This is a genomic window from Enterococcus sp. AZ141, from assembly GCF_051714385.1.
Taxonomy (GTDB): Bacteria; Bacillota; Bacilli; order Lactobacillales; family Enterococcaceae; genus Enterococcus_D; species Enterococcus_D entomosocium.
In genome coordinates, this window is the sequence record NZ_JBIORT010000003.1 from 1 (window position 1) to 42,460 (window position 42,460).

The following is a 42,460-nucleotide window of genomic DNA, read 5'->3' on the forward strand; positions in this document are numbered from 1 at the left end:
TTATTTCACTGCGTCTTTTAATTAAATCATTTTCCTACTACTATACACTGGTGCTTTTCCGCATCAAATAAGGCTGATTTAGCATCGCATACTGTTATAAATATTTGACTGGTATGGACTAGTGGACAGTTTATGCCCCTTTTTTGCCCCTTTAAATAGCATAAACAACTAAATAATTAATCTGGTGTTCGCTTTACAACGAGAACGTTCGTTCGTATAATTTCGTTAAGGAGTGATTGATATGCAAATACCATTAGCGAACCAACGGACGTATGCTTTTGAACGCTACTATTACGAATTCATCGAACGAATGGGCCCAGCGCACTTATTGTACGATCAATTTGTTCGGACGATGGAGAACTTCGGCAAACCCTATTTTACCGTGCCATCAAGCTATAGTGGTTACCCAGAAGAATTAGCCTATGTATTTAAAAAAGACGGTGATAACTATCTGTTTGACCACGTTAGAACGCAAGACAAGATTCTCCGTAAATACGATCCAAACACAAAGTATAAGCCCGGCGGTAACTGATATGAACATAATCAGTCAATACGAGCAAGGCTATTTATCCTATTCCGAGTTTATAAATGAATTCCCGGACAGTATTTCTGAATCTCAGGAAGTTTTGTTCGGCGCAAAATGTGTCGAGTTTTATGTTGCTGTCACTTTAGGCAAAAATGATTGTCGTTATTATGTACAAGCTTACGGAGGCGATTGTTATGAAAACGATGAAAGGCAATGTATCAAAGATAAGAGTGTTGAAGATGAGCAAGACCCCTTTGGTGCGGTTCTCGCTTGATGGAGTGAACTGTTTGATTGCAGCTCATAGCTTGAACTTTCTAGCCGATGTGGATGAGGGAATGCAAATTGTGGTTGCTGGTGAGTATAATAGTAGGAAACAATTTGTTGTTAAGAAGTATTCGGTGATTGGAAAAACGAAGATTATGATTGAATTTGAAAATATCAATGTTCGATAAGCGTATTACTTTTCCTATTCAGTAAATTACTATATGATGATTATTATGATGACGGAACATAGTTCCACTTGCACAGCATATGAGAATATGCTGTGCTTTTTTTATGATTGGAACAATTTTTACTTCAAGATGAATCATTAAACAATTCTAATTTGTAATATGCAATATCTGGAATATTTTTCAAAACGATTGACATCCAATTAAATAATGGTATATTAAAAATATAAGACGACAATGCTCCCACTCCTTTAAGGCAGACGTGTATCTGATGTGGGAGTTCTTTTTATTTTGGGGTGTTTTTTATGAGTGAAAATGTACAGTTCCTAGATTTCTCAGGTCAATTATCAAGACTCGAAGCACAAGGAATAACTATTAATGATAGGGCGAAAGCTGAAAACAAATTAAAAACTATCGGATACTATAAGTTGAAAGGGTTTGCTTATCCTTTAGCCCATTCGAATAATGCGAATAAGCCTTTCGAGGGAATCAATTTCGATGATCTTGTTTTACGATACTATCAAGATAAAAATCTTAGAATTTTTTTACTTCATGCTATTGAGAAAATTGAAGTTTCTGTTAAAGTTACATTGGGTTATGTTTTAGGCAGTAAGTACGGTGCATTTGGATATATAAATTTTTCAAAATGGGTAGACAGAAAAAGGTATGCTTCCTCTAAAAGAATTGAAATGGAGCAAAAATTTTGTAAAGATCTAAAAGAAAAAATTGATCGTTCAACATTGCCAGATTTAAAAAATCCTAATAATTTAAACATGGGTTTGCCATCCATTTGGTTAGCTATGGATCTATTAACATTTGGAGACGTTGTTTATCTTTTAAAAATAATGTCACGAAGTAATCTGATTGACATTGCCAATGAGTATGGATTTAGTTACGAAGAGTTACTATCTTATATGTCTTGTTTAAATTTTGTTAGAAATGCTTGTGCACACAATGCAAATATAGTTGATATGCGTCTTAGAACCGTTCCTATTGTTCGAGATGAATGGAAACCAAACCTATATATATATCCTGATAGAAAAGAATATACTAATAGGGTTGCTATAGTAATAATGATTGTAAAATCCTTTATAAGTACTATTAATCCAAAATATTTATACAACAATATTTCAAATTCTATATTTAAAATGGTTAACAATACTGACTTAAAAGCACAAAATCTCGGCTTCTTAAATGCTGCTGCTTATAAAAGGACACTTCCCACCAAGCATTCGCATAAAATCAATAAAAGAAAAAAATAATCATTAACCTCTAAACGTCATGTTTTAGAGGTTTTTTTGCAAAAAAAAACCACTCCCGGGGAGGAGTGGCACAATTAGATGAAAAAGTTTTTTATAAGGTAAATTAATTATATTAGCTATTTCCAAATCGTTCAAACCTTCTGCTCAAAAATAACCCACCCTCAAGGAGAGTGGGCCTGAAAAAAGATATAAAATGAAATAGCCCCGGTCAAAGCTATGACTCCATTCTACAAGAACATAGTTTTTATTTCAACAAAAAGTCCACCCTATTCTGCCTAGAGTGGACCAAAAGAAAAGTAAACATATGAAAAATTGGATTGGTTGGTATGAATCTATGATACATCTTTTATTAATTAAACTGAACCAATTTATGACGATATTCTAATCAATAATATCTATTACGTTGAAATAATGATAAAATAAAAAAGAAGAGTATTAGGCGCACTTCCCCAAGTTTTCACCGCCTAACTACTCTTCATAAAATATTGCACGCACCCACTAATGTATAGGATAAACTTGGTTAATGCAAGTAAAACGAATATGATCTATGCACAAGCCCACCGTAGCGGGCTATTTATAAAAAAATACCACTCCCATTGCGGAGTGGTATTTTTGTGATTTGGATATACTAAACGATTAACTTGAAACGTCATTTTTGAACATCAGTTTCATAGATCCATCCAGAAATACCCTCAAGCTTGTACTTACGATAACTAGTACCTGTACCAACATTCACTGGTGCAATATCGATTGTATCGACTTTTTTTACACTTTTTGATTTCTGAGCAGATGTCAATAGCGTTCCCTCTACTGTTCTCTGTGCTGCTGCTTTAAATTTAACAATTTCACCGTTAGAAATATAGGTAGTTGTTGGAGACCACTTCTCCAGATCACGTTCTAAGGTCCAGTGATTAATAATTGTAGGTGTTTGAACTTGTTTTACAAATACTAAGTTATGCTCACCATTTCGACCGGTGTCGTCATACTTAACACCCGTTACTTTTCCAGCAAGTTTCTTGTCGTTATCACTAATTAAGTCACCATTAAAGTAATGAGTAGCATTGTTTTTGATATAAACAACGTCATCCACTTTGTACTTAAATGGAGGATTAGCGCCCTTTAATCGATAAAAGTATACTGGCAATCCACTATAATCTCCCATCCAATTTGTAGCTGGCGTCGTTACGATTCCATTTTTCCCGCCTCCTAAGGTACAATGAATAATATTTGTACTATCAACAAAAACCCCAGTGTGTCCATCCGAACCGCCAGAGTTTCCCTTGTACCCTGCAACAAAAATATCTCCCCGTTTCACTTCAGAACGAGTAATCGAAGTAAGCAATTTACCTTCTAACGCAAATAGTGAATCTGTATTTCCAATCCCTGTCCCCGAAGGTAAGAAACCTCCTGCAATCAATGAGAAATACACAGCCGAACTACAGTCATAACTATTAGGTCCTAAGCGAGAATTCATTGAATAAGTTACTTTACCTTCTCGATCCTTAAACCATTTGATCATATTTTCAATACTAGCCAATTTTAACTTCCCCTTTCTTTTCAACCATGCGTCCATGGTGAACGTACGTCCTTAATTAAAGGATAAACCATGTTAGGTATTGAAAGAGGTCAAACCGATAACCAACCTAATCTTTTTGCGATTTCATTAATAAATTCAGCATCTCTTCTCTTTATAGTAGATTCGCTTAGAAAAGTTTCCGCAGATACAACCGCTATACATTTTTTCGAATGACCATTGTAGTACTTCACATAAAATATATCTCTAACATCAAGTGTTGAATCTTCTAGAACACCATTGACCACTCTTAAAAAGGATTTATAAAACAAAATTTGATTCATTGTCCAACTTGGATTTTCTTCCCCTAATGGATACTCCATATAAGGGTTCCTATCTGTTGCAATAATATCCGAGAATTCTTTAAACGTTTTTTCGATCTTTTTATACTGCCATAGTATACTGCGAATGTGTGCTCTGGTTTCATTAGTCATTCTGACAACTCCTATCAATGGTTTGCAATTATTTGCGAAATTGGTTTAAGGTAATTTGTTGGTATTCAATGCTTTTTGCAAGGCAAATACCATGTTTGAAACCGGACTGATAATGCCATCTTGTGTAGTACCCAATCGTTTTTGGAATGCTTTGATAGTCGCTTGGCCCATTAGACCATCTTCTGTTACACCCAAATACTTTTGCAATGCCACAACAACATTTGATCCAATCAAAGAACTATCGAATTGAGCAGCATAAACGTTCTGATTAAATTTTTGCTTGTATTGATGACTTATAATGCCATCTTTACCAGCAGTATCAAAGTATTCTTGCAAGCGTCTCGCCGTAGCATTGCCGAATTGTCCATCGATTGCTAATTGAATCATCTGAGGGTTGTTTTCGGTAGGTTTAACATCGCCAGCTGCAACAATTCGATAAAAATGATGCGTTAACCTGGTACTCATGTATGAATCATGGCTATCTGTATGGATTCCGTTCCAATAATACGAACAATGAATGAAACTCTTATTGCTTAGGAAAATACCTGTATGTCCCCCTGATCCGTTGGATTGACCAGGAGTACCAGCAACAAAAATATCTCCACGTTTCACTTCTGATCGACTGATTTTTTTCAGTTTAGTACCTGACATTGCAAACAATGTTTCAGTGTTACCCATCGATCCACTAGGCAGAAATCCACCAGCGATCATGGAAAAGAACACAGCAGAAGAACAGTCGTAGCTTTTGGGTCCTAAGCGACTTATCATTGAGTAGGTAACTTTACCTTCACGATCAGTCATCCATTTAATCATTTGTTCAATGTTCATTTTTATTTCCTCCTTTTGAAAATGTTTTTTTGCTATAATCTCCTTATCAGCAAGTGGTCTGCTGAAACAACTGATAAGGAGTTGAAAATATTGGAAACATTAGTTGTCTCAATAGTTGGTATATTATCGACATTAATTGCTACTTTTCTAGCGAATAGACATTCCATAAATATTATGAAGTTAGAGTTCGAACATAACAGAAAGCTTAAAACAATTGAATATAATCAAAAAATTTTAAACGATTTTTTGTCGTCTTTAATGAACTTATCTATGCTTGAAATCAGAACTTACGACGGAAAATGGGATAATCTAAATCTTTCTAATGATTCAATAAATACTATTATTTCTGATTACAAAAAATCTTTAGGTCCTATTCTTTCAATTGTTTCAACCGAATTATTTGATAAAATTATTTACGCTGATAACAGAATAGATTCTGCAGAAGTAGTCCTTGGAATCATGGATATGAATCAATTGATCCCATTAATCCGTTCCGAGGTTGAAAATCACAATTTGCATCACTCTTAGGCAAGCTTGCATAGGTGTGTGGACATATCCTGCATAAGCTAAAACCATTTCATAAATAATTAACAAACAACCTAAAATATTTAATCTCATGGCTGTTTTTTTTATTTGTGAGAATGAAAAATACAATCGTTACTAAAATAGGAATCGTCCATGCCATTACTATTTTCGTCCTTTCTTAAAACCCAAGCCTTTTTTTGACCATTTCCATCCCCCTGTTTTCATGGGAATGGTTACCTTATTGTGTTTGCTTTCCATGTTAATCATCCTTTCAAATTAAAAAGAGTAGCTAACAGCTACTCCTTCTTGTCGGTAAACTCTTGTCCGTCCCCATAATCAGGTTTCTGTTCATCTTGATACTGGCTGCTAGCGATATTCAAGAAAACACCTGCTAAAGTTGCAGCAGCCGTGATCGTTCCAACAATAATTTCTGTCGAGAATCCATATAAACCACCTAGAGTTACGATAAACGTCGTGATACCTGGCACCCCAACGGTTAAAACTTTTTTTGCTAAATCATACTGTTTATTTGTTAACTTCATGATATTTCCTCCTAATGTTCATCGATTTCTTTTTGTTGTAAAATCCCTTCATCACGTACACTTAAATTAGATACCTTGGCACGCAATGTGTCGCCTGTTCCATTTCCACCGAGATTCTTATATGCTTCAAACAGATAATCAAAGTTGTTCAGCTCCCCAACGGTGACGTACCCACGCTTGATGTACTCATCTGCTTTATTCCATATTTGATTGTGAAGTGATGCCTTCTCGGCTTTAACGATTTTCTGGCTTCTGACTTCAGCCATCGCCTGATAATCCTCTACATTTTTTAGGCGTTTGTCTTGTTCCGTATTTGCCGTTTCTAAGGCTGTGATTGTTTGTTCCCTAAGATCATTCTCAGCCCTTTTAGCTTTAACCAGCTTAGTGACCCAAGAACCTACTCGCCAGAGAGTAGCCAGTAAACCACTTCCAAAAGCGGCTGCCCAAAAACTATTGATTTCCAAAAACTCTTTCATTTTAATTTCCCCCAACTGAACATATGCCACCTGCTTTCTACTAAAATAAAAGAGCAACCTATTCTGGCTGCTCTTTCGTCAACATATTAACAATCTTATTTTCTGCAACTACTAAAACTTCACTTAAATCAAGTGTATCTGCTGAAATAATTAATTGTCCCGTAATTGATTCGTTATTCTTATTTTGACTATCAACTGAAACATAATACTTTGTAATCTTCCCGTCTTGATCATACTCGGGTGTAATGCTTGTCCATCGCACAAATATTCCTCCGTTTCTATGGTATGTCGTATGTTAAAGCCGATATATCAACGTATTGAGAATTTCCAACAACCTTGATTTGTATAGAATTCCCGATACTTGGCTGCGCTGTCCCCAACATAGCTACACGAACTGTTTGCAATTCTGTTGCGTCTCCTGCAGCTAGCTTAAATGTGTTTCCGGTCGGCCTGATAGAAGCTGGAACGGTGCCTATCCCAAAAGGATAGGTTGTCCCTGTCATAGCACCACTTGTTCGCTCAACCTGCCCTCTGAAGGTAATTGTTCTCTTTCCCTTCATGTTATATGAGATCTGATACTGGCAGGGATTATTTTCAGAAGTCCTGAAACCAGCCGCATATGACAAATTAATCCAAGGTGTATCAGTTAGTTGTCTAGCATGTATCATTCCAGAAAAACCATTTTCTCTGTCATTTAGAGTCAAAGTATCAAAAGAAAGTGAAGCAGATGCGATCAACTCATTTTGATCTCCTGCAGCTGACCCGCTATACCTAGCCATTGATAATAATTGATGACTAAGAATCTGTTCGTAGGATTGTGTCACAACTCCTGACGAATTTCTTATAACGCCAGAGTTATTGATCTCCGCATCTTTTATTGATAAGGTACCTATAGCGGTTGTATTATCGTTATACGTTCGAGAATAATCGTTGTAGATTTCACCTATACGAGAAACAATGGCCGCCAAATTTTCAACGGAAATATTTGCAGCAATAAATACATAGATCTCCCAAGCAGATCCGTTCCAACGGTAAGTCCCATTAAGTAAGTAGCCATTATTTGTTCCGGTGTTTCTCCAAAGCATACCAACATATGGCGATGTAGGGGCAGTACTCTGAGCGATAAGACCAGTCGGGTCACCTTTCTGCCCTTGCTTAGATACCGTATAGCTCTCATTAGTATTACCATTAGTGTACGTTAGCCTTGTCCTAGTCCATAAATACTGACCTTCTGGCACTGCGGGAATAGCTGCTGTCCAACCTGATGTAGGAACAGTTGTACCGGATGTTGAGGCAACATAATTGATAGAGGTAGCTGAAATGCCATTCCCTGTTGCACCAGTTTCTCCCGATTTGCTCACTGAATATCCGGTTTTGGAAGTGCTATCTGAAAACGTCCAGATAGTTCTTGTCCATAGAAACTGACCCGCAGGTACTGTTGGGATAGCTGAGAGCCAATTTCCCGTAGGGGTTGTTGTACCACTCGATCCTACTTGATAAGTAATGTCAGTTGAGATAACCCCATTACCAGCAGAGCCTTGCTTAGATTTGGTCACAATGATTTGCTTCTGGATGGTGACTCCGTTTTTAACTGCTCGAAAAATCGTCATCCCCATATCTGCACTTGCCGCAGTGACTGTATACACACCTGTCGATGCATTTATGTTCGCCGTTATGCCCGATTGGGAAACAAGTGAATAAGCAACACCTGTGGTCTGTTGGGTTTGACCCAAGAATGTGATAAATGTGCCATTTGCAGCACTAAAATCTGTGACTGTCCCCGCTGGGTTCGCTGGTAATACAATTGCTTCATTAGTCAGATAACCGGAAAACACTTCTTGTGCATTTTCTCCGGGAGGGCCAGTTGGACCAACTCCACCGGCAGGCCCTTGTGGTCCCATGAATGGTGTCCATGGTTTGTAATCATCAGGATTATCAGACCCAACTTGATTCGTATCTGAATAGAATCCTTCGTACTTAGGATAGGCGTTTTCGTAGTCATCCGATGGTGCTGGTGTATATAGTCCGCCATCTCCTCGGGAAACTTTGAAATCTGAAACGAAAAAGTACAGCCAATCTATTCCAGAAAAATCCACAAAATTCATAGTGCTGGACCAGTTTTTCACTTCAACTGTCAATGAAATTTCTGTCCAAGAATTGTCTTGATTAAGAGTGAATCTCTTAGCTGGCGAAGGGCTGTCACAAATATCTAATGAAAAACCTGCTGAAGAATAAGATTGACTTTGACGAGCCTTGAACTTAACAGTCCAGATTCCATTCCCTTTTATAACATCCCTAATTCTAAAGCTTCCCGAACCTCCTTGAACTCCTGTAAATCGAAATCCTCTAGGCGCAGTTTCTTCCTCTCTAATAGGAAGTACACCTCCTAACAAAGATTGAAATACAGTGTTAGCGGTGTAAGTATTTTCTTCAGGATAAACCTTGGTAAATGTACCGTCTGCCATCAAATAACCACGATGTGGGTAGTATGTTTCGCCTGGTTCTCCTGGTTGTCCATCGCTACCTTTTGACAGACTCCATGTGTAAACACTTGGATCACTCGGCTGCTGATTCACTAAACTAACCGTTAAACCAGTATATTTCTTCCCTTGAGGATTCAGACTAAAACCAGTCCCTTTATCATCATCTGCATAAGCATAGAAGATGAAGTTGCTTACTCCATCTTTTCCTTTAAGCTTGTCTGCCATTGCTTGAATTTGTTCAGCGATTCCACTATCACGAATCAGATAATCTCCTAAAGTAATTTCAAATGTATCGTTACTCCTACTACGATCCGTTTTAAGAATGCGTCCTTCTAGGTAAAGTTCATCTTTATCGTTGACGATCGAAACATAATCACCAGCTTTTAAGGTACGTGGAGCATCAATAACATCGACCTCGTAATTTACCTCTGGATAACCTGTCTTCTTTAACTGAAGAATGGTTTCGTTGGCCAAAGCATTCTGTGTTGTTGCTTCGCTGTTATAGATACCTGTGTAGTATCCCTCATCTTCGCCTTGTTCGTAGGGATTAAGATAGCGACTGTACTTAGCATTTGATTCGGTATCTTTCAAAATATTTCCACTCAGAACAAATCTTGCTTTGCCGGTTTCAGGATTAATTTCTTTTTGTGCGGTGGTCAGAGAGTAGCCGTTTAAAGTTATTGGATTTTCTTTTCCCTCAGGTGTCGCACCGTAACATCGATAAGCGTTAAACATGTTTGCTCGACTGCGCTTCATTCGGATATTTTTCACTTCACGATTCATCCGAAGCTCAATACCTGTATCATTTCCTCGTTTCTTTAGGATATCGATATACTTGTGTTTTAACTCAAGTGTGTTTTCATCAATATCAAAGCGAAATTGTAATTCTGCGTTGTCAAATTGCGTAAAAATAGACTGCAGTCGATTTAACCCAGTCGCTTCTCCATCCCACTCCAATGTTCGAGTCAGATTAGGAATCTCATTAATTCCGATTTCAAATCCCGAATCTGCTGCTGCTCGTTCGATATAATAAACGATCGGTTTAGCACTGCCCGGCGATCCCCACGCTGGGAGCATCTCATTAATTAGATCCATACCCGCATCTTCACCATAAAAGTAGTGAAACATTGCTTCTTCATCTGATTCATCATCAATGACAGACCATAGTCTTCCATGGCCTTCCTGATCAGTAGTGACAAAATACGTTGCTTCCTGACCATATGCTCGCACAATATTTCGATTTTCTTCGTCAAATCCCACATAGACTTCAAAAGTCGAAGTGCCAGTTTCGACATCTTCGACTTCGTGATCATCATAGTAAGTAACGCCTTTAGGCAGTTTTGCTGAAGCTTTTCCAAGAGGGTTCCAGAAACGATCGAAAAAAAAGATAATCATAAGTAAGCCTCCTGATTGTAAAGTTTAAAACTTGGCGCTTGTGCCCAAGAGGAATAAATACACTCGATTTGATTGATCCCAGGTTCTAAAAAGAATTCTTCCCAGTCATTCCCTAAACTGCCCAAGCCTTTTTGCTCGATTCCATTTAGTGTGACAATTCCCGTACTACAATCTGCTCGCAGAACATCAGCTTCCCCAAAAAGATTCTTCACATCTCGAACCTTCTCAACTTTATCTTTTCGAAATGTGGAATGAGTGAGTTTCATATGTGATACCGGTGTGCCATTTACAGGAACTCCCATATAATAAACAACATCAGTCACTTCAACGTCCTTCAATTCATCTAATCGAATGGAATGGATAAATCCGCCGTTGGCGACTCCCCCAACATGGAATCTCAACAAGTTTCCTTCTTTAACAATGGAAAACTCTCTCCCTTTTTTTGTATAGAAATTCCACGCAGTCGGTTGAAAGGACCATTCTTTCCAATTACCTTTTACATTGATTCGAATCTTCGCATTATTATTTGAAGAAGAAAGCTTATAAAAAGTCACTGAGCACACCGCTTTACCTGAAGCATCACGCAGTTCCACAATGTAGATACCTGTTTGCCGAATATTTCCAGTTTCAAACCACACACCATGACGAGACTCAAAATCTTTTGCCCCGACATGTCCTTGTGAATCAGGCGACACCTTACGACCATACGTGATCCCTTTGAAGCCTTGTGTGCCAGTTCCGTAAGAATCCGGCGTTACAAATCCGTAGCCGCCATCTGATCCAAACTTCCTAGTACCGTTAGCATTTAGTTTTTCCGTTCCATTCCACAAACCGTCAAACTGGTATTCATTTGTTTTCCATCCCCGACTTGCTTCAGCAGAAGCAATCATGACCGTATCCCAAATGACACGATCTGATTCAGTGTAACCAACTCCATCAGCTTCATCGGGATTACCAAATTGCAAGATTTTACCCCTATTGTTGATATAAGCAATCACGCCATTGTCTCCTGGCATCGTTGCTTCCAAGATTGGATATGATTTGTATGTCCCTTTATTATTGACGGTGAATGTATCTGATTGAGTGATATAGATATCAGTCTTTGTAGCATGTGCGATTCCTTCTGGCACATAAAACGAAAGACTAATCCTCACTTGATTCTTATCATCCATTTCTCTGACAAACGATGATGAGCCATCAATAATAGCATTCCAATACCGATCTTTAAAAATTGAAATTTGCAACTGTTGGGGTGTTTCCTGATTCAGAATCAGGGCTAGAGCATCACGATCAGCAATATAATCTTCGGAAGCCATCAGGAAGCTAAGAGGGATAGATTTCCCTTGATTTCGTTTGTACTTAAATTTTTTACCATCATTTTTGGTTTGTTCCTCATAGACATTCTCAACGTCCGGAAGTATGCCCCAATCAGGAGCTTCATCTAAGTCCATTTTTTCTGTTAAATTTGATCCACTATAAATTATAGTTACATCTGATATCAACCTCTTATACCCCTTCCTCTGCTTTGTGTTCGTTCTCTTCGATTAGACTCCTCTATAATCACATCGCCTAAAACTCTACGATTCAGTTCAAATTTCACGTTTCGGAGATCCTTTCCAAAGGAAGACATTATGGCAATCAATTGATCAAGTTTGTCCGAATAGTCTTGCGTATTAACAATCGTAGTTGATTTTGGCTCTACAGATGGACTCATACTTCTCAAGTTCCGAACCAATAAGGAATCTTCCGGAATACCCACACCGTCAGCATACTTTGGAATGCCCAAGCGTCGCATAATCGATTTGGTGCGGCTTGCTTTATAAACTTTGGTTCCCCTCTTAGCATTAGGGATTAGAACATTACGTCCGACTGGAATGTACGGCTCTTTGCCTGGTTCATGTACAATTTCCTTATACAAAGGTCCGGGCTGATCATTTACGATCATATCTCCACCTTTATGGAAATTGGTTCCCTCAGCCATAAAAGCTCCAGCAGCGCCGCCAATAGCAGCTCCAGCGGTAGCAACCTTTAGTGTCTTAGTTATAACAGATGGCAAGTTTATGAATCTTTGTACAGCTTCTCTTGCATTAAAAGCATTTGAGCTGGCATTATCATCCGCATTCAGATATTTCCTAGCTGGATTGTTTCTTGCGAAAATATCTAGTGCTGTTCCACCTGTCCTAGCAGCTAGTTGCGCAGAAGATGAATCACCATTCAAAATCTTCTTAGCTGGATTATTCCCGTTGTAAGTATTTAGTCCAGATTCTCCTTGAAGTAATTTCTGAATAATATCACTATTATCCCCGAATAGTTTCTTCAAAGTAGGCAGTACATTTTTGTTGTAATCCTCAACAGAAATTGTTCCATCTTGGACTTTTGCCAGAATGTCCTCGTTATTCCCTAGCATATGTTTGACGGGATCAGGCAACTCTTTCCAAGCGTTTAAGGATTCTTCAGAAGCAAAAACCTTCGTCATCAAATCTTCGTTATTAAGCAAAATATTCTTTTGAGAGTCAGGAAGTTCTTGCCATCCTTTCCAAGACGTTTCAGAATTAAGAATCTTGAACAACAAGTCATCGTTTTCACCAAAAAATTTCTTTTCGGAATCCGGTAGTTCTTTGAATCGTCCATACATCTCATCAGATGAATAAATTTTGGTTAACAAATCGTAGTTATCAGCATAAAGTTCTTTGGTAGTATCAGGAATTTCATCCCAGTTTTTCATTTTTTCCTCAGAGTCTTTAATCGTATTTAAGAAGTTGTAGTTCTTAGCATCTAAATCTTTGATCTCTGGCTGATATTCATCCCACAAACCAAGTTTTAGCATCGTTTCAGCCATTACCTCAGGAGTGTTTGAATAAAGAAAAGCAGTCTTTGCTTCTAATGACAACTCATCCCATTTACCGGATTCGTCAAGTACTTTGTACATCGTGATAGAAAATTCATCTTGCAACACAGCCTCTTTATCACTCCAAGCCATTCCATCCCAATACCCATTGGCAATAGCAGCTTCTCCAATGACTTTTTTAGCGTTGGAATCCAAGTTTGCATCATGAACTAAGACTTTCATATCATTCCATGTTTGGATATCTTTAGTAGCTTCTGTAACTATTTCTGTCGCATTAGTTTTTACGTTTCCATCTTTATCCAAGAGTTCTAAATCATTCCAAGTTTTACCAGCTTTTGTGGTTTGATCTGCAGTCCATGCTAAGGATTTCGCGTTTTTCTTAGCGTTCTCCGATAATTTAGCAGATAGATTTGCTGAGTTTTCTAATATCTTTTGGTTCTCAGCAATGAATGCTTCTGTAGTGCCAGCGGTTTGATCAATCATCTGACCGTTGGCCAATGAAATTTTTTCTGCTAGTTCAGGGTATTTTTGTACTAGTAATGCCATTTGGGCATCCAATGCATCGGTTGATGTTTCGCGCGCATCTTCGTAAAGACCGACCAGCATGTCAATTTCTTCTTTATTCAATTGACCAGTTTTCTCTAATTTACTCCTATAGTCATTAATATCTTCAGTGTAGCTGGCTTTGGTTTGTTGCCTTTGTTGTGCCAATGATTTTATCCATGCTTCAGCTTGTTCCGCTGTTGCTGTTTCAACATCACCTGTCAAGGCAGACATTACTTCTCTACGAGCATCCGCATCAGTGATCGCTATGTTAAGATACTCTTTTGCACTCTGGGTCATAAGATCTTGAACCATTTTAGCGCCTTGGATTGTAATCTCCCCATCTTTATCAACATACTGCTGTTTGATTCGTAGAACTTCCTCATTGTTGGCTTTAACAAGTTCCATTACTTTCTGGGTTTCATCAGCTTTTTCATCAAGAATCTGACTAGCTTTTTCCTGAAGTTCAGTAGGTAATAAATCAACTGCTGTTTTGTAAGCTTCTAGTTTGTTCGTAAGGTCATTCTCGATAGTTGATCCTATTAATTGGAAGTTACTCACCATTGATGCGGTATCAGTATCAAAACCTTGTGCCATAAGATTAAATGTTCCTGATGCTTTATTTGTGTGATCCTGTACAGCTGATAGCGTAGTATCTGTAGCTTGCGTTACATCTTCTCCCCACCGTTGAACACGTTGACTAGAGTTCCAAGCTTCTTCACCGAATAATTTCCAAGCACCATATCCAACTGCAAGAGCACCACCAACACCAACGATACCAAGAATAAGAGGTCCTAACGGCCCAAGTGCCGCTGTCATTGCTCCTATACCACCAGATCCTGCCGCCCCACTGGCTGCAGCTCCAAATTGTGTCATGGTGCCTGACCCACCTGCTAAAGTTTTTAGAAAGTCATTGGCGGAAATATCTCCATCAATAAACGATTTTTTAACCTCATCGATAGCTTTTTTCTTGGCCATGTTTGCACTTAGATCAATAAAGGATTTTCCTAACCCTCCAATTGTGCCGCTTAATTTCCCGGTAATTGATAACAAAGGGCCAGCGGCCGCAGTAGCAGCTATCAATTTTACGATCATCTGTTGGGTTTTAGGATCTGCATTGCTAAACGCCTCAGCTAGATTACCGATTTGTTTGATTAGAGGTTTGCTCGATTCTAATCCATCTCTTAATGCATCAACAAAAGGACCTCCCAAATCAATAGCAGCATTCACTGCCTCATTCCTAAGCATTTTTAGTTTGGATTCCGTTGTTTCGTACCGCTTGCCAGCTTCTTCAGCAAGTGCAGTATTTTCTCCGAATGCTTTGTTACCCATTTCTACCGCCCCAGCAAATACTCCGCTGGCATTAGCTGCACGCAGCAAACTGTCTCTTAACCGAACTTCAGTTATACCCATGTCATCCAACACACTAATTGCAGACGAACCTTGTTCTTCGGCTTTTCCTAATCCTTCGACAAATTTCATAATTGCTTCAGATGGATTAGATTTGAACATTTCAGCAAATTTGTCCCCAGTCATTCCGGCAACATCAGCAAACTGTTCCAAGCTAGTTTTCGAATTGTCAGCTTCTTTATACATCTTTTTAAGTTCTGCAGATGTAAATCCCATTTCTTTGGAAACACCAGTTAGTTCTTTGCCACCATACCGCACCGCTGTTACTAATCTTTCCCAAGAAACACCTTGATCCTCGGCATGTGCTTTCAACTCGTCAAATGAGCCCGCTCCTTTTTCAACAGCTAATTGCATATTAACCATCACTTTAGAGAAGGCAGACCCACCAGCTTCCGCTTCAATACCAACAGAACTTAATGCTGCTGCAAATCCCAAAATGTCGCCTTCGGACATACCAATTTGAGCACCGGCACCTGCTAACCTTAATGCCATCGCCGATATTTCAGATTCTGTTGTTGCAAAGTTATTACCTAAGTCAACCAATGCAGAACCTAAGTTGCTAAATTTATCTTGCGACATTTGAGTAATATTAGCAAAACGAGCCAACTCAGTTGCAGCTGTTTCAGCGCTCATGTTTGTTGACTCGCCTAGATCGATCATTACTTTAGTAAATGCAGAAACATTGTCTGTTTGGATCCCCAGCTGCCCTGCAGCTTCGGCAACAGCAGCTATTTCACTATGGGTTGACGGTAGTTCATTTGCAAGATTTCTTAAACTCGCTTCAAGATCATCGTATGAATAAACAACATTACCATTGCTATCCACCACTTCGTCTGATGTTTTCTTTACACCAGCAAATGCTGATTCCCAACTAATAGCAGCGGCAGTCACAGCAGTCACTCCAGCCGCAATAGGTACAGTTAAGCCTTTTGTCAAACTAGACCCTATGTCCCCTAGTCTTTTGCCGTTGTTTATTAAAACATCGCTTGCTTTATTGATTGAACCAGTTAAACCTTCATTTCTGATTTGATAGTCAGCAATCGCTCCTGCGGTATTTTGTAACTGCAGTTTATAGTTTGCCAGTTTACCGTTAGCATCTTGTAATTGGTTAGCCAGCCGTTTCGTGGAGTCAGTAGCTTTACCATCAACAAATGAACCATCATAGGCTTTCTTGAGGGCGGTCACTTGATTTTCTTGTGCTTTGATAATCTGTGTTAAACCATCGTATCGAGTGCCTAATTTGCCAAGTTTGTTCCCTGCCAAGTCAGCAACTTTCATATTTGCTTGCATTTCTTTTGCTAGGTATTGTACTTGCTTTTTAGAATTAGCAACGCCTTTCCCAAAATCAGCATCATCCAAACCTAGCTTTATGACCATATTTCCTAATGGAGTTGCACCAGCCAAATCATCCGCCCCCTTTCACTAAATCAGCCAACGGCTTAATTTCTTTGCGTTTTTTGTTTTTCTTTCCTTTTGGCGTTTGTTTAAACATAATTTCATAAAGGTACAGCGTATCTGTATTCAGAACGTCATTGATCGTCCAATTGGGATAAATCTTCAATATAGATCTCACAACATCTAGCTGTAACTCATGATGATCGGACGAACTTATTTTCCGTCCTTTTTTCCTTTTGGGTCTTTCTTGTCGGTTGGATTTGATTCTTCCACGTCTTTTTCGTAACCTAAAACACGATACATAATGATTTCCATGATCAAATCTCTGTCCCATGCATCGATACCATCTAAAAGGACAGTTCCGGTTAAATCTTTATCCTCAAACAATCCGGCTACAAACTCAGCACGGAATTCAGTAAGCACTCTGGCTGGAGGAGCAATATCATTGCCTTCGTCATCCTTCTTAAAAAGTTTTGCTTCACCATCCGTGTAGTCCAAAGCTTTTGAATAAGGCACGTGACTTTGCGTGAAGGTCTTTCTTGTTCCATTGATCATTAGATCCAATCTGATTTCTTTTCCAATTTCTGACATGTATAATTCCTCCTATTAATCAAAAAATAAAAAGGCTAGTCCGAAGACTAACCTTTGTCATATTACTGTCCACTACCACTTGAAGGTGTAACAGCGCCACCAAGAACGGCAGCTTTTAGTTGAGCGACTGCAGCCGTCCCAAATGCACGTAAGACTTTAACAGTTTTATCATTTTCACCAATGGTAATTTTTCGAGAGATTGCGTTGTAAACATACTCGCCCGCTTCAGGTGTAAAATCTTCATCGTTTTTCGTAGCCAATGAAAACCCATCACGATTAAACGAACCTGCTACCATAGCAAAAGCAACTGGTTCACCATATAAATCTTCTGCTTCAGCGACTGCAGCCATATAAGGAGGATCCGTTTCATCACCGAAACCGTCAATACCTTCCGCCATTTTGATCAATCCTAAGATTTCTTGTTCAACTTCTACAGGCACATCCAGTAAACCAAAGTTTGCAGCTACTGATCCGGTACCTTTCTTGGACAAATAATACTCAACGTTCCCAGCAAATACTTTCACCGCTTCTTTGGATAGCCCTGTTAAGTCGAAGGCAGTAGGTCCACCTTCTTTTTGTTTACCTTCTAAAATGTGAATTTTCGCTGTTGTATCTGGTTCCAATGCTGTGGTAAGTTTTCGAACCGATAATTTATCAAAGCCATAAGTTTCCATTTATAAATTCCTCCTAATGAAATAGACACCGATTAATAATCTGTGTCGTGAATTTGTGTGTGTTTTCGATACCGCCTTGCATCCACAAAGCGCTTTGTTTCCGGGAAATATTCGTCAAGTCCACCATTTAACTGAGCATAACCAAATTCCCACATCGCAGCTTTCACTGCTTTAGCAATTTCTTTTGTCAAAATCCTTGATTGAGTTTCAACATTAATTTGATAACTGAACGTTTGCGACATCTCTTTGTTGGCAGCATAGTAAGCACTAGTTGGTGGTCCAAGTGGTGTATCGATGATAATAAAAGGTTTGGTCGAATCGAAGCTTTCAGGTACTTCATAGAATTTGATGTTCTTTGCAGTCACCTCCTTTGCAATCGTAGGATCAGCAGATAAAACATTGTAGACTTCCATCATCATATCTTTCATCGTGCTAACTCCTCCAATTCTGACCGCATCTCTTCAAATGCAGATCCTTCTGTCTTATCAACCACACCTTGCAATTTCCCCATCCCTCTAGGGCTAACGTACTTACCAAACCGAGTATAGCCAAACTCACTCAAATGCACTAAGCGCCATCTTGAACCTTGACCCCAACCAACTTCGATTGTTTTAGGCGGTCCTTTTTTCACTCCGGAAACAATAACTGTATCATGCGTTTCACCAGTATCCATGTAACTGGATACCGCCTCTTGCACATCTTGTTGCAATTTTTGACCATAGTTCTTAAGCGACTTATTCACAATCCGGTTCGTTCTTGCTGGACCTAACTTGGCTTCAAGATTCTTTAGTATCTCGTCCACGCCTTTAACTGAAACGCTCATGAGGTCACCCCCAAGATGATTTTAAGAAAATCGTTATTCTCAACATCTGGCGCAAAATCTACAATATCCCACACATCATCTTTGTATCGGAAATCATCTAAGACTACTTTATGCGCATTGTTTGGCAAATAATCTGTGAATGGATCTCGAATCTTGATAGTGACAGCTTTCTTTGTTCCTTTGCCGCTAAGAATATCTCTATCCTTAGAAGAAGGATTGTAAACCAAGCAAGTACAGTAATACAATTTCTTGTTTTCTTGTTCACCCGGTTCAGGTCCATCGTTTGGTTTTACTTCAAAAAAAGTAACCGGCGTATTCAAATCACCGGCTACAATTTCAGGTCTTTCATATTTTGTTTTAATCGGCAACTTGATCACCTACCAAGTCAATTGAAGCGTCCATGATCATCATCTGGAAGTTGTCATAAAAGTATTCGAGCGCCTCGTTTCTTAAATAACGAGTGCGCTCATAGACTAATTCTTTGCCTTTTTCATACTTTGTAGGATCAAACTCTCCAATAATTGATTTGATATCTACAAAGCCACTTTCTAATTGTTTGCCAATACTTTCATCTTCGGATGAATGAAAAATACGAAAGCGATCTTTGAATTCATCAATAAAAACTGGATCGTTCATTCGTTATCCCTCCAATAGATCAATTAATTCTCGCTTCTTAGCGCTGCTTGCATAATCAATTGCACGCTCGTCTAACAACGCTTTTAGTTCTGGAACCGTAAGGCTAGAATAGTCTACAGTCGCCATACGAGCGTTAGGCGTTGTTACTCCCCCGAGCCACCGCTAGTTGGAATAGCAATGTCGTAGACTTGCGCTGCGTAATTATCAACAGGTTTACCATTGCCCAACATGTCAATTGCATAAAGGGTTGCACGTTTCATCGCAAACGTTTCTTTGTATTCAGAAATTTTTTCAGGCTGAGACTGAGTAGCATCATAGCCATTTTCGATAAATACAATTAGTTTGTTCACAGGAACATCAACCGATTGGATAATGTGATCAGGGGAAATGAATGGCATGTTCGTCACGAATACCCCATTTGCATTTTGGATCGTTAGGCGTGCAACAATATCGTAGTAGTTGACTGGGTTGATAATTAAGTAAATCTTACCGTCAACCACACGTGTTTCATCAGTAGCATTTGTGTCACCAGTACCAATTGAATGTTTGTAAGAAGCCATTTTTTTCATAACAGATGCAAATTCAGTAACCATTGAAGGTGCGTCTTTGAATGTCAAAGTACCAACGCTGGCTTTATCCGGATAAACCCCACCAACAACGGCTCCATCTAAATCTTTCAACAAACCAATCGGTTCGTCTTTACCGGTACCAGTAACAATTTTAGTTGCCCAAGCGTCTTTAACAGCTTCTGTTAAGCAAAGGCGTACATAACGATTGATCCATCGAGCGCCTAAGTGCAATGTATCATTTGAAATTAAGAAGAAAGCAGTTAAGGCGATCTGTGTTGCTTCTTCCACTCCGAATTCAGCATCTAATTGCCCTTCAAGATCTTTATGCAATGGACCGAAAACGGCAACCCCTTTGCGGCGAGAACGAATTGTTTTAGTTAAACCAACAGTAGGTGTGAAATTCACCAGACGTAAAATAGGATGTTCCTTTTGAAGATCTTCAAATACACGTTCGAAAATGGTTACTGGCCATGTAATGTCCTTGTCGAAACCACCGGCTTTTTCTACTTCATTGTAGAATTTAGTTTCTTCTGCTGTTAAAACTGGAATGCCACGTGATTGAAGGATTTGGTTGTCAGTGACGTTCTTCAATTCTTCATATTCAGCACGTACTTGCGATCCTGCATCTTCTGCAATCGCAGTGACATAAGCTTCTAAAGCGTCGTTTACTTGTTCAGGTGTTGCATCTTCTTTTGCAGAAATAGCGTTAAAGACTTTCTTCGCATCTGCAGTTTTGTCTGTAATTTTTAACATAGTTTATTCTCCTTTTCGCAATCGTGCGATTAATGATTTTGGTTTTGGTTCTTGTTCCACTTGATTTGTTACAGGTTGACTTAAACTAGCCATAGCAACTGCAACGGCATCTTGGATCATTGATGCAATATCTTGCGGTTCTTCTTGAGGTTCGGCACGTTTTACAGAATTAGCAAATCCGAATTCGACTGCTTCGTCTGCCGTGAACCATTTTTCTTCATTCATCCATTCACGCAACTGATCAGCAGATTGACCGGTCTTATCAGAATAAATTGCCAGAATTGAATCATCGATAGTTTCTAAAGCGTTCAGTGTTTTTTGGATATCCTGTTTGTTTCCCCAAGCGAAGGTAGAAGCTTCGTGAATCATCAATGAGGTTCCAACGTTCATAATCACTTCGTCAGCGCCAGCAGTGATGAAGGTTGCGGCACTTGCTGCTAAACCAGTTACTTCGACAGTAATAATTGATGGGTGATCTTTAAGGTAGTTGTAAATTTCAATCCCTTCAAACACATCGCCGCCAGGACTATTCAGTTTGATCACAATATCATCTGTGACTTTATCCAGTGATTCTCGGATATCTTTCGCATTAATGACATCATCATCACGCCAGTATTTCTTTTGTACATTACCACTCAAGGTGAGAATGTGCTTACCATTTTGGATCTCGTTGGTAAATTGAAACGGTACTTTTTTAACTTTCGGCATTTTCGTTCTCACCCCCTTTCGATGTTTCTTCATAGTTCTTGGTCATGTTAATTTTCTTGCCTTCACCGTTTGGTAATTCATCGTAGTCAAATACGTCACGGACTTCATCCACATAGAACGCTCCTGAAGAAGCGACTTTATCTAATTGCGTTGCTTTCTCTATGATGCTGACTGGCAATACTTTAGAAACTTTGATGCGCTCCCCTTTTTGATATTCTTTTTTTGTAATGATTTTGGCCATCAACTCATCCTGAAGCTTCTTCATCAGCGGAACGATACAAAGTTTACGAAAAGCATCTAGATTAGAATCAAGGTCAGCTTTTTCACCATAAATAAGCGCCGTAGGAACTCCTATGGCGTTGGCTACATCATCGATCAACGATGTTTTCATTTTGTTTAACTCATCCAGTGATTGATTGGAAACCCCTTGTTTATTGGTGTATTCCTCATAATCAATGTTCTTCACCTTTGCCACGATCGCAACTGATTTTGTCTTAAAGGCTTGATAGATTTTATCGACATATTCTTGAAGTTTTTCTGTTCGAGTCTTGCCGTTTTCATCTTTCTTTTCGTTGGCAGTAGCAGTTGCATTGATAGACACAGATCCACGAATTTGGTTGTTTCGCATTGCAATTTCAATAATTCGCCCAAATAACTCCGAATAGTCCTCGAACAAACCCTTTGTAAAACGATCCAGTTTATCATTGTTGTATTCAATGTAGATAACGTCAGACATATTGAAGCTTTTTTGAAACACATAGTTCTTTACTGTTACGCCAGTGAACACATCATCATAAACGGCATATTCCGTACGAGAAAAATCATCAGCTATCAGCAATTGGTTATCTTCAGTAAAAATGACCAGCACTTCGTTGTCGTCCATAAGTCGGTAGAAAAACTTTTCCCAGAACGTTGCAGCCGACATATCATTGTTGGGTCGAACATTCAAAATGTATTCCCAATCAGCAGTGCCATCTTTGTTTTTGAACTTTACTTCCAATGTGGACATTGTTCTTGCTACAAAATCAAGCACTGTGTTCTTAGCCATGATTTTCAGATACGCTCGAGCGGACTCATCATCACCATAGACGAGATCAGGAATCCAGTCCGAAGGTTCTTCATTCCGGATGGACTGCTTAAAGACATCAAATAAACTCACATCTTTTCACCACCTTTCAATTAGTGACGGTCGCCTATCTGATTGACTTTAATTTGACAAAGTCATTGCCATCCAAATTGTTGTACATTTCTTCTGCTTTTTTCTTGCTAAAGAAACTAACAATTTTAATTTGCAAGATTTTCAAATAGATAGTTTTCTTGATTTTTAAGTTAATTGTCACATTCCCATGATTCTTTTCTTCTCCCACGAAAACCACTCCTTTTCCATTATTTTTATTTAACGCATAAATGCGAGATTTCAGGATCACCTTCACTTTCCGGCAAATCGCCTACCTGATTTATTTTGGACCTGTTCAGGTGGTTTCTTCTTGTAACCCAAAGGTGTTGAAGTTATTTTTGTGAAATAGACTGTATTACCAGCCATTACATTATTTTTTACACGCTCTACATTAAGATATTGAGGTTTATACATAATGATCACTCACTTTCTAAAATTTAGATTGTAAGCATTACCAAAGGTGATATAATGTCGGTATCAGCTAATCTAAAGCTGAAATAATTATAAGGAGGACGCATTGATGACTAAAGCATATTTAGCAACCTACGATTTAAATAGGCCTGGACAGAACTACGACGAAGTTATTAAACTATTTAAAGGTGAGTTGAGCAGAGCTTATTGCAAGTATTGGGAATCAGCTTTTTTATTTACTTCTGATTTAACACCATCAGAAATGATGGAAAAACTAAATCAATACTTAGATAATGGTGACAAAATGATCATTATTGAAGTAGTCAATAACAAAAATGGTTGGCTTACAGAAGATCAGTGGAAATGGATAAATCAAAACATCTTTTAAAAAAACTAATGAACAGGATAGAGAACTTTTTTCCTGTTCATTTTTTTAGAATTCAATTTCATCCAACATGTCAAAGGCATCATCGTAGTCGTAGTCAATGATTTCATCAGCACGCCATAGGCAGTATTCAAAAGCCTTGAATCCGTCTGTCTTACGACGAACCTCTTCTTTCTTCTTGTATGATTTATTCCCATCACCGTTAGTCTTAACTAGTACATTGTTCGTGTACCAGCGCATCAATGGATTATCACCAAAGATAATGTGATTATTGGCAAATGCATCTTCAATCCTTGGCGCTAGTAAATTATCTGCAGCTGTCGGGTTTCGGATCACTTCGATTTCAAATCCTTCTTCCAAAAACATTGGTCGCAATAAATCCATCCGGAAATTATCGGCTACTATTTTCGTTATGCCATATTTTTCACGTTGCTCAACAAACCAGCCGACAACTGTTTTCGGATCGATTGTGGGCCCATCTATGACCGTCAGCAACCCTTTTTCTTCCCATTCTCTTACTGGTGCAAATTTTTCTTTTGTAGTTTCAGAAGCTTTACGGGAATACCCGTAGTAAATGTCCACAAATTGCTTTCTAACGAACGAATGGGTCTTGAATACATAATCATCCCCATCACGAAACAAAAGCCCACAAGCGGCGAAATCACGCAGACTGGCATAGTCTAAACCGCCAATGGCTTGTTTGCCGATTAGGTTTGTTGGGAATGGTCTGTTTGTTGCAAGAATCTCTTCACGACTAGCCACCGATCGTTCTAAGTCTGTGACAGGTAAATTCATACGTTTAGTCATGAACTCTTCTCGGTTGCTTGGATCGTCTTCCAAATCCTCGTATTCTTCCATAACAGTTTCGTAAAGATTGTCCGCATACTCAGATAGTGGCTGATGAAACATAGGATTGGCTAATTCCCAGTTGTCAGGATCATTGACCTGCTCTTCTGAGTCCAGTTTGCAAATGAAAGGAAAAAGAGCATTGAAACGGACTGAACCGATCAACACTCTTTTCGCTTTTTCTTTCATGTTGTCCAAGAATCCCTCACGAACATAACCGTCAGTACCCACATAAAACTCCCTCGGGTTCGGGCGTTTACCAAGCCCACTAATATGGACTTTTACATCTTTGTTCGATTCGTATCGATGGATTTCATCAAAAGCTACTGCTCCATCACGCAATCCATCTTTTGTATCGCCATTACTAGTACGGAATTTTATTTTACTTCCAGTCTTTTTGCTCGTGATCACTGACTTCCCATATTCGAAAGCTTTTTGTAAAGTTTTATTCCGCTTGATTGTATTGTATATCTCTTCGAATGAAGTTTTCGCTTGATCCTCACTATTGGCAACAATCGAAACGTTGTAGTCCATGATGCCGTGCATTTCAGTCTGAAGGAAATTAAGCACTACTGATAACAATCCGTTTTTGCCACCGCCACGACCAAACATCCAAAGAAATTTACGGTAAACATTTCGGTCATTCTTTTTGAAATAAAAAAAGATAAATGCGATTAAGAACTTCTGGAATGGCTGCATTTGGAAATACCATTTCTCACCATAAGCAATGCACTTATCAATCATCGCATCATCGAAGTAAACATCAGCCCGACTAAGAACATCACGTTCTAAATACTCAATTAAATCTGCTCGCTCTTTGTTAAACTTTATTTTCCCCGATTTGAATTGTTCGATATAGTAATCAACGTGTTTTTGATGAATCATGTTAGATCACTCTCATCGTAATCATCTTGATTATCAGTGACTACTTTACCGTTCAAATCATCAAGGTTAAGGTCTTTACCAAGAGCAATAATTGCACGAGAAATCGTAACTTTTTGAGCGATTGCTGGGTTAGTTTTAAGATACGTTTGAGTGCCGTTAAAGCCTTCGACAATTGGTCCGTATTGCTTAACAGCTTTATCCATTTTTCGATAAAGCCTAACTAAATCAAGGTATCTCTCAACTTTTTCAAGTTCCATCTGATCGTTTACGTCAATCTGTCTCAGCAACTGTTTCTTTAAATCTGACATCTTCAAAGGCTCTCACCCCCCTAGCAAAAAAATTTTAGTCATAAATTTGGACAGTTGACCCCTCCCACCGGTTCCCTAGATTGGGATTTGACCCCGAAATAATTCGACCGGGGGTGTATTAGTCCCCACTTTGGTTTAATTTTTTATTCATTTTTGGGATTCTGTTTTCTTTGTTTGTCACTCACCACCACTCATCATCCCACTTTCTTTTCTTTGGTTGCCCACGATAGTTCATTCGATCATGTCGTTTGTTGTGACAGTCCTTGCATAACGTTCTTAGATTGTCTGGATCAAACGCAAGCTCTGGATTTGTTTCTAACTCTTTGATGTGATCAACTTCCAGTGTCGAATCATACTGCGTTGTCAGTCTGCCTTCTGATTTACACCACAGGCATTCATAGTGATCCCTTTCAAGTATTACTTGCCTTAAGTTGCGCCACTTAGTCGATCCGTAAAACCTAGCACGATCTGCTTTGGTTTTTACTATTGGAATCATCTAAAACTCTCTGCCGTGGATAATTGAATCTTTGGAAGGATATTTGTTTGATTGGTATCCTTCAATATCATATCCAGTTATCTTTATATACTGTTTCCCTATCGGTAAATTTCCTGTAGTTTCCCATTGATAATCAATGCTTATCAATCGGCCATTAAATAATTCGTCGCCTTTGTAATAAACTTCTGGGACTGAATCTAAATCTTTTAATCTTATTTCAAGAAGATTGTTTATCTCTTTAGATTTTTCTTCTACGTTTGGCGGAGTTCTTTCCAATTCATTTGGTTTAGTCTTATTTTCATATTGATATAAACAACCATCGCTTTCTATTAAAATCTCTTTGCATCCATGTCTTTCGAACAATTCTGAGATTGAAACAAAGCTAACCCATTTACCGTTTATATTACGAACCATACCAAATGTTAAATTATAGATTGTTAACATGCTGTGATTATCATAAGGTAAGCTTTCTATTGTTCCATGTACCCAATGTCCATCTCTAACTTTGATCATTATGTTGTGTTCTTTTTTCTTTTTACGGAACATGATATCACTCCTCACTTAGTCGTCTTAGATAACTGTTCAGAGTAGATGGTGATCAATGCACGCTGCACTTGTAAGATTCCATCTACTCCAAGCTGAGTAACATCCAACTTCATTCGTTCTTTCAGTAGCGTTGCATTGACAGGTGCCTCAAGCGATCGCTTCATCGTGTAGTAATTCAGTGCTGCAAGTTCATCTACCTTCAGTCCGTAAGCCGTTATGACTTTCCAGAACAGATCAGCAACATCATCCATGTCCTTCTTTTCTCGTAACTGAGTCAGTAACTTGATAAAGTCGTCTTGTTTTTCTGAAACAGATTTCTTTTTGTGATCCTGTGGTTTCTTCATGATCGTCTCTCCTTTTGGGCATAATAAAAACACCTGTGGTTAATCAGGTGTTAGTTAATATGATTAGTTATTTTTAATAATTTTTTTTATAGTAGGTAAACCGATAACCAACACTTCATTTTCTAGGTATCCTAAAGTATTATTATTATACGATAAATTGGTATAAGCAAAAATATACTTTTTATCTACTTTTAGTTTTAAAATTTGATTTCGACCTGGATAACTTAAACTACTGTTTTCATCAAAAAAAGATGTTAAAAAATTAAATTTCACCTCTTTATTATTATTGTATTCATTTTCTTGTTTATAATTAAGACACCTTTTCAAAGTTACATACTTTGCGTTAAAAGCATTATTTAAATAATTTTGAGTTTCAGAATAAATTCTCTTTATTTCGACTATTACTGAACGCTCAATTTCTTTATAATTTGGTTTATCAAGTAACGCTTGTATAGCTTTTTCATTAACTTTATAGTCATAATGGTATTTCAAATTTAAAGCTTTTGATATCCAAATTGACAGTAAATGCGAACTTTCAAATCCTCCGTAATCATTTATACTTTGAGAAACTGAATAGGATGGGATCCATTCAAGAGACATTGCTTGATGTATATCATCAAATCCGTACTTCTCAGACGCTTCTTCCGGACTATCAGCAATAATAAAAAAATCTAAATTTGTGTTTTTATCTTTGTATTCTCCATTCATCAATCCAAGCATATAAGCTAAATAGTCATTATTAACTTCTATATTATTCATTATTCTAACACTCCCCTTATCTCTAATATAAACATCATACCGAACAAAAGAAGAAAAGCAAATATCAAAAAGACAGCACTAGCGAATTCTGAAATGAGGAGTTTCACCTCGATTCAAAAAATTGTGCTGTCTTTATATATCCGTCAAAGAAGAATAAGCGATAAGGAGCTTTCCCCCTTTCGGTTTATGAATTATTGTGAGTAGTCCAACAACCGACTCTCCGTTTCTTCTACGCTATTACTATAACCCGTTTAAATCAAGAAATATACACAGACTTTGAGGTCGCATTTTGTGGCAATGTCAAAACAAGCTCAACTGATCCTGGTCTGCTGAATAGTAGTCCATTTCTTCTTGCTTCTTCCAGCGTTCCTCTCGCCGTGCCTCATACTCATCCACGAATGATAATGTCTTGCGAATCTCTGTATGCCGCTTTCTGATATAAGATACGCTGTAGCCTGTAGCATCTGCTATATCATAAACATCCATGTCATCAATATACTTTAACTTTACAATTTGGACATCTGCACCGCTGAATGAATCGATCAATTCTAACAGTTCGACTTTTTCTTTTTCAAGCAGCGCCAGTTCATTCTCTATGATCCTAATGTTTTCTTCCAACGATGATGATCTTGAATTCTTTTCAAGGCGCACGTTTGCTAAATCACCGTTGACCCATCGATCTAATTCCAACCTACTCTTGTTAAGATTCCATTTCATGAAGAGTATTTGTTCTTCTAAGTCTTGGTAGTTTTTAAGCCATTGAAATCTCACAAACGCCACCCCTTTATGGTAAAATAGTCTTGTCACAGGTCACTTACCCAAAAGGTAGTGGCTTTTTTTATTTATCAAAATGTGAGCCATACTGATGTTCTTCATCAATGATCAAACTCTTCAAGGTCTTACCAAGGACCCTTTTATTCAATGTTCCGTTCGCCTTGGCTTTTTCTAGCAACTTACGCTTCTTCTTTTTTACTTTCGATTTTTTCTTTGGCAATGGCTTTCTTCTCCTTTTCATCCATTTCTTTACCGAAAATCACACTAGCAAATACTGTGGCAAAAAGTGCCACGGCTACTAACACTGCAAAGTCCATCATTTATCCTCCACTTTCCATCGCATCTCGCACTAGCGGATCATTGATAATAATCTTGTACTTCATCTGCTCATGCTGCAGCTGCTGTTCTAGCTGCTCAATTTGTTTCTGCTGGTCCACTATTGTATAGGATAGCCAACTTAGACCTGCGATTGTCATCAGTATTGATACAATAGCTAGTACTGTATAGTGATTAATTTTCATTGGCTTTCAACTCCCAAAATGGTGCCAATTTATATAGTTTTCCGACTTCTCTATTGAGCGAACGAACCATACTTTCTAGTACAGTCGCCCTTGTTCCGATCGTGACATTTCGCTTTTTGGCTTTTTTAACGCTTGTTATGCCGATGTTGTGGCTGAGTTCATCAAAAATCAAAATGCCCTCATAATAGTATTTCCAACCTAAATCGTGATCGGCTTGGATCACTTCCCATAGTTCGTTAGTTACCACGAGATAGTTATAATCACCGATAAACGTTTGACTTGCCTTTGATTTCAAATCAGCTAGCGTGACTTTGATCTCATAACAGCGAATCGTGTTATCTGTTGAATACGTGATATAGTCCACTCGCTCTTTGCCGTACCAACCGATAGTGACTTCAAAACATCCGAAAACACCCATTTTATTTGTATAGTTCCATAAGCATTTCTCTGCTTGTCTGGTCAAATCTGTCTTCAATTGATCACTCCTTCAGTTTGCTATCGCTGACGATTACGGAATTCCCTTTTATATTTTTTTAAACTTTATTATTTCCTCTATACTGGCAATTAAAGTATAATTAGATAAATTTACTCTCATTAAAGCGTTTTTTTTAAGCTCGGAAATAAAATAATATTGTTTATTTTATTTTTAAGAGTATATTGAATTTTGTTTCACAATAACTTATTAGGAGCTATAAAAATGGATAAATTATTAAATCGAAATTTAGAATTAAAAAAAGTAATAGTAGGTACTCTTATAGTTTTATTAGGCCTTTGGGGACTGTTATGGGGACCATCAATAGTCAGTATACTTGCACTGACAGTCACAGGTTTTATTGCTTTTCGCTATGTTTATGGGCCGGGTAGTATAAAGTCCCTTTTTTCTAAACCCACTGCACCAATTAAAAACTTCCTTCTGTACTTCTTTTTAAATCTGATTTTGAGTTTCATTGTCTCTGTGATATTAGAACATGTATTGAAATGGGATCTCAAAGGAAATTCTGCTACAGAAGCTGTTCAGCCTTTACTTTTTCTTATTTTGCCAATAATGATATTGGGTGAAGAACTCTTTTCTATTTTCATTTTATCCATTTTCTCCAGCAAATTTCGTCTTCCAATTGCCAGCATATTGTCAGCGATCATATTTGGGCTAATACATTATTCCACTTATGATAATGGTAATATTATCCATACATTAGGTCATATCTTATTAATACAAGGAGCGGCAAGGATTCTCTTTAACCAAGCTGCTATTAAGAGTAATTCTATAGTTACCAGTTATGCAACTCATTTAATATTTGATTTCACTGCTATTTTGTTAGCTTTTTATTTCGGTTAATATTCATACTATCCAGCCTAATTAGGGCTGGCTTTTTTATTTCGTCGGATAACTGACTTGGTAAAATATGTTACAATACCTAAAAGGAGGTATTGCTTTGGGAACTTTTTTAGCTTTTATTTGGTATATTTTTATAGGATTTATGCTTTATGGAATCATCAGATTGGCAGTTAAACACGGAATTTCCGATTCCAAAAAAAATAATTTATGATTCTGTTGCTACTCTTTTAGGGTAGTTTTTTTATTTCCACAATTTTGGTGGATAGCTTACTTAATCATCATTCATATTTGCAAGCACGCTACCAAATATATATTCGACATTTTCCGCATCTAGCTCTTCTGGAATCTTAAAACCCACTTCTTCTACACAATATTCCCCAATTTCAACATCAATTACTATTTGCTTTATCTTTTTATCAGTCATTATCAAACTATCCTTTCTCAGTTTGCTATTTCTTCCGATTCTCAACTACATTCTTCTTTGTAAAAATCTTCCTCACCTGATTCTTGCAAATTTGCTACTAAGAAATCAGCTCGATCAGTATCAAATTCACCTGCTGCATCTTTGCGATCAGTCCAGCACAACATTGTCCCGGGAAAATATGCGTAAAGCTTATCGCTCGCATCCTCCATCACAACATAGTATTTTTTATCCAAATTATTTCCTCCTAACTAACAAATTTCTGATGAGACAACTTGAGTTCCTCGTCGCCGATCATTGAATATTTCAACGTCGTATCGATTGATTCATGACCCAAGAAGTTCATCACCAATTCGATTGGCATCCCGTGTCTTCTTGCCAAGGTGGCTGCAGTTCGTCTGAATCTATGCGGATGGACATTTGCTACACCTGCTCGATCGCCCAAACGCTTTACAAGCTTCTGAACTCCTGCTGATGTCATTTCCTTGCCTACTGTTTGTCCGAAGAATAATGGCCCAGTGATATGTGGCACGTCTTTCAGATAATGATTTAACGCAATCTTCGCTTTTGCATTCAGGTATAGCGTTCGCTGCTTATTGCCTTTACCGATCACCGTGATTGAGTCATTTTCTTGATCGTAATCCCGAAAATTGAGTGAAACTAATTCCGAAACCCTACAACCTGTGCTAAGCAATAACTCAATCACTAAAGCTTCTTTGGAATTTGCTGTTTCTGATCGCAACTTTTCAACTTCTAGCTCGCTGAATTCCTGTTTCCTACGTTTGGGTACTTTGATGGCTTCTACTCTTGTCCCAGGATCTTTTGCAATATATTCTTCGTTGCATAACCACTTGAAGAATCGGACAATACAACCTCGTTCTCTTGCGAGTGTTCCTTTGCTTACGTTGTCAATCATTTCTCGGTTTGCAATAAACAATCGAATGTCATTCGTAGTAACATCACTAAACGGCTTTCTAACGCTTCTCATGAAGAGATTGATTGTCTGCATATAAAGATTCAAAGTACCGCTTGAAAGCCCCTGTATCTTCTTGGAAACGAAGAATTGCTTATAGGCGGCAATGTCGGATGTTTCATCATAAATCACAACCTCGTTTTTCTGCTCTGTGATCGAATACTTCGTACATTCAACTGTCAAAACAACTTTTAGAGTAGCCAGTTGGTTAGAGTCCATTAACAGTTCAACATCCACTAAAATTTGGTTGATAAGTTTTTCTACACTTTTCAACAGCAGACCTCATTTCAATCTATTTGTTCAAAAAGTATCGAATAATCATCGATCTTTAAAGATTTGGCAATCTCTTCAACAGTCCGCAATTGAATGCCAGCTCTTTTCTTTCTCGCATTTTCATGAGTTTCTCTTAGAGTTAAATTTTTATTTTTCAAGTGCCAGTCAACGTTTGTCCAAAATACTTCGAGAATGTCCATTTCCCCACTCCTTCGATTCTTTGCGAACAGCAACACCACCTTTATTGCAGACCGGACAGTTGATTGCTACTGCCCGGTCAAACATATCTTTTCCCCAAATAATCCTTTCGCCTTTACATCGATTGCATGTCATGGAATCACCTACTTAATCTGCTTACTTTCCATCAAGTGAAGGTACAATAAACCAACATCGATCAATTTCTCATTCATGATTTGAGCAACTTCGCTAGGCTTAAACCCTTTGCCGAAGAGATCTTTTGCTTGGTTAATCACGCCAACTCTCCAATAGAATTTTGCATCTTCCAGAATAATTATTTTGCCGTCACTCTTCCCCATCCGAATCACCTGATAATTCTTTGAAGATAACCTCATCTTTTTTCTTGCTCCAAGTATCAGCGAATGGTGCGAAGTACTGACGAGAGATATCAATCTGATCAATCAATGCATCTTCAGACATTTCATAAACAGCAGCTACTTCGGAAATTTTCTCGCCTTCTTCAATTTGAATTAATACATCACGAGGATTGATTGTGATGCTGTCCGGTAACGGCAATGAGATAGCATTTTTAATGAATTCATCAATGGTTTCTTTGGAAACTTGAATCTCAACCATTTCAATTTCTTCGACACCATCACCGACATCTAATGAAGTTTGTTCTTCTTTCAAGACTTCAATTGTTCCATCGCTATTTACTGCATAATTCACGTTCGGACGTTTAGTCTGTTTATTGATAGGAAGCGTGTAGCCGACTGTTTCAGGTTGGATAGTAACTGATACTGTCTTGCCTAAAAAGTCGCTCAAATCGTCATAACGGCCTTTCAGCGATCCGTTGTTTACCACTAGTAGCACTTCTACGTTTCCGTTAGATTTTGATGTAGCCTTTTTTACCTCTGGTCGAAAGTTTACTTGTTTAGTCATTTTTGTTTTCCTCCAATTTTTTTATAAAAGATTTTTTCTTGATCGAATTGCAACTAGCTTTGATTTTTTCTTACTGCTGCGTTCGTTTGCCGGTCGTGTTCGCCACATCTGTTCCAGCTTTCGAGCAAGTGTTACTGCTTTCGATTCTGTACAGGTTTGGCTGATTTGATATTTGACATCGCCATTTACGTCCAGAAATTGAACATTCCATTCTTTAGACTTCTCCATCACTTGATTCCCTCCAATTTTCTCTTGTGGCGATCGCTTGCTCTTTTGCGCTGCTGACGAGCTGATTCAAAGCAACTCATTTCCTCGAATCTATTGGTTTTAGAATTGAACTTTGCAAATGTCACCGGGAAACCATATCGGTTAGCAAACATCTTCATTTTCAACATTGAGATTGCATCTTGATATCCTTTGACATCAACTACCTTAACCAGCTTGCCTTCTTCATAAATGACGAAATCTGCTCGATAATGTATTGGGGCTACCTTCAAACCATCACTATAAAATCCCTCTTGCAAGATCATATTTTTTTGCATCTCGCAAAAATTATCAGATATTGGCAGAAAGCTCATCCCTTTTTGCTTCAAAATCTTGTAGTATCTGGCTTCCGCTTTAGAATCAAAGGTAATGCCATCGACTAACACCTTACTGTTACCATATTTCGCTCTCTTGATATCTTTGACCATATTTACACCCTTTCTAGCCGCTTATCTGCTGTTTTAGAGAACAGGAACCAACATTCCTCTGAGTTCTTAAAAATTCTTGATGTGATCCGCTGGCCATACGCCTTCCCCATTTCTTTCCCAACCAAGTTCGTTGTAATGATCGTTGCTTGGTTCTGACGAGCTTCAAAAATTGAGTTGATTATGTCATTAGTGAATGCTGTACTCTCACCCGCCTTTGTTCCACCCAACTCGGCTCCTAGATCATCAACCACAACCAGATCGGCTGTTTTGATGTCTTTCATGAGTGATCCTTGAATTTGTTTGCGAAGTTCTTTGTCGTTAAAAGAAAATTTAATCTGTTCTAAAAATTCCCGATAACTAATGAACAAGCATTTTTTCGTGTAATCCGACTGTTCAATAATTGCCCACGTTGCAGCCATAGATAAATGGCTTTTTCCGCTTCCGGATTTACCGCCTAGTACCATGTGTTTCGGTTCGCCATTTAGTACCGATTCGACAAACCGTTGTGCCATCTTGGCTGCTGAAGTTGTTTCCTCATCTATTTGTTTATAATTATCAAATGTGCAATCGAACAAACTTTTATCAGTCAAAACTGAACCGAACTTGAAGAAGTCAATTGTTTTTTTCTTCAAGCTTTCTTGATAAATTCGATCAGTTTCTCTGTCTTCTTTGCGCCGCATATCATAGTAGCCACAAGCCATACAAACTGGAGAACAACGCTCTGAACCATCAGGGTTCTTTTCTTTCCATCCGTACATATTCCCCTCACAGTTTGGACACTTGCCACGAACTTCTAGCCTCTGCGCTATCATTTTCTGAATGCCTTGACCTAGCGTTTCCATATTTCACCTCATTAAAACGGCAGTTTGTTGTAATCGTAGTCTTCTTCTGATTTCAAACGTTGACCGATATTTTTCTTCATAGGATGTTTTTTCTGAGCCATCATCTTGTCATAATGTTTTCGCAAACTATCCGCAGAAAGAATATTTTTGTACCAAAAATCGTCTTCACCTGACCAAACAATCAATTCTTGAATATCCTTTCCTGGCCGTTTGTCTTTTTCAATCATAAGACGAATCGTATTTGCCCATTTATCAAGATCGGGTTCTTTGATTTCATGGTTCTTTCTGATAACTTTTAACAGAGTATTCGATAATATTTTGCAAGGGTCGTCGTCCGCGTAAACGCGCTTTTGGCGTTTTCCTGACGTACTATCTTTTACATTCTTATCATTATTAACATTCTTATTATTGTTCTGTTGCTGTTCACTTGCTGTTCTGTTGCTGTTCTGTTGCTGTTCACTTATGGTTTTTGTGTAACGCTCAAACCCTTGGTATTCCTCATAGTTCAGTACTGTAAATAGTGTTCCGTAATCGGTAGTTTCAATTTCGATTCGATTTTCCTTCACCAGTTGTTCAATTTTGCTCTTAATGGTGTTAAGAGAGTAATACTTGAATGCTCTTTTCTCCATGTAAGCCAAATCATTTTGTAAATTCCTGTACGATCTTAAATACTGACCACGATTCAGATGGATGCCTGCAATGTTGGTGCCTTCTTTGGCAAAAACAGCATTTCCATAAATGTAGAAGAAGATTCTAAACTTAACGACATCCGTCCAAATTGGGTTTTCAAATATTTCTCTACTTGTTTGAAATGCGCCTTTCACCATGAAATCACCACCTTACAAGTCGTTCATACTTGTAAATCCGGTTATTCGTTGATTTGCCCGGCAATACTCACAAGTTCCACAAGCTTCTGGTTTTTCTTCACCCATTTTTATCCGTTGAATACGATCGATGTTGTCTCTTAAGTTGATTAACTCGAATGACATTTTGTCCTCGTCCAGTGTGATCAACTTCGCTTCGCTAGGTGTCTGCTTAGAAACTGCAGCGATTATAGGAACAAAATCTTTTCCGTATTGCTGTTTGAGTAATTCGCAATATACAGCCATCTGCAAGACGTACCCAAAATTCTCAATGAAGGTGCATCGTTGGCCGTAAATCTCATTCCATTTTCTTTCATGGATGTCTTTACTTGTTTTGATATCTACGAAATAGTCATCATCGAGATTTAAGCAATCAATTTTCCCCTTCCAATCGACACCAAATAGTTCCCCAGTTACGATCACTTCTTTTTCGCCTTGGTATAGATTCAGGAACGCATCTTCTACGATCAGTCGATCAATCATCTGTTCAGCGATCTTGAAATCTTTCAAAAGTCCATAAGGTTTTCTAGAAGAAAACATCCTGTTTTTATTTTCTTCCTTAAATTTTTCATGAACAGCTAGATCCTCAAAATAAGAATGAACGTAGTTACCAACTAATAGAGCGATTGGATCAGATGATGGTTGCCAGTCACCTTTTAGTTTGGCTAAAGCAGCTGCAGGACATTTGAGAAAATTTTTGTATTGAGATACCGACATGTATTGCCAGTCCGCTTCATTGCCGTAGTAATTATCATCATTGAGCTTGATCTTAGAACGGGTAATCTTCTTCTGGGAGGATTCCTTCATCATTGGCACCTTCCTCTCTTTCAAAGTTAGGAATGATACCAGAATCACCTTGAACAGGATTTGCTTCTTTGGTTGCTTTTTCTAACGATTCCAAATCAACTGGTTGTTCGTCCGCCTCCTGATCAACAGCTTCTTTCGGTTTCATCAAGTCTTCGATTGGTGCTGATTCTTCAACTGGTTCTGCTTGCTTAATGCCCATTTTCTGTTGTAATTTATTTTCGATTGCTTGAACCTTAACTGGTTCTGCAGGTTTAATTTCACGATCATCAAATTCATTTTCAAGTGTATCTTTTGCAGCTTGAACGAATAAATCATTGTCATTGCTCGTGTTGATTAAAGCTTTAGCTGCTCGGTTGATTACCGTACGCTTTGCCATTTCTTCCGGAAATTCTTTTTGAGGTCCAGAACCCTTCATTTTTGACTTAGCCCAACTTTGATCAATTTGTTTCTTGGTCATGACCGTTGTGGTTTCTTTGCCATTAGCAAGCTTGATTACTACGTAGGCAGCAACAATTTCGTTATCAAGATTTTCAAAACTGGTTTCGTGTTTAGTTACTACCATATTTGGTCCATCCATTCCCACTTGAAAATCATCGCCTTTTCGGACCACTACAGGTGTGATGTCAGCTCCACCTGTTACACGATCAAGAACTGCCATGGTGCCAAAATATGAACGCATAAGCTGTACTTTGTTTCCATACTTGATGAAGTAGCATTGTTTCTTCGCAGGTGATAGTCCTTGAATAACCATGTCCAACAAGGCATTGGAAATTGATGTCTTCGTTTCTTGGTTGTTAGCAGCTGCTTGAAGCAAGTTGCCTGCTGTGTTATTTGTAAGCTCGAAGAAAGCACTCTTCAATGCATTCTGTGGGCTGTAATTTGGCGGCATTTCTAACCCTTGATCTTTTAACCGATCTAGATTGCCAATTACTTGCTCGTCTAATGAACGTTGCGTTGTTTGAGTTAAATCATTTGCCATTTTTAAATTCCTCCAATATTTATTTTTCTGTAGTTTTCTTTTACGTAGTCGATGATCTGATCTTCATGAACTAATCCCAAATCAGTTGTGTAGACGGTGTCGCCTTTGTATAGTGGATCGCCTTTCCAATCAACGGCGATTTGATTTGGTTCAGTTTCAGGCTGTTGACGAGCACCTAATGAATCAAAAACATTCATATAATCACCTCTTAAAATTCCCAAAACAATTTGTAACGTCCGTCTTGTTCTACCAGATTGTCCACTCCTTCGTTCTGAAGTTGAGACAAGAACCCTGGCGTTAGTCCTTTACTAGCGATCGTAATGCTTGTGCGTCCTTGACTAGCGGCAGTCATGATGCTATCGATTACTCGCTCTTGAGCGTTCCCAAGCATTGCTGTATAGATGTCATCGTTAAGTCCAGTAATAGTAATCATTTGAAAATTTCTCCTCTCGTGCTACAATGTAGCCAGATATGTTTCGTATGCGACTCAATGCTTGCCGGCGGAGTCGCTATTTTTTTGCATATAATTTCTTAATCTCCTTGAGACGTCTGCCGCATTTCGTGCAGTAGGGACCTTTCCACGGCTCACATTTTTTCAATTCTGTAGCGTTGATGAGTTTCATCCTATTGCAGCTCTTGCATTGGAACTGATGAAGCTTCTCTTCTATCAGCATTTTGTCCCCCCCTCCTTAATCGTCTTCTATAAGCAATCTCGTCATACTTGATCAACCACCACATGATTGACACTGGTAATGCTACGACCGCCCAATCTGGCAACTGTCGGTAGTTACCGAACCAAACGCCCGAGAAAAATATAGTGATGATGAATGCTGATCTTCGTAAACCTTTCATAAAATCACCTCAATTCTATTTGCCGATTAAGCCGATTCTGATAAATCAACTCTTGGTAACTCCTTAATTCCCGAATCGATAAATCTCGTTGCGTGTCAGTCAGTGGTACTTTTCGATCGTTAAGTTGATCGTGTAAGGTTCTCATCTTTTCTTTGATAAGACCGTGGATCATAAGTTCTTGTTGCAAGTTATAGTTCATGCTGTAGCACCGCCAAGCACCTCGTGTGGCGATAATTTATTGGTTAAATACTTATTAGTATCTTTCCACTTTAAGAACCATAAGAATGTTTGGTAATGAATAAACGTGGTTGAAGGCCCCGGGCGAAGTAAACCTTCTGCGAATTCAGGAATTTCGTCCATCTCTTTGCAATATTGCAGCAAAGCCGATTTTGACATTCCGTGAAATTTTTCTAAGATAAGCCCTTGCCGATACCAATCATCTGGATTTACTTCTTTTTCAGCAGATACGATCAATTCTTTTAATGTCGGCTTTTTCAATTCGATCCCTCCTAAAAGTTGTCATTCCAAATTTGATATTTTATTGCAAAATCTTTTACTGTAGATAAATAGATCTCGACTAACTTTTTGTCGCCAGCAATAGCATCGACTTGATTAAGCTTGTCTCGTTTTGATTTACTTACACCTTCATCAGCCATTCGACGGCGGCTATTTGTCACACGTATAGAAAGATTGACCCCAGCACGTCTTTCAACTTCTTTGTAAATTTCATTCCTTACGTTTCTATGTGTATCGCTGCCACCACCTTGAATACGGGCAATCTGATTGATCAATGAATTCGCATTTTTACGCCAGTCAAGTGTATTTAGTGCTACAATTTCTGATACGCTGTCTATTTTTGATTCCAATTGTTTTGTGGCAATTTCTTGCTTAGCAACCGCCGTGAACAACCCTTGGAACATTTGTAGTTCTGGACTAAGATTTGAAGTATCAATTAATTGTTGCTTGTACTGCTTTTCTACTTGAATAAAATATTGTCTAGCCTGTTTCCCTTTCTCAGTCCGCTGGATCATTGAAACTTCTTTAGCCATGTCTAGTTTCATCGTGTGATCGTTTATTGGTCTCCCACCATATGGTTTTTCACTTTTTTGTGATAAACCTATAAAATCAACGTTTTCGGCAAATCCATATTCGACCATACGTTCAAACCATTGTGTGTAGGGTGTTTTCACTTCCAAAAACTCATGCAATTCTCTACCGCTTACTAACTGTTCATCGTTATCATTTGTTGTAACTTTGATTAACTCGTACATAACTATCCTCCTTGCGATCGATTTTTTTGTTATTTAACTACACAGTCACTTGTTTTATCAATCCAATAACGAGTAAACTCGTTTTTAGTACCAAAAAAAATTTCTTCTGGATTTACATAATATAAACTTGGAATCATTTGAACATACTTTTGTTTCATTTTGTTCGAGTCTTGCTCCCAACTAGCTAGCGTTTGGTAATTCACGCCAAATTTTGAAGCAGCTTCTTTTTGAGTCATTCCTGCTAAAACTCTTGCACCCTCTAGAGAAACTTTCTTTTTCATAGAATCACCTCCTCTTCGTAAACAAATATAAACGAGTTTATTCGTTTAGTCAACTAGTAAACTCGTTTTTTTATTTAAAAAACATAGTTATTTTATTGCTGATACATTGCCAATAACGAGTTTATCCGTTAGAATGTTAGTATAATAGTAATCTTAGGAGGATCTAAAAATGGCTAGACCTGCATTAAATAACTTTGAAAAACAACTTCGTAAAGAAATATCTGAAAATCTAAAAAAAGTTACCCACGGAAAGACTCAAGCTCAAATTTCCCAAATGACAGGTATTCCAGCTTCAACTATCTCTGGTTATTTTTCTCAAAGATCGACGATAAAAGAAGAAAACGTCAAAAAAATAGCAAAAGCCTTTGGAGTTCCGGAAATTGAAATTGATCCTAGATTTGCTCATAATTACGATTTTTTAAGTTTGAAAAAAGATGTGATGAACGAGTTAAGTTCTGGAAGGAAATTTAATGAAAGTGATTTTCGCGAACTCGCAAAAAAAACAAGTGACTTAGGAATGAGTTTAAGTCAAATGAAAACAGAGAGAGGAAACAATATAACTGCTGTTTATCATGATACACATGATTATAATTTTTTTGATACTTCTGTTGCTGCTGGTTTGCCCACATCCATCGAAGCATTTGATCAAGATCATATTGAACAAATTGCTATTCCGGACTATGCGATGGGAAAATATTCTGGTATGACAGATATTTTTTTCACAAGAACCAACGGAGATTCTATGAATAATGTTATACCAAATGGTTCTCTTATAGCAGTAAAGAAAATCATGGACTTCTCTGAACTAAAAAATGAAGATATTGTAGTTTTTAGCAACGATAACGAGTTTTCTGTCAAAAGATTTTTTAATGATAGAGAAAATAAGCGGTTGGTATTTCGACCAGATTCAAATAATATATCTTTCACTGATTTGATAGTTGATTATGACGAAGCTAAAGATTTAAGAGTTTATGGAAAAGTTGTTGTTTATATTGTACAACTATAAAAAAAATACCCCAACCGAAGTTCCAGCTTCGATAAGGGTTCCTCATTTCTGAGAGATTACAAAATTATTATATCAAAGAAATGAGGTCATTACATGAAAAAGATTTACTGGTTGTTTTTATTATCCCTTATGTTTTTGAGCGCATGTGGAAATTCTTTATCTTCAGAGGATTTCGATGATTTAGGCAAAGGTATGACAAGTGAAGAAGTTAAAGAGGTTCTAGGAACCCCTAAGAAAACCTACAAAAAACAGACGGAAGTTTCTGAATTGATCGATGAAACAGTAAGTACTTACTCGCAACTACTTGCTATGACAGATGAAGACGAATTTCCTAATGAGTATAAAAAAATTTACGATAGAGCTATAGAGTTTGCCCAAGTGAAAGTGCTCCTAGAAGAAAATAAAGCAATAACTGCTTTTACTTACGAGTACACCTATAAAGATTCAGATGATAAGAACCAAAAAGATGAAAAGGAACTTTATTTTTATAACGACGGACTTATAGCATACTAAAAAAGCACGCCCCTCTTTCCTGACAGTCAGGGGGCGTGCAAACAGAAAATAACCAATAGGTTACGCCTATTGTATCAGAAAATAGGAGTTGTTAAAAGTGTGGATTGAGAAACTAGCGGATGGAAAATTCAAGTATGTAGAAAGATATAAGGATCCGTACTCTGAGAAGACCAAAAAGAAAAGTGTTATACTCACAAGCGATTCTGCTCAAGCCTCTAACAAGGCACGTAAGCTATTAGAAATAAAGATTAACGAAGCGATTAATGAGAAGAAAAAAGAGCGGATCATGTTTCATGATGCGATTGATCAGTGGTACGAAGGGCATAAAAAGCCGCTTAGAAATAGTTCCAAAATGGCGTATAACGCAACAATAAAATCAGTTAAGGGTATGATTAGTGCCGATGTTTGGGCAGACAACATTGACGCTCCCCTTCTTCAGACTGCATTCAACAAACTTGACTACTCGGATGAGTACCTAAGTACAATAAAATCTATATTCAACATGGTATTTGAATACGCTCGTAGAATGGGCTACGTGGATTTTAATCCAATGGCTGACGTTATTATCAAGAAAAGACCAAAAACCCGTGAGGACTTCAAGAAACTCGAAAACAAGTACTTAGAACGTGAAGAAGCTGAGAAATTAATTGAGGAACTTTATCGCAGGCCATCAACTTATCGTTTGGCTAGACTGGCAGAATTTATGTTCTTAACTGGTATGCGTGTTGGTGAGGCTACAGCAATGCAGCCAAATGATTTTGACTTAGTTAATCGTCAAGCTCATGTAAATGGATCAATAGACCGAACTGAAGGCTATCGCAAAGGTATCAAAGGACCCGTTAAAACAAACGCATCTTATAGAACGATTGATATTACAAAAAGGACAATTGATCTCGTTCAACGAACCATTGATGAGGTGAATTTGGATGCTATTGAGAATCCTAAATTTGAAAAATTGAACTATCTGTTTGTAACCAAAAATGGCGTTCCCGTTCAAATTAATTCTTTCAACCTCGGCCTGAAAAAAGCTGGAGCAAGAGTTGGACTTGAACATAAGAATTTATCATCCCACATTTTTCGTCACACCCATATTTCATGGCTTGCCGAAAAAGGATATCCGTTAAAAGCGATCATGGATCGAGTTGGACATGAGGACTCCAAGATTACAAATCAAATTTACACACACGTTACTAAAAATATGCGTGCAAATATCCTAGAAGATTTGGAAAAGGATGGACTTTAAACTACAATTTATTGCCCCTTTCCTGCCCCTTTAGACTATATGTATAAGACAAAACCCGTTAAAGCCCTAGAGCCTCAACGGGTTTTTAATGAAG

The 42,460-nt window shown here is 38.0% G+C and carries 58 protein-coding genes; 10 read left to right on the plus strand and 48 right to left on the minus strand.

The genetic code is table 11. From position 1 onward, the window contains the following. Window positions 1-241: 241 nt before the first annotated feature. The 4 genes from IGI89_RS16690 to IGI89_RS16705 all read left to right on the plus strand — a co-directional run bounded on the left by IGI89_RS16690 (window position 242) and on the right by IGI89_RS16705 (window position 2,237). Complete coding sequence (locus IGI89_RS16690) at window positions 242-532, plus strand: DUF5960 family protein (RefSeq protein ID WP_144771496.1); 291 nt, start codon at window positions 242-244, stop codon at window positions 530-532. A 1-nt stretch (window position 533) separates the two neighbouring features. After that, the gene (locus IGI89_RS16695; protein ID WP_438735914.1) at window positions 534-800 is read left to right on the plus strand and encodes a hypothetical protein; all 267 of its coding nucleotides are present in this window, start codon (window positions 534-536) and stop codon (window positions 798-800) included. Beyond that, the gene (locus tag IGI89_RS16700) at window positions 721-978 is read left to right on the plus strand and encodes a hypothetical protein (protein WP_218212706.1); all 258 of its coding nucleotides are present in this window, start codon (window positions 721-723) and stop codon (window positions 976-978) included. Before IGI89_RS16695 ends, IGI89_RS16700 begins: the two co-directional genes overlap by 80 nt. Window positions 979-1,280: 302 nt before the next feature. Next, window positions 1,281-2,237: an Abi family protein gene (locus IGI89_RS16705; RefSeq protein WP_218212707.1), complete on the plus strand. Its 957-nt coding sequence runs from the start codon at window positions 1,281-1,283 to the stop codon at window positions 2,235-2,237. A gap of 649 nt (window positions 2,238-2,886) precedes the next feature. Here the strand turns inward: IGI89_RS16705 and IGI89_RS16710 are convergent. Genes IGI89_RS16710 through IGI89_RS16720 form a run of 3 tightly spaced genes read right to left on the minus strand, consistent with a single transcriptional unit; the run spans window position 2,887 to window position 5,072 of the window. Beyond that, window positions 2,887-3,810, minus strand: coding sequence for a peptidoglycan amidohydrolase family protein (locus IGI89_RS16710; protein WP_438735916.1), 924 nt, complete (start codon window positions 3,808-3,810; stop codon window positions 2,887-2,889). Between the two features lie 53 nt (window positions 3,811-3,863). Beyond that, a complete protein-coding gene (locus IGI89_RS16715) occupies window positions 3,864-4,244 on the minus strand; it encodes a transcriptional regulator (RefSeq protein ID WP_086317187.1) in 381 nt (126 codons plus the stop codon). A gap of 45 nt (window positions 4,245-4,289) precedes the next feature. Beyond that, window positions 4,290-5,072: a peptidoglycan amidohydrolase family protein gene (locus IGI89_RS16720; protein WP_218212708.1), complete on the minus strand. Its 783-nt coding sequence runs from the start codon at window positions 5,070-5,072 to the stop codon at window positions 4,290-4,292. Window positions 5,073-5,162: 90 nt separating this feature from the next. On the opposite strand from IGI89_RS16720, the gene IGI89_RS16725 reads away from it, so the two are divergent. Next, window positions 5,163-5,600 carry a hypothetical protein gene (locus IGI89_RS16725; RefSeq protein ID WP_218212709.1) on the plus strand — a complete coding sequence of 146 codons (438 nt, stop codon included), beginning with the start codon at window positions 5,163-5,165 and terminating at the stop codon, window positions 5,598-5,600. 293 nt (window positions 5,601-5,893) lie between these two features. Here the strand turns inward: IGI89_RS16725 and IGI89_RS16730 are convergent, their stop codons facing one another. The 18 genes from IGI89_RS16730 to IGI89_RS16815 form a co-directional block, all read right to left on the minus strand. Beyond that, window positions 5,894-6,139, minus strand: coding sequence for a phage holin (locus IGI89_RS16730; RefSeq protein WP_438735917.1), 246 nt, complete (start codon window positions 6,137-6,139; stop codon window positions 5,894-5,896). A gap of 11 nt (window positions 6,140-6,150) precedes the next feature. Continuing rightward, entirely contained in the window at window positions 6,151-6,615 is a 465-nt protein-coding gene (locus IGI89_RS16735) for a hypothetical protein (protein ID WP_118215303.1), read from the minus strand. Window positions 6,616-6,673: 58 nt separating this feature from the next. Further along, window positions 6,674-6,877 carry a hypothetical protein gene (locus IGI89_RS16740; RefSeq protein WP_074536831.1) on the minus strand — a complete coding sequence of 68 codons (204 nt, stop codon included), beginning with the start codon at window positions 6,875-6,877 and terminating at the stop codon, window positions 6,674-6,676. Between the two features lie 16 nt (window positions 6,878-6,893). After that, window positions 6,894-10,493 (minus strand): phage tail protein, encoded by a 3,600-nt coding sequence (locus IGI89_RS16745; protein WP_438735918.1) that lies wholly within the window; start codon window positions 10,491-10,493, stop codon window positions 6,894-6,896. Continuing rightward, window positions 10,490-11,995: a hypothetical protein gene (locus IGI89_RS16750; RefSeq protein ID WP_438735919.1), complete on the minus strand. Its 1,506-nt coding sequence runs from the start codon at window positions 11,993-11,995 to the stop codon at window positions 10,490-10,492. The genes IGI89_RS16745 and IGI89_RS16750 overlap by 4 nt, the downstream gene beginning before the upstream one ends. Beyond that, on the minus strand, window positions 11,992-16,698 hold the full coding sequence (locus tag IGI89_RS16755; protein WP_438735920.1) for a phage tail tape measure protein: 4,707 nt from the start codon (window positions 16,696-16,698) through the stop codon (window positions 11,992-11,994). The genes IGI89_RS16750 and IGI89_RS16755 overlap by 4 nt, the downstream gene beginning before the upstream one ends. 1 nt (window position 16,699) lies before the next feature. Next, window positions 16,700-16,855: a hypothetical protein gene (locus tag IGI89_RS16760; protein WP_438735921.1), complete on the minus strand. Its 156-nt coding sequence runs from the start codon at window positions 16,853-16,855 to the stop codon at window positions 16,700-16,702. A gap of 47 nt (window positions 16,856-16,902) precedes the next feature. Then, window positions 16,903-17,280: a phage tail assembly chaperone G gene (gene gpG, locus IGI89_RS16765; protein ID WP_438735922.1), complete on the minus strand. Its 378-nt coding sequence runs from the start codon at window positions 17,278-17,280 to the stop codon at window positions 16,903-16,905. Between the two features lie 62 nt (window positions 17,281-17,342). Beyond that, a complete protein-coding gene (locus IGI89_RS16770; RefSeq protein ID WP_438735923.1) occupies window positions 17,343-17,954 on the minus strand; it encodes a phage tail protein in 612 nt (203 codons plus the stop codon). Window positions 17,955-17,986: 32 nt separating this feature from the next. Beyond that, window positions 17,987-18,382, minus strand: a complete 396-nt coding sequence (locus IGI89_RS16775) for a hypothetical protein (protein ID WP_148394774.1) — start codon at window positions 18,380-18,382, stop codon at window positions 17,987-17,989. Then, entirely contained in the window at window positions 18,379-18,777 is a 399-nt protein-coding gene (locus IGI89_RS16780; protein ID WP_194188082.1) for an HK97 gp10 family phage protein, read from the minus strand. The genes IGI89_RS16775 and IGI89_RS16780 overlap by 4 nt, the downstream gene beginning before the upstream one ends. Continuing rightward, on the minus strand, window positions 18,774-19,145 hold the full coding sequence (locus IGI89_RS16785) for a phage head-tail adapter protein (RefSeq protein WP_194185611.1): 372 nt from the start codon (window positions 19,143-19,145) through the stop codon (window positions 18,774-18,776). Before IGI89_RS16785 ends, IGI89_RS16780 begins: the two co-directional genes overlap by 4 nt. Continuing rightward, a complete protein-coding gene (locus IGI89_RS16790; RefSeq protein ID WP_010749275.1) occupies window positions 19,135-19,413 on the minus strand; it encodes a hypothetical protein in 279 nt (92 codons plus the stop codon). The genes IGI89_RS16785 and IGI89_RS16790 overlap by 11 nt, the downstream gene beginning before the upstream one ends. 3 nt (window positions 19,414-19,416) lie before the next feature. Then, window positions 19,417-19,539, minus strand: coding sequence for a HeH/LEM domain-containing protein (locus IGI89_RS16795; protein WP_218212713.1), 123 nt, complete (start codon window positions 19,537-19,539; stop codon window positions 19,417-19,419). A gap of 17 nt (window positions 19,540-19,556) precedes the next feature. Then, window positions 19,557-20,735, minus strand: coding sequence for a phage major capsid protein (locus IGI89_RS16800; protein WP_218212714.1), 1,179 nt, complete (start codon window positions 20,733-20,735; stop codon window positions 19,557-19,559). A 3-nt stretch (window positions 20,736-20,738) separates the two neighbouring features. Beyond that, a complete protein-coding gene (locus IGI89_RS16805) occupies window positions 20,739-21,443 on the minus strand; it encodes a head maturation protease, ClpP-related (protein WP_438735925.1) in 705 nt (234 codons plus the stop codon). After that, window positions 21,430-22,602, minus strand: coding sequence for a phage portal protein (locus IGI89_RS16810; protein WP_060792306.1), 1,173 nt, complete (start codon window positions 22,600-22,602; stop codon window positions 21,430-21,432). The genes IGI89_RS16805 and IGI89_RS16810 overlap by 14 nt, the downstream gene beginning before the upstream one ends. Window positions 22,603-22,636: 34 nt before the next feature. Next, a complete protein-coding gene (locus IGI89_RS16815) occupies window positions 22,637-22,810 on the minus strand; it encodes a hypothetical protein (protein ID WP_216448672.1) in 174 nt (57 codons plus the stop codon). Between the two features lie 330 nt (window positions 22,811-23,140). On the opposite strand from IGI89_RS16815, the gene IGI89_RS16820 reads away from it, so the two are divergent. Further along, complete coding sequence (locus IGI89_RS16820; protein ID WP_216448674.1) at window positions 23,141-23,419, plus strand: hypothetical protein; 279 nt, start codon at window positions 23,141-23,143, stop codon at window positions 23,417-23,419. A 45-nt stretch (window positions 23,420-23,464) separates the two neighbouring features. Here IGI89_RS16820 and IGI89_RS16825 read toward each other — a convergent pair whose 3' ends face one another. The 10 genes from IGI89_RS16825 to IGI89_RS16870 form a co-directional block, all read right to left on the minus strand. Further along, window positions 23,465-25,147, minus strand: a complete 1,683-nt coding sequence (locus IGI89_RS16825) for a terminase TerL endonuclease subunit (RefSeq protein ID WP_438735926.1) — start codon at window positions 25,145-25,147, stop codon at window positions 23,465-23,467. After that, complete coding sequence (locus IGI89_RS16830; protein ID WP_010736761.1) at window positions 25,144-25,455, minus strand: P27 family phage terminase small subunit; 312 nt, start codon at window positions 25,453-25,455, stop codon at window positions 25,144-25,146. The genes IGI89_RS16825 and IGI89_RS16830 overlap by 4 nt, the downstream gene beginning before the upstream one ends. 181 nt (window positions 25,456-25,636) lie before the next feature. Next, on the minus strand, window positions 25,637-25,951 hold the full coding sequence (locus tag IGI89_RS16835; protein WP_438735927.1) for an HNH endonuclease: 315 nt from the start codon (window positions 25,949-25,951) through the stop codon (window positions 25,637-25,639). Further along, a complete protein-coding gene (locus IGI89_RS16840; protein ID WP_413139683.1) occupies window positions 25,952-26,497 on the minus strand; it encodes a hypothetical protein in 546 nt (181 codons plus the stop codon). 11 nt (window positions 26,498-26,508) lie between these two features. Further along, window positions 26,509-26,841 (minus strand): hypothetical protein, encoded by a 333-nt coding sequence (locus tag IGI89_RS16845; protein WP_438735928.1) that lies wholly within the window; start codon window positions 26,839-26,841, stop codon window positions 26,509-26,511. A 63-nt stretch (window positions 26,842-26,904) separates the two neighbouring features. Next, entirely contained in the window at window positions 26,905-27,600 is a 696-nt protein-coding gene (locus IGI89_RS16850; RefSeq protein ID WP_438735929.1) for a hypothetical protein, read from the minus strand. A gap of 300 nt (window positions 27,601-27,900) precedes the next feature. Then, window positions 27,901-28,371: a hypothetical protein gene (locus IGI89_RS16855; RefSeq protein ID WP_438735930.1), complete on the minus strand. Its 471-nt coding sequence runs from the start codon at window positions 28,369-28,371 to the stop codon at window positions 27,901-27,903. 182 nt (window positions 28,372-28,553) lie between these two features. Then, window positions 28,554-28,691, minus strand: a complete 138-nt coding sequence (locus IGI89_RS16860) for a hypothetical protein (RefSeq protein ID WP_185080495.1) — start codon at window positions 28,689-28,691, stop codon at window positions 28,554-28,556. Between the two features lie 3 nt (window positions 28,692-28,694). Then, the gene (locus IGI89_RS16865; RefSeq protein WP_438735931.1) at window positions 28,695-28,895 is read right to left on the minus strand and encodes a hypothetical protein; all 201 of its coding nucleotides are present in this window, start codon (window positions 28,893-28,895) and stop codon (window positions 28,695-28,697) included. Beyond that, window positions 28,885-29,370, minus strand: a complete 486-nt coding sequence (locus IGI89_RS16870; RefSeq protein ID WP_194193248.1) for a hypothetical protein — start codon at window positions 29,368-29,370, stop codon at window positions 28,885-28,887. Before IGI89_RS16870 ends, IGI89_RS16865 begins: the two co-directional genes overlap by 11 nt. A gap of 222 nt (window positions 29,371-29,592) precedes the next feature. On the opposite strand from IGI89_RS16870, the gene IGI89_RS16875 reads away from it, so the two are divergent. Further along, window positions 29,593-30,231: a CPBP family glutamic-type intramembrane protease gene (locus IGI89_RS16875; protein ID WP_429966699.1), complete on the plus strand. Its 639-nt coding sequence runs from the start codon at window positions 29,593-29,595 to the stop codon at window positions 30,229-30,231. Window positions 30,232-30,502: 271 nt separating this feature from the next. Here the strand turns inward: IGI89_RS16875 and IGI89_RS16880 are convergent, their stop codons facing one another. The 17 genes from IGI89_RS16880 to IGI89_RS16960 all read right to left on the minus strand — a co-directional run bounded on the left by IGI89_RS16880 (window position 30,503) and on the right by IGI89_RS16960 (window position 39,604). Further along, a complete protein-coding gene (locus tag IGI89_RS16880; protein WP_195960761.1) occupies window positions 30,503-30,655 on the minus strand; it encodes a hypothetical protein in 153 nt (50 codons plus the stop codon). A gap of 41 nt (window positions 30,656-30,696) precedes the next feature. Continuing rightward, window positions 30,697-30,888, minus strand: coding sequence for a hypothetical protein (locus IGI89_RS16885; RefSeq protein ID WP_438735932.1), 192 nt, complete (start codon window positions 30,886-30,888; stop codon window positions 30,697-30,699). An 11-nt stretch (window positions 30,889-30,899) separates the two neighbouring features. Then, a complete protein-coding gene (locus tag IGI89_RS16890) occupies window positions 30,900-31,898 on the minus strand; it encodes a tyrosine-type recombinase/integrase (RefSeq protein ID WP_438735933.1) in 999 nt (332 codons plus the stop codon). Window positions 31,899-31,912: 14 nt separating this feature from the next. Continuing rightward, window positions 31,913-32,098, minus strand: a complete 186-nt coding sequence (locus IGI89_RS16895; RefSeq protein ID WP_438735934.1) for a hypothetical protein — start codon at window positions 32,096-32,098, stop codon at window positions 31,913-31,915. A 141-nt stretch (window positions 32,099-32,239) separates the two neighbouring features. Further along, window positions 32,240-32,371 carry a hypothetical protein gene (locus IGI89_RS16900; RefSeq protein ID WP_438735935.1) on the minus strand — a complete coding sequence of 44 codons (132 nt, stop codon included), beginning with the start codon at window positions 32,369-32,371 and terminating at the stop codon, window positions 32,240-32,242. Window positions 32,372-32,420: 49 nt separating this feature from the next. Next, window positions 32,421-33,017, minus strand: a complete 597-nt coding sequence (locus tag IGI89_RS16905) for a hypothetical protein (protein WP_438735936.1) — start codon at window positions 33,015-33,017, stop codon at window positions 32,421-32,423. A gap of 21 nt (window positions 33,018-33,038) precedes the next feature. Beyond that, entirely contained in the window at window positions 33,039-33,245 is a 207-nt protein-coding gene (locus IGI89_RS16910; RefSeq protein ID WP_325837274.1) for a hypothetical protein, read from the minus strand. After that, the gene (locus IGI89_RS16915) at window positions 33,245-33,709 is read right to left on the minus strand and encodes a DUF1064 domain-containing protein (protein WP_438735937.1); all 465 of its coding nucleotides are present in this window, start codon (window positions 33,707-33,709) and stop codon (window positions 33,245-33,247) included. Before IGI89_RS16915 ends, IGI89_RS16910 begins: the two co-directional genes overlap by 1 nt. 2 nt (window positions 33,710-33,711) lie before the next feature. Continuing rightward, window positions 33,712-34,551 carry an ATP-binding protein gene (locus IGI89_RS16920; RefSeq protein WP_438735938.1) on the minus strand — a complete coding sequence of 280 codons (840 nt, stop codon included), beginning with the start codon at window positions 34,549-34,551 and terminating at the stop codon, window positions 33,712-33,714. 11 nt (window positions 34,552-34,562) lie between these two features. Continuing rightward, window positions 34,563-35,378 carry a hypothetical protein gene (locus tag IGI89_RS16925; protein ID WP_438735939.1) on the minus strand — a complete coding sequence of 272 codons (816 nt, stop codon included), beginning with the start codon at window positions 35,376-35,378 and terminating at the stop codon, window positions 34,563-34,565. Between the two features lie 12 nt (window positions 35,379-35,390). After that, on the minus strand, window positions 35,391-36,221 hold the full coding sequence (locus IGI89_RS16930) for a PD-(D/E)XK nuclease-like domain-containing protein (RefSeq protein WP_438735943.1): 831 nt from the start codon (window positions 36,219-36,221) through the stop codon (window positions 35,391-35,393). Continuing rightward, entirely contained in the window at window positions 36,184-37,200 is a 1,017-nt protein-coding gene (locus IGI89_RS16935; protein WP_438735940.1) for a recombinase RecT, read from the minus strand. The genes IGI89_RS16930 and IGI89_RS16935 overlap by 38 nt, the downstream gene beginning before the upstream one ends. A gap of 2 nt (window positions 37,201-37,202) precedes the next feature. Beyond that, window positions 37,203-37,397, minus strand: coding sequence for a hypothetical protein (locus IGI89_RS16940; protein ID WP_438735941.1), 195 nt, complete (start codon window positions 37,395-37,397; stop codon window positions 37,203-37,205). 11 nt (window positions 37,398-37,408) lie between these two features. Then, window positions 37,409-37,633, minus strand: coding sequence for a hypothetical protein (locus IGI89_RS16945; protein ID WP_060792329.1), 225 nt, complete (start codon window positions 37,631-37,633; stop codon window positions 37,409-37,411). Window positions 37,634-38,247: 614 nt separating this feature from the next. After that, on the minus strand, window positions 38,248-38,550 hold the full coding sequence (locus tag IGI89_RS16950) for a hypothetical protein (protein WP_438735942.1): 303 nt from the start codon (window positions 38,548-38,550) through the stop codon (window positions 38,248-38,250). 11 nt (window positions 38,551-38,561) lie between these two features. Further along, on the minus strand, window positions 38,562-39,323 hold the full coding sequence (locus tag IGI89_RS16955) for an antA/AntB antirepressor family protein (RefSeq protein ID WP_010749242.1): 762 nt from the start codon (window positions 39,321-39,323) through the stop codon (window positions 38,562-38,564). Between the two features lie 29 nt (window positions 39,324-39,352). Then, window positions 39,353-39,604, minus strand: a complete 252-nt coding sequence (locus IGI89_RS16960) for a helix-turn-helix transcriptional regulator (protein ID WP_010749241.1) — start codon at window positions 39,602-39,604, stop codon at window positions 39,353-39,355. 169 nt (window positions 39,605-39,773) lie between these two features. Between IGI89_RS16960 and IGI89_RS16965 the strand changes: the two genes are divergently transcribed. From IGI89_RS16965 to IGI89_RS16975, 3 genes are all read left to right on the plus strand, one after another. After that, complete coding sequence (locus tag IGI89_RS16965) at window positions 39,774-40,610, plus strand: LexA family transcriptional regulator (protein ID WP_010749240.1); 837 nt, start codon at window positions 39,774-39,776, stop codon at window positions 40,608-40,610. Between the two features lie 93 nt (window positions 40,611-40,703). Continuing rightward, window positions 40,704-41,123, plus strand: coding sequence for a hypothetical protein (locus tag IGI89_RS16970; RefSeq protein WP_010749239.1), 420 nt, complete (start codon window positions 40,704-40,706; stop codon window positions 41,121-41,123). A gap of 97 nt (window positions 41,124-41,220) precedes the next feature. Continuing rightward, on the plus strand, window positions 41,221-42,366 hold the full coding sequence (locus IGI89_RS16975; RefSeq protein WP_010749238.1) for a tyrosine-type recombinase/integrase: 1,146 nt from the start codon (window positions 41,221-41,223) through the stop codon (window positions 42,364-42,366). Window positions 42,367-42,460: the final 94 nt, after the last annotated feature.

Coding starts and splice junctions, on each gene's coding strand:
- IGI89_RS16965 (WP_010749240.1), top strand. CDS start 39,774: ATGGCTAGACCTGCATTAAATAACTTTGAAAAACAACTTCGTAAAGAA.
- IGI89_RS16910 (WP_325837274.1), bottom strand. CDS start 33,245: ATGGAGAAGTCTAAAGAATGGAATGTTCAATTTCTGGACGTAAATGGC.
- IGI89_RS16720 (WP_218212708.1), bottom strand. CDS start 5,072: ATGAACATTGAACAAATGATTAAATGGATGACTGATCGTGAAGGTAAA.
- IGI89_RS16820 (WP_216448674.1), top strand. CDS start 23,141: ATGACTAAAGCATATTTAGCAACCTACGATTTAAATAGGCCTGGACAG.
- IGI89_RS16705 (WP_218212707.1), top strand. CDS start 1,281: ATGAGTGAAAATGTACAGTTCCTAGATTTCTCAGGTCAATTATCAAGA.
- gpG (WP_438735922.1), bottom strand. CDS start 17,280: ATGTCAGAAATTGGAAAAGAAATCAGATTGGATCTAATGATCAATGGA.
- IGI89_RS16895 (WP_438735934.1), bottom strand. CDS start 32,098: ATGGACATTCTCGAAGTATTTTGGACAAACGTTGACTGGCACTTGAAA.
- IGI89_RS16715 (WP_086317187.1), bottom strand. CDS start 4,244: ATGACTAATGAAACCAGAGCACACATTCGCAGTATACTATGGCAGTAT.
- IGI89_RS16935 (WP_438735940.1), bottom strand. CDS start 37,200: ATGGCAAATGATTTAACTCAAACAACGCAACGTTCATTAGACGAGCAA.
- IGI89_RS16960 (WP_010749241.1), bottom strand. CDS start 39,604: ATGAAAAAGAAAGTTTCTCTAGAGGGTGCAAGAGTTTTAGCAGGAATG.
- IGI89_RS16835 (WP_438735927.1), bottom strand. CDS start 25,951: ATGATTCCAATAGTAAAAACCAAAGCAGATCGTGCTAGGTTTTACGGA.
- IGI89_RS16970 (WP_010749239.1), top strand. CDS start 40,704: ATGAAAAAGATTTACTGGTTGTTTTTATTATCCCTTATGTTTTTGAGC.
- IGI89_RS16710 (WP_438735916.1), bottom strand. CDS start 3,810: ATGGACGCATGGTTGAAAAGAAAGGGGAAGTTAAAATTGGCTAGTATT.
- IGI89_RS16800 (WP_218212714.1), bottom strand. CDS start 20,735: ATGTTAAAAATTACAGACAAAACTGCAGATGCGAAGAAAGTCTTTAAC.
- IGI89_RS16845 (WP_438735928.1), bottom strand. CDS start 26,841: ATGAAGAAACCACAGGATCACAAAAAGAAATCTGTTTCAGAAAAACAA.
- IGI89_RS16875 (WP_429966699.1), top strand. CDS start 29,593: ATGGATAAATTATTAAATCGAAATTTAGAATTAAAAAAAGTAATAGTA.
- IGI89_RS16930 (WP_438735943.1), bottom strand. CDS start 36,221: ATGAAGGAATCCTCCCAGAAGAAGATTACCCGTTCTAAGATCAAGCTC.
- IGI89_RS16905 (WP_438735936.1), bottom strand. CDS start 33,017: ATGACTAAACAAGTAAACTTTCGACCAGAGGTAAAAAAGGCTACATCA.
- IGI89_RS16830 (WP_010736761.1), bottom strand. CDS start 25,455: ATGTCAGATTTAAAGAAACAGTTGCTGAGACAGATTGACGTAAACGAT.
- IGI89_RS16860 (WP_185080495.1), bottom strand. CDS start 28,691: ATGGACTTTGCAGTGTTAGTAGCCGTGGCACTTTTTGCCACAGTATTT.
- IGI89_RS16795 (WP_218212713.1), bottom strand. CDS start 19,539: ATGGCGACTGTAGACTATTCTAGCCTTACGGTTCCAGAACTAAAAGCG.
- IGI89_RS16945 (WP_060792329.1), bottom strand. CDS start 37,633: ATGATTACTATTACTGGACTTAACGATGACATCTATACAGCAATGCTT.
- IGI89_RS16775 (WP_148394774.1), bottom strand. CDS start 18,382: ATGAAAGATATGATGATGGAAGTCTACAATGTTTTATCTGCTGATCCT.
- IGI89_RS16730 (WP_438735917.1), bottom strand. CDS start 6,139: ATGAAGTTAACAAATAAACAGTATGATTTAGCAAAAAAAGTTTTAACC.
- IGI89_RS16790 (WP_010749275.1), bottom strand. CDS start 19,413: ATGAACGATCCAGTTTTTATTGATGAATTCAAAGATCGCTTTCGTATT.
- IGI89_RS16735 (WP_118215303.1), bottom strand. CDS start 6,615: ATGAAAGAGTTTTTGGAAATCAATAGTTTTTGGGCAGCCGCTTTTGGA.
- IGI89_RS16745 (WP_438735918.1), bottom strand. CDS start 10,493: ATGATTATCTTTTTTTTCGATCGTTTCTGGAACCCTCTTGGAAAAGCT.
- IGI89_RS16770 (WP_438735923.1), bottom strand. CDS start 17,954: ATGGAAACTTATGGCTTTGATAAATTATCGGTTCGAAAACTTACCACA.
- IGI89_RS16700 (WP_218212706.1), top strand. CDS start 721: ATGAAAACGATGAAAGGCAATGTATCAAAGATAAGAGTGTTGAAGATG.
- IGI89_RS16955 (WP_010749242.1), bottom strand. CDS start 39,323: ATGTACGAGTTAATCAAAGTTACAACAAATGATAACGATGAACAGTTA.
- IGI89_RS16850 (WP_438735929.1), bottom strand. CDS start 27,600: ATGAATAATATAGAAGTTAATAATGACTATTTAGCTTATATGCTTGGA.
- IGI89_RS16780 (WP_194188082.1), bottom strand. CDS start 18,777: ATGAGCGTTTCAGTTAAAGGCGTGGACGAGATACTAAAGAATCTTGAA.
- IGI89_RS16690 (WP_144771496.1), top strand. CDS start 242: ATGCAAATACCATTAGCGAACCAACGGACGTATGCTTTTGAACGCTAC.
- IGI89_RS16920 (WP_438735938.1), bottom strand. CDS start 34,551: ATGGAAACGCTAGGTCAAGGCATTCAGAAAATGATAGCGCAGAGGCTA.
- IGI89_RS16925 (WP_438735939.1), bottom strand. CDS start 35,378: ATGGTGAAAGGCGCATTTCAAACAAGTAGAGAAATATTTGAAAACCCA.
- IGI89_RS16940 (WP_438735941.1), bottom strand. CDS start 37,397: ATGAATGTTTTTGATTCATTAGGTGCTCGTCAACAGCCTGAAACTGAA.
- IGI89_RS16825 (WP_438735926.1), bottom strand. CDS start 25,147: ATGATTCATCAAAAACACGTTGATTACTATATCGAACAATTCAAATCG.
- IGI89_RS16840 (WP_413139683.1), bottom strand. CDS start 26,497: ATGTTCCGTAAAAAGAAAAAAGAACACAACATAATGATCAAAGTTAGA.
- IGI89_RS16695 (WP_438735914.1), top strand. CDS start 534: ATGAACATAATCAGTCAATACGAGCAAGGCTATTTATCCTATTCCGAG.
- IGI89_RS16880 (WP_195960761.1), bottom strand. CDS start 30,655: ATGACTGATAAAAAGATAAAGCAAATAGTAATTGATGTTGAAATTGGG.
- IGI89_RS16915 (WP_438735937.1), bottom strand. CDS start 33,709: ATGGTCAAAGATATCAAGAGAGCGAAATATGGTAACAGTAAGGTGTTA.
- IGI89_RS16865 (WP_438735931.1), bottom strand. CDS start 28,895: ATGAAAATTAATCACTATACAGTACTAGCTATTGTATCAATACTGATG.
- IGI89_RS16805 (WP_438735925.1), bottom strand. CDS start 21,443: ATGCCGAAAGTTAAAAAAGTACCGTTTCAATTTACCAACGAGATCCAA.